General features: G+C 54.8%; 40 protein-coding genes and 4 tRNA genes. 40 read left to right on the plus strand and 4 right to left on the minus strand.

The genetic code is table 11. The features are described from left to right. A partial coding sequence (locus AC5Q5A_RS15405; protein ID WP_493895821.1) for a cryptochrome/photolyase family protein occupies positions 1 to 1,479 on the minus strand: 1,479 nt, incomplete at its 3' end. Positions 1,480 to 1,742: 263 nt separating this feature from the next. On the opposite strand from AC5Q5A_RS15405, the gene bfr (AC5Q5A_RS15410) reads away from it, so the two are divergent. From bfr (AC5Q5A_RS15410) to AC5Q5A_RS15430, 5 genes are all read left to right on the plus strand, one after another. Further along, the gene (bfr, locus tag AC5Q5A_RS15410) at positions 1,743 to 2,219 is read left to right on the plus strand and encodes a bacterioferritin (protein ID WP_008891826.1); all 477 of its coding nucleotides are present in this window, start codon (positions 1,743 to 1,745) and stop codon (positions 2,217 to 2,219) included. 21 nt (positions 2,220 to 2,240) lie between these two features. After that, complete coding sequence (gene bfr, locus AC5Q5A_RS15415) at positions 2,241 to 2,732, plus strand: bacterioferritin (RefSeq protein WP_286791206.1); 492 nt, start codon at positions 2,241 to 2,243, stop codon at positions 2,730 to 2,732. Between the two features lie 175 nt (positions 2,733 to 2,907). Beyond that, positions 2,908 to 5,379 (plus strand): heavy metal translocating P-type ATPase, encoded by a 2,472-nt coding sequence (locus tag AC5Q5A_RS15420; protein ID WP_493895822.1) that lies wholly within the window; start codon positions 2,908 to 2,910, stop codon positions 5,377 to 5,379. 9 nt (positions 5,380 to 5,388) lie between these two features. Next, on the plus strand, positions 5,389 to 5,778 hold the full coding sequence (gene cueR / locus AC5Q5A_RS15425; protein ID WP_008891823.1) for a Cu(I)-responsive transcriptional regulator: 390 nt from the start codon (positions 5,389 to 5,391) through the stop codon (positions 5,776 to 5,778). Positions 5,779 to 5,808: 30 nt separating this feature from the next. Further along, positions 5,809 to 6,285: a c-type cytochrome gene (locus AC5Q5A_RS15430; protein WP_493895823.1), complete on the plus strand. Its 477-nt coding sequence runs from the start codon at positions 5,809 to 5,811 to the stop codon at positions 6,283 to 6,285. Between the two features lie 74 nt (positions 6,286 to 6,359). Here the strand turns inward: AC5Q5A_RS15430 and AC5Q5A_RS15435 are convergent, their stop codons facing one another. Together AC5Q5A_RS15435 and AC5Q5A_RS15440 are read right to left on the minus strand one after the other, a co-directional pair. Continuing rightward, the gene (locus AC5Q5A_RS15435; protein WP_493895824.1) at positions 6,360 to 7,472 is read right to left on the minus strand and encodes a sensor histidine kinase; all 1,113 of its coding nucleotides are present in this window, start codon (positions 7,470 to 7,472) and stop codon (positions 6,360 to 6,362) included. Positions 7,473 to 7,507: 35 nt separating this feature from the next. Beyond that, complete coding sequence (locus tag AC5Q5A_RS15440) at positions 7,508 to 8,758, minus strand: D-amino acid dehydrogenase (RefSeq protein ID WP_493895825.1); 1,251 nt, start codon at positions 8,756 to 8,758, stop codon at positions 7,508 to 7,510. A gap of 195 nt (positions 8,759 to 8,953) precedes the next feature. Here AC5Q5A_RS15440 and AC5Q5A_RS15445 point away from each other — a divergent pair, with 195 nt between their 5' ends. The 11 genes from AC5Q5A_RS15445 (at position 8,954) to AC5Q5A_RS15495 (ending at position 20,540) form a co-directional block, all read left to right on the plus strand. Beyond that, positions 8,954 to 10,417, plus strand: coding sequence for an NAD(P)H-hydrate dehydratase (locus AC5Q5A_RS15445; RefSeq protein ID WP_493895826.1), 1,464 nt, complete (start codon positions 8,954 to 8,956; stop codon positions 10,415 to 10,417). Between the two features lie 149 nt (positions 10,418 to 10,566). Beyond that, positions 10,567 to 11,973 carry a malonyl-CoA decarboxylase gene (locus tag AC5Q5A_RS15450; protein WP_493895827.1) on the plus strand — a complete coding sequence of 469 codons (1,407 nt, stop codon included), beginning with the start codon at positions 10,567 to 10,569 and terminating at the stop codon, positions 11,971 to 11,973. Positions 11,974 to 12,140: 167 nt separating this feature from the next. Next, positions 12,141 to 12,225, plus strand: a tRNA-Leu gene (locus AC5Q5A_RS15455). A gap of 113 nt (positions 12,226 to 12,338) precedes the next feature. Beyond that, the gene (tig, locus tag AC5Q5A_RS15460; protein WP_008891817.1) at positions 12,339 to 13,811 is read left to right on the plus strand and encodes a trigger factor; all 1,473 of its coding nucleotides are present in this window, start codon (positions 12,339 to 12,341) and stop codon (positions 13,809 to 13,811) included. 44 nt (positions 13,812 to 13,855) lie between these two features. Further along, positions 13,856 to 14,485: an ATP-dependent Clp endopeptidase proteolytic subunit ClpP gene (gene clpP, locus AC5Q5A_RS15465; protein WP_008891816.1), complete on the plus strand. Its 630-nt coding sequence runs from the start codon at positions 13,856 to 13,858 to the stop codon at positions 14,483 to 14,485. A gap of 301 nt (positions 14,486 to 14,786) precedes the next feature. After that, positions 14,787 to 16,052: an ATP-dependent Clp protease ATP-binding subunit ClpX gene (gene clpX / locus AC5Q5A_RS15470; RefSeq protein ID WP_008891815.1), complete on the plus strand. Its 1,266-nt coding sequence runs from the start codon at positions 14,787 to 14,789 to the stop codon at positions 16,050 to 16,052. A 141-nt stretch (positions 16,053 to 16,193) separates the two neighbouring features. Next, positions 16,194 to 18,605, plus strand: a complete 2,412-nt coding sequence (gene lon, locus AC5Q5A_RS15475; RefSeq protein WP_064790436.1) for an endopeptidase La — start codon at positions 16,194 to 16,196, stop codon at positions 18,603 to 18,605. A gap of 263 nt (positions 18,606 to 18,868) precedes the next feature. Next, entirely contained in the window at positions 18,869 to 19,141 is a 273-nt protein-coding gene (locus AC5Q5A_RS15480) for an HU family DNA-binding protein (RefSeq protein WP_008891813.1), read from the plus strand. 111 nt (positions 19,142 to 19,252) lie between these two features. Beyond that, a tRNA-Val gene (locus tag AC5Q5A_RS15485) sits at positions 19,253 to 19,329 on the plus strand. Between the two features lie 273 nt (positions 19,330 to 19,602). Beyond that, positions 19,603 to 19,679, plus strand: a tRNA-Val gene (locus tag AC5Q5A_RS15490). A gap of 180 nt (positions 19,680 to 19,859) precedes the next feature. Further along, the gene (locus tag AC5Q5A_RS15495) at positions 19,860 to 20,540 is read left to right on the plus strand and encodes a hypothetical protein (RefSeq protein ID WP_287444676.1); all 681 of its coding nucleotides are present in this window, start codon (positions 19,860 to 19,862) and stop codon (positions 20,538 to 20,540) included. A gap of 120 nt (positions 20,541 to 20,660) precedes the next feature. Here AC5Q5A_RS15495 and fliG read toward each other — a convergent pair whose 3' ends face one another. Continuing rightward, entirely contained in the window at positions 20,661 to 21,680 is a 1,020-nt protein-coding gene (gene fliG / locus AC5Q5A_RS15500; protein ID WP_008891232.1) for a flagellar motor switch protein FliG, read from the minus strand. 311 nt (positions 21,681 to 21,991) lie between these two features. Between fliG and AC5Q5A_RS15505 the strand changes: the two genes are divergently transcribed. From AC5Q5A_RS15505 to AC5Q5A_RS15620, 24 genes are all read left to right on the plus strand, one after another. After that, positions 21,992 to 22,068 (plus strand) — tRNA-Asp (locus AC5Q5A_RS15505). A gap of 284 nt (positions 22,069 to 22,352) precedes the next feature. Next, positions 22,353 to 22,718, plus strand: a complete 366-nt coding sequence (locus AC5Q5A_RS15510; RefSeq protein WP_008891231.1) for an NADH-quinone oxidoreductase subunit A — start codon at positions 22,353 to 22,355, stop codon at positions 22,716 to 22,718. Continuing rightward, a complete protein-coding gene (locus tag AC5Q5A_RS15515) occupies positions 22,709 to 23,251 on the plus strand; it encodes a NuoB/complex I 20 kDa subunit family protein (RefSeq protein ID WP_040823994.1) in 543 nt (180 codons plus the stop codon). The genes AC5Q5A_RS15510 and AC5Q5A_RS15515 overlap by 10 nt, the downstream gene beginning before the upstream one ends. Positions 23,252 to 23,270: 19 nt before the next feature. Further along, entirely contained in the window at positions 23,271 to 23,900 is a 630-nt protein-coding gene (locus AC5Q5A_RS15520) for an NADH-quinone oxidoreductase subunit C (RefSeq protein WP_008891229.1), read from the plus strand. Further along, a complete protein-coding gene (locus AC5Q5A_RS15525) occupies positions 23,900 to 25,078 on the plus strand; it encodes an NADH-quinone oxidoreductase subunit D (RefSeq protein WP_493895828.1) in 1,179 nt (392 codons plus the stop codon). Before AC5Q5A_RS15520 ends, AC5Q5A_RS15525 begins: the two co-directional genes overlap by 1 nt. Then, positions 25,075 to 25,737: an NADH-quinone oxidoreductase subunit NuoE gene (nuoE, locus tag AC5Q5A_RS15530; protein ID WP_063089383.1), complete on the plus strand. Its 663-nt coding sequence runs from the start codon at positions 25,075 to 25,077 to the stop codon at positions 25,735 to 25,737. The genes AC5Q5A_RS15525 and nuoE overlap by 4 nt, the downstream gene beginning before the upstream one ends. A 1-nt stretch (position 25,738) precedes the next feature. After that, complete coding sequence (nuoF, locus tag AC5Q5A_RS15535; RefSeq protein WP_008891226.1) at positions 25,739 to 27,019, plus strand: NADH-quinone oxidoreductase subunit NuoF; 1,281 nt, start codon at positions 25,739 to 25,741, stop codon at positions 27,017 to 27,019. Between the two features lie 27 nt (positions 27,020 to 27,046). After that, entirely contained in the window at positions 27,047 to 29,107 is a 2,061-nt protein-coding gene (gene nuoG / locus AC5Q5A_RS15540; RefSeq protein WP_493895829.1) for an NADH-quinone oxidoreductase subunit NuoG, read from the plus strand. A gap of 87 nt (positions 29,108 to 29,194) precedes the next feature. Then, the gene (nuoH, locus tag AC5Q5A_RS15545) at positions 29,195 to 30,208 is read left to right on the plus strand and encodes an NADH-quinone oxidoreductase subunit NuoH (RefSeq protein WP_008891224.1); all 1,014 of its coding nucleotides are present in this window, start codon (positions 29,195 to 29,197) and stop codon (positions 30,206 to 30,208) included. A 31-nt stretch (positions 30,209 to 30,239) separates the two neighbouring features. After that, complete coding sequence (gene nuoI / locus AC5Q5A_RS15550) at positions 30,240 to 30,728, plus strand: NADH-quinone oxidoreductase subunit NuoI (RefSeq protein WP_008891223.1); 489 nt, start codon at positions 30,240 to 30,242, stop codon at positions 30,726 to 30,728. An 83-nt stretch (positions 30,729 to 30,811) separates the two neighbouring features. After that, entirely contained in the window at positions 30,812 to 31,420 is a 609-nt protein-coding gene (locus AC5Q5A_RS15555; protein WP_008891222.1) for an NADH-quinone oxidoreductase subunit J, read from the plus strand. Further along, complete coding sequence (gene nuoK / locus AC5Q5A_RS15560; RefSeq protein WP_007089416.1) at positions 31,420 to 31,728, plus strand: NADH-quinone oxidoreductase subunit NuoK; 309 nt, start codon at positions 31,420 to 31,422, stop codon at positions 31,726 to 31,728. Before AC5Q5A_RS15555 ends, nuoK begins: the two co-directional genes overlap by 1 nt. Positions 31,729 to 31,735: 7 nt before the next feature. Next, positions 31,736 to 33,739 (plus strand): NADH-quinone oxidoreductase subunit L, encoded by a 2,004-nt coding sequence (gene nuoL / locus AC5Q5A_RS15565; RefSeq protein ID WP_493895830.1) that lies wholly within the window; start codon positions 31,736 to 31,738, stop codon positions 33,737 to 33,739. Positions 33,740 to 33,745: 6 nt separating this feature from the next. Next, positions 33,746 to 35,263 (plus strand): NADH-quinone oxidoreductase subunit M, encoded by a 1,518-nt coding sequence (locus tag AC5Q5A_RS15570; protein WP_493895831.1) that lies wholly within the window; start codon positions 33,746 to 33,748, stop codon positions 35,261 to 35,263. Positions 35,264 to 35,274: 11 nt separating this feature from the next. After that, a complete protein-coding gene (gene nuoN / locus AC5Q5A_RS15575) occupies positions 35,275 to 36,714 on the plus strand; it encodes an NADH-quinone oxidoreductase subunit NuoN (RefSeq protein ID WP_232308431.1) in 1,440 nt (479 codons plus the stop codon). 2 nt (positions 36,715 to 36,716) lie between these two features. Continuing rightward, positions 36,717 to 37,475: a biotin--[acetyl-CoA-carboxylase] ligase gene (locus AC5Q5A_RS15580; RefSeq protein WP_493895832.1), complete on the plus strand. Its 759-nt coding sequence runs from the start codon at positions 36,717 to 36,719 to the stop codon at positions 37,473 to 37,475. Positions 37,476 to 37,518: 43 nt separating this feature from the next. Further along, a complete protein-coding gene (locus AC5Q5A_RS15585; RefSeq protein WP_008891217.1) occupies positions 37,519 to 38,313 on the plus strand; it encodes a type III pantothenate kinase in 795 nt (264 codons plus the stop codon). Positions 38,314 to 38,386: 73 nt separating this feature from the next. Then, positions 38,387 to 40,063: a ribonuclease J gene (locus tag AC5Q5A_RS15590; protein ID WP_197147393.1), complete on the plus strand. Its 1,677-nt coding sequence runs from the start codon at positions 38,387 to 38,389 to the stop codon at positions 40,061 to 40,063. Positions 40,064 to 40,170: 107 nt separating this feature from the next. Further along, positions 40,171 to 40,575: a methylmalonyl-CoA epimerase gene (gene mce / locus AC5Q5A_RS15595; protein ID WP_008891215.1), complete on the plus strand. Its 405-nt coding sequence runs from the start codon at positions 40,171 to 40,173 to the stop codon at positions 40,573 to 40,575. Between the two features lie 108 nt (positions 40,576 to 40,683). After that, on the plus strand, positions 40,684 to 40,923 hold the full coding sequence (locus AC5Q5A_RS15600; RefSeq protein ID WP_008891214.1) for a DUF1467 family protein: 240 nt from the start codon (positions 40,684 to 40,686) through the stop codon (positions 40,921 to 40,923). A 528-nt stretch (positions 40,924 to 41,451) separates the two neighbouring features. Continuing rightward, on the plus strand, positions 41,452 to 41,919 hold the full coding sequence (locus AC5Q5A_RS15605; RefSeq protein WP_493895833.1) for a hypothetical protein: 468 nt from the start codon (positions 41,452 to 41,454) through the stop codon (positions 41,917 to 41,919). 150 nt (positions 41,920 to 42,069) lie between these two features. Beyond that, the gene (proS, locus tag AC5Q5A_RS15610; RefSeq protein WP_493895834.1) at positions 42,070 to 43,398 is read left to right on the plus strand and encodes a proline--tRNA ligase; all 1,329 of its coding nucleotides are present in this window, start codon (positions 42,070 to 42,072) and stop codon (positions 43,396 to 43,398) included. Positions 43,399 to 43,511: 113 nt separating this feature from the next. Continuing rightward, a complete protein-coding gene (locus tag AC5Q5A_RS15615) occupies positions 43,512 to 44,762 on the plus strand; it encodes a lipoprotein-releasing ABC transporter permease subunit (protein WP_493895835.1) in 1,251 nt (416 codons plus the stop codon). Further along, positions 44,755 to 45,489, plus strand: a complete 735-nt coding sequence (locus AC5Q5A_RS15620; RefSeq protein ID WP_493895836.1) for an ABC transporter ATP-binding protein — start codon at positions 44,755 to 44,757, stop codon at positions 45,487 to 45,489. Before AC5Q5A_RS15615 ends, AC5Q5A_RS15620 begins: the two co-directional genes overlap by 8 nt. Positions 45,490 to 45,533 lie beyond the last annotated feature (44 nt).

The raw sequence follows: 45,533 nt of genomic DNA on the forward strand, positions 1-45,533 counted from the left end.
GTCCTTCATGCGGGCCCAGTTGCGGTATGGCATGCCAAGGCGCGGATTGTTGCCAAGCTTATCGGCGTTGCGATCCAAAAAATGCCAGTAAAGCGCGTTGAACGGACAGGCATCCGTGCTGGTATTGTTGCGCGGGTTGTACTGGCAGTCCTTACAGTAATCCGACATGCGGTCGATATATTTGCCACTGGCCGCATAGGGCTTTGACGCCATCTTGCCGCCATCGGCATAAAGCGCCATGCCAAAGGTGTTGGGAAGCTCAACCCATTCAAACGCGTCGATATAGACCGCCAGATACCAGTCGCAGACTTCTTTGGGATCAAGCCCGGCCAGCAGGGAAAAATTGCCAATCACCATCAAGCGCTGAATGTGATGGGCATAGGCATTTTCAAGCGTTTCACCAATCGCCTGCTTCAGGCAATTCATCGGTACATTGCCATCCCAGAAGAATGCGGGCAGGGGGCGTTTGGCATCAAAATGATTGCCGCTGCCGTAATCCGGGCCAAGATACCAGTAAAGCCCCCGGACATATTCCCGCCAGCCAAGGATCTGGCGAATAAACCCCTCAACCGCGTTCAGCGGTGCCTTGCCCTCATGATAGGCCTTCTCTGCCGCCCGGCAGACTTCATCAGGCAACAACAGCCCGGTATTGAGGCATGGGCTGATCAGGGAATGATAAAGGGTGGCACTTTTGACCGTCATCGCATCCTGGTAATCGCCAAACTGCGCCAAGCGATGCTTGATGAAATGATCAAGTGCCGCAAGCGCATCCTTGCGCGTGACCGGCCAGCCAAATGACGCAACATCCCCCATCGCATCGGGGAAGTCATCGCATATGCGATCAAGCAAGCCCTGCGTGATCTTGTCGGGTGCAAATGTCGTTGGCGTTGGGGGTGTCACATCATCGGGCAGGCTTTTGCGGTTGTCGTGATCAAAGTTCCACTGCCCGCCAACCGGCTTGCCATCGGGTTCCATCAGGATGCCGGTATCGCGACGCAAGCCGCGATAGAAATACTCCATCCTCAGTTCCTTGCGGTCCTTGGCGAAATCCGCGAATGCTGAAAGCGGGGCAAAGAACCGGTCATCGGCGCGCACATCAACCGAGATATCGAGGTCTTCGGACCATTTGTCGATTTCATGTTTGACCCGCCATTCACCAGGTTCGGTGATGATGACTTCCTTGATGTCGTGTTCGGTAACGGCCGCTTTCAGGGCGTCGGTGAAGGATTTAGTCGGATGGTTTTGATAGTCAAAATACGCGATGTGAAATCCGTTTTCGCGCAATTCCTCGGCAAAGTGGCGCATTGCAGACAGGATCATCACGATCTTCTGGCGATGATGGGGGACATAGGTGGCCTCGTCATGCGGCTCTGCCATGACGATCAGGTCCTGATCGGGATCGGCGTCCTTCAGGCTCGAAAGCGACGGTGTCAGTTGATCCCCAAGGATGAAACGAATGGTTTGAAAGTGCTGCTTCATGTGTTGCTTCAATCGATTGCACGGCAGTTGCGAGTCGTACGAAAACATCCGGGCACAAGATCTTTGCGAAGGGCAATTTCGCCGAACCGATTTTCATTCTCAGGGAAATCCGTGCGAATGATTTTTAGTCATTCACCCCAACTGGCTTATTTCGGAAAAATCGGCTAAATTATTGATAATGGTAATCAAAGGCGCGTTTTTTCCTTGAAACAAGCCGGGTGGATTCCCACTATCTGCATAGCCCAACCATCAGGAGAGCCATGATGAAAGGTGATCCCAAGATCATCACATATCTTAATCGCATTCTGACCAACCAGTTGACTGCGATTAACCAGTATTTCCTGCATGCCAGAATGCTGCGGGACTGGGGCGTGGAAGAAATGGGCGAGTATGAGTACAAGCTCTCGATCAAGGAAATGAAACGCGCTGACGACACGATTGAGCGCATTCTGTTTCTTGAAGGTCTTCCCAACCTCCAGAACCTCAACAAACTGATGATCGGCGAAAATGTCGAAGAGATCATCAGCTGTGACATGAAGTTTGAATTGGCGTCTCTGCCCCTTCTGCGCGAAGCCATCACCGCCTGCGAAAAGGCCGAAGACTTTGTGACGCGCGATCTGCTTGTGAAATTCCTGGAAGAACAGGAAGAGCACGTTGATTGGCTTGAGACCGAAGAATGGCAGCTCGAAAATGTCGGGATTGCAAACTACATCCAGAGCCGTTCAGGCGACGGCGACTAATCAGATCAGGAGTATTACGCCATGAAGGGTAGTAAAAAGGTCCTCGCCGCGCTGAACAAACAGCTCACTGCCGAACTGTCGGCGGCCGACCAGTACAACACACATGCTGAAATGTATGCCGATTGGGGCCTGCATTCGCTCTATGAACGCATGCATCACGAAAAGGATGAGGAACTCGAACACGCAAAGCGTCTGATCGAGCGTATCCTGTTCCTTGAAGGCGTGCCCGATACCGCATCGCGTGAACCGATCAAGATCGGCAAAACCGTGCCCGAGATGATGAAAAACGATCTCGAACACGAATATCACGTGATCAATCTTCTGAAAAAGGCGATCAAGATCGCCGAAGCAGAGGACGATTTCCAGACCCGTCAGATGCTGGTCGCCCTGCTTGATGATAGCGAAGAAGATCATGCCTATTGGCTGGAACAGCAGATCCGCCTGATCGACATGATGGGCCTGCCGAACTACATCCAGTTCCGCGCAGCCGGGGAACCAAACCCGGAAGGCTGATCATCCGCCAGCAAATAATTTTCAGAAGGCCCCGGCAATGTCCGGGGCTTTCTTTTTGGTATCAGAGGCTTAGACCTGAATTTTTATATGTCGCTTTTTTATCTTGACCTTCCAGTTGCTGGAAGGTCTATCGTGCCCCATATCTTGTAGTAACCCCTTTTTTGAGGTGCGTGATATGGATCGCCGAACAGACGAATATGATACCGCAGCAGGCGGTGGGGCATCCGTGCAGCCGACTGCCAATACCAGCGAAGTGAACCTCGAGATCGAAGGCATGACCTGTGCAAACTGTGCAGGGCGCGTTGAAAAGGCCATTGCTGGTCTTGATGGTGTTTCTGATGTCACCGTGAACTTTGCACTTAACAGCGCAAATGTGCATTTTGACGACAGCAAGCTTGATACATCCAAAATCGCCGAGGCGGTCGCGGATTCAGGCTATAGCGTCGTGACCCAGCAGCTTTCCTTTGATGTCGATGGCATGACATGCGCGAACTGTGCTTTGCGGGTTGAAAAGGCACTTTCGGCATTGCCGGGCGTCACCGAAGCCAGTGTCAATTTCGCGCTGGAACGTGCCGATATCTCGGCCCTGTCGGGCAAGGTCAACGATGCCATCGCGATCAAGGCGATCGAGGATGCCGGCTATCACGCAACGTCACGCAATAAATCCGGATCCGAAGACGGTGACGCAGACGAGGCGGCACGCAACGAAAAGAAACAGGACAAATCCCTGATCCTTCTTGCGGTATCGGCATTGCTGACCGCACCACTGGTTTTGCAGATGGTCTGGATGAACCTTGGTGTGTCCTATCATCTGCCGGCATGGGTTGAACTTGCGCTTGCGACACCGGTTCAGTTCTATATCGGTGCGCGCTTCTATCAGGGGGCATATGCAGCCCTGCGCCATCGCAGTGCCAATATGGATGTGCTGGTCGCACTTGGGACATCGGCGGCCTATTTCCTCAGCCTCTATAACATGCTGACGGCCAATGCCGGGCAGGCCCATCTTTATTTCGAAGCATCGGCTGCGATCATTACCCTGATCCTTGCTGGTAAAATCATGGAAGAACGCGCCAAACGCGGGGCATCAGCCGCCATTCGTGAATTGATGGCGCTCCGTCCACGGCGTGCGCGCAAGGTGGTCGCGGGCGAAGGCGAACAGGATGTCGCGATTGAAAGCCTTATGGTCGGCGATATTGTTCGCGTTTTGCCGGGCGAACGTGTGCCGGTCGATGGCAAGGTTCATGCCGGTGAAAGTGAACTTGATGAAAGCCTGATCACCGGAGAAACCCGACCGGTGGCACGTGTTAGTGGTGATACGGTCGTTGGTGGTGCAGTGAATGGCACCGGACGTCTTGATATCGAAGTCAGTGCGGTTGGTGATGATACGACGCTGTCACGCATCATCCGTCTGGTCGAAAAGGCCCAGACCGGCAAGGCCCCGGTGCAGAAGCTTGTCGACCGGGTATCGGCCGTGTTCGTGCCGATTGTGGTTGTCATTGCACTGCTGACCTTGGCCGCTTGGTTGTTTACCGGCTTTGGCGCAGAGGCATCTATCGTTGCCGCCGTCTCCGTGCTGGTGATTGCATGTCCTTGTGCGCTTGGTCTGGCGACGCCGACTGCGCTGGTAGCTGGTACCGGCAGTGCTGCGCGCAACGGCATCCTGATCCGCAATTTCGAGGCGCTTGAACAGGCCCATAATGTCGATACCGTCATCTTTGATAAAACCGGCACCCTGACGGAAGGCACACCGACTGTGCGCGATATCTGCCCGGTTGAGGGTGTTGACCGTAATGAGTTGCTGCGCCTGACAGCAGCCGTTCAGGTCGCCAGTGAACATCCTTTGGCGCGTGCGGTTGTCTCGATTGCCAAGGATGAAGGCGTATCACTGCCTGATATCGATAACTTCAAGGGGAAAACCGGTGCCGGTGTCATGGCCGATGTCGAAAAGCACAAGATCGCCATCGGCAGCGAAGCCTTGCTGAGTGATCTTGATATCGCAGGTCCGTCGCAGGATCTGGCAAAGGACATCAAGAAACACGAAGGTGAAGGCCGAACCGTTATTCTGGTTGCGATTGATGGCGCGTTTGCCGGTTACCTGACCCTTGAGGATCGCATTCGCGAAGGTGCCAAGCAGGCAATTGCCGATCTCAAGGCACGCGGCATTTCATCGATCATGTTGTCGGGTGACAGTCAGGATGTCGCAAGCCACGTGGCACGTGAACTTGGCCTGGAACGTGGCGAAGGTCGTATTCGCCCGCAGGACAAGGCACGTGAAGTCGAGAAACTTCGCAAGGAAGGCCGTCATGTTGCCATGGTTGGTGACGGGATCAATGATGCGCCCGCACTGGCCGCGGCCGATGTCGGTATTGCCATGGGCGGCGGCACCGATGTTGCCATGGAAACGGCTGGCATCACCCTGATGCGGTCTGATCCGGCACTTGTGTCTGCCGCGATTGATATTTCGATCGCCACCCGTCGCAAAATCGCACAGAACCTGTTTTGGGCCTTTGCCTATAACGTGGTCGGTGTTCCGTTGGCAGCATTCGGTGTGCTTAGCCCGGCGATTGCCGGTGCGGCGATGGCGCTTAGCTCCGTCTCGGTTGTTGGTAACTCACTGACATTGCGGCGCTGGACAGTCCGGAAGTAGGAGAAGGCGATGAACATTTCTGACGCCGCGACTGAATGCGGACTTCCGGCGAAAACCATCCGTTATTACGAGGATATCGGTCTGGTTTCGCCGGGGCGCCTGGCCAACGGGTATCGTGACTATGATGAAAATGATCTGCACAAATTGCGGTTCCTGCAACGTGCCCGCGGCTTGGGGTTCTCGGTCGAAGATTGCCGGGTGTTGCTGTCACTTTACGAGGACCGCAACCGTGCCTCTTCCGATGTAAAGGAAATCGCCAAAACCCATCTGGCAGAGATCGAACGCAAGATTGCCGAACTTCAAAGCCTGCGCGATACACTTTCCGACCTTGTGCAGTCCTGTCACGGCGATGATCGCCCTAACTGCCCGATCATCAATGATCTCGCCCGCAAGGCGTGATCCCGAAACACAAAAGAATGAGAGAACGCATTGAAGAATAAAGGTGTTATGGCGCTTGGCGCCCTTGTCGGTGCGGCGATTATGTATGGCATCGTCACGTTCTTTGGCCCGGATGCGATCACGGACCAGGATGTCTCGCTGCGTCCCGATGATCTGCAACTGGTGGCGCAGGGCAAGAAGATCTATGACGCAAATTGTGCGTCCTGCCACGGTGCCAGACTTGAGGGCGAAGCCAATTGGCGTGAACGCGGTCCTGACGGCTTGCTTCCGGCGCCACCCCATGACGAGACTGGCCATACCTGGCATCACCCCGATCAGGTGTTGTTTGAACTGACCAAGTACGGACCGGCGGCAATGGCCGGGGGCGATTATAAATCGGCCATGCAGGGTTATGAGGGCGTGCTGAGCGATGAGGAAATCATTGCCAGCCTGTCTTACATCAAAAGCCGCTGGCCCAAGGACGTCATCGCGCGGCACGACCAGATCAATCAATCTGCGGCCCAATAAGGCCTTGAAACCAAAAGACCCGCCTCGGACATGTCCGGGCGGGTCTTTTGCTGTGCGGAGTTAACGATATCAGGTTACGGGCGGGGCAGGGTAATGCGCACGGTCGTGCCCTTGCCAAGGTCGCTTTCGATACTAAGCCGACCACCATGCAGCTCGACCAGAAGCTTGGCCAGCGGCAGGCCAAGGCCGGTACCGACACTTTCCTTCACCCCGGATGGATGAAGTTGCGAGAACCGGGCCAGCGCCCGGGGAATGTCATTCGGGCTCATGCCGACACCATTATCCTCGATCGCAAAGGTGACGTCTTCGTCGGTTGTGGCCAGCCCGATGCGGATCTTGCCGTGTTCGGGTGTGAATTTTGCCGCGTTGCTCAGGATATTGATCAGGATCTGTTTGAGTTTGAGCTTGTCACACAGCATCGATACCGGCTGATCAGGCAGATCGAATTGCAATTGATGGCTGCGCCGCGAAATATCATCCCCGACAAGCCGGGCGGCATCGCGTATCACCGAGCCAAGATCGGCCTCTTCAAGCTGCAAGGTCATCGAACCGGCAGACAGCTTTGACACGTCCAAAACGTTATTGACCAGTTCAAGCAGATGCTTGCCCGCCTCGTAAACGTCACGGCCACATTCGCGGTACCCGTCGGGCAGATCGCCAAGAACCCCATGCGCAATCAGTTCGGAGTTGCCGATAATCGCATTAAGCGGGGTGCGCAATTCATGGCCCATATTGGCGATAAAGTCGGATTTTGACGCGTTGGCATCCGATTGATTGCGGTTTTGCTCCATCAGGGTGCGTTCGGCCTGTGCCTGACGGTCATTTTCAAGCAGCGTCATCAGCACCGCGGTGCGCGTTTCATTGTTCTGGCAATATTCAAGCGGGGCGATGGAAAGGTCGCAGACGTGGCTTTCCTTGGCTGCACCGACAAGAATGATATCGCCGCGCCAGGTCCGGCCCGAAGAAAACACATCTTCGATATCGCTCATCAGGCCTTTGGAAATGAAACCGGCCTTGCGGCCCAGCATGCGATCACGCGAAACGCCGATCAAGCGCGCGATGGCTTCGTTACATTGCATGACGATGCCGTTGCGGTCGCATATGACGGCGGCATAGGGCAGGGCGTTCAGAACAACCTGGTCGGCCAATGGCACATTGGTTGAACCAATTGGTGTGTTGCTGGTCATGTCAGCCCGTGATCCCATAATAATCAGGTCGTCCGCTAAAAGCGGTCGATACCCAGCCCCGTCAGAGAGATGTCAGGGGTCTTGCCGCTGATGAGATCGGCGACTGCTTTTGCTGATCCGCAACTCATCGTCCAACCCAACGTCCCATGCCCCGTATTAAGGTATAGATTAGCATACTTTGTATCGCCAAGAACAGGGGCAGAATCCGGCGTTACCGGCCGCAAACCCGACCAGAAATCGATGCTGGAGCGATCACCTGAATTCGGGAATAATTCCAGTGCTTTATCAACGATAAGTTTTTGGCGGCGTGGCGACATCCGAAGGTTATAGCCATCCAGCTCCGCCGTGCCTGCAACTCTAAGATGCGCACCAAGGCGCGAATACACCATTTTCACACTGTCATCGATCAGGGCCGTTTCGGGTGCCCCGGAATAGCCGGTGGTGTCGATGCTGATCGAGTATCCCTTGCACGGATAAATCGGCAATTTGATGCCAAGCGGGGCCAGCATCAGCGGGCTATAGCTGCCCAGACAGACCAGAAATGCATCCGCATGGATGTCACCCTTGTCAGTTTGAACACAGGTGATCTTGCCCTGATCATGGACAAGGCCGGTGATGTTGGTGTTGAAGTGAAACGATGCGCCCTTGGCGATGCAATGTTCGCTCAGACGTTCGGTGAATTTGCGCGCATCACCGCTTTCATCATCTGGCGTAAAGCTGCCACCAATGAACGGCGCTGTGGCATCGCGCAGGGCAGGCTCGATGGTAAGGCATTCCTCGGACGATACAAGTCGACGTTTAAGCCCGTATTCCTGCATCTGGGCGGTGGCCTTTTCGACCGCGACCATGTCCTGTTCAGTGCGGCAGATATGCAGGATGCCACGTGTGCTATGATCATATTCAAGATCAAGCTCGTCGCGAAGCGCGCGCAGGCAATCGCGGCTATAGATCGCAACCCGAAGCGCCTTTTCCAGATTGATCCTGGCCCGCGCATCGGTGCAGTTGCGCAAGAACCGAAGGCCCCATGAAAACAGCTGCGGGTCAAAGCGCATCCGAAACAGAAGCGGTGCTTCTTCCCGGCCAAGCCAGCCCAGGATTTGCTTGGGGGTGGATGCATTCGCCCAGGGTGTGGCGTGACAGGCAGAAATCTGACCGCCATTGGCAAAGCTTGTTTCCTGCGCACTGGCATGCCGACGATCAACGACCGTAACCTGATGACCATTTTGCAAAAGATACCAGGCCGCCGTTGTCCCGATGACCCCGGCGCCCATGACGACTACATGCATGCGGGCAAAGCCTTGTTGCGGAAAGTTTCGTGTTGCGGTCTGATGGTCAGCCTTTCTGCCAACTATCCGACATGCGAATTTCGCTGCACTATAGTGGGGTGAAATTTAAATGGCTACAGTCGACTGGACCTGTTTTAAATGCTGTCTTGATGCACAACGCAGACCGGAATTTCATGACAAGGATGACGGGGTGAAATGTTTGAAATCCTGACAACCGATCAGATGTACGAAGCAGACCGCCGCACAATCGAAGGCGGGATTCCCGGCGACGTTTTGATGCAAAATGCCGGTCGCGCCGTGTTTGAGGAAATCATCCGTCACTGGTCACCGCGTTCCGTATCTGTATTGTGCGGCCCCGGCAACAACGGCGGCGATGGTTTTGCCATCGCCAAGCTTCTGCGCGATGAAGGCTGGTCTGTGCGTTTGGGGCTAATGGGCGATGTGGCTGACCTAAAAGGTGACGCGGCCTTGCATGCCGCCCGCTGGGAAGGGGCGACCGAACTTCTTTCACCCGCCCTTGTTGTTGGCGCGGATCTGGTGGTCGATTGCATCTTTGGTGCCGGGCTTGCGCGCGCCATTACCGGTGACGTGGCCGAACTTGTCACCACAATCAATTCAAGCCCGTGCAGCGTTGTTGCGGTCGATGTGCCATCGGGGGTTGATGGTAATACCGGCATGGTTCTGGGCGTTGCGGTGAAGGCCGACCTGACCGTGACATTTTGTCGCGCAAAGCCTGGGCATTATCTTTTGCCGGGGCGTTTGATGTGCGGTGAACTGGCCGTGCGCGACATCGGCATAACCGATCAGACGGTCCTTGATATTGCGCCGGCCTGTTGGCGAAACGATCCGGTTTTGTGGCGGGCAGGCATCCATTGGCCGGGACTTGAAGGTCACAAATACCATCGCGGGCATCTTTTGGCCTTTGGCGGCGCTACCATGACCGGGGCAACCCGCCTTGTGGCACGTGCCGCGCGCCGATCCGGGGTGGGGCTTCTGACCATCGTGGCAGATGCGCAAGCATTGCCGATCTACGCATCGGATGCGCCTGGCAACATGACCGCCCCGATGTCTGCCTTTGATGCACTTGTGAATGACTGTCGTCATAATGCCTTTGTCATCGGGCCGGGATTTGGGGTTGGTGACGATACGCGTGCCCTTGTCCTGAAACTTTTACATCTGTGCCGGGCGACGGTGCTTGATGCCGACGCACTCACAAGCTTTGCCGAAGATCCGTCTACCTTGTGCTTTGCCGTACAAGGCCCGACCGTCCTGACCCCGCATGAGGGCGAATTTGCCCGCCTGTTTCCTGATATTACCGGCGACAAGCTTTGTCGGGCGCGCGCAGCGGCCAAACGCTGCAGCGCGACTGTTCTGATCAAGGGGGCTGATACCGTGATTGCTGCCCCCGACGGGCGGGCGGCAATCAGTGCGGTCGATGTGCCTTGGCTGGCAACCGCCGGATCGGGCGATGTATTGGCCGGGATCATTGGTGGTTTGATGGCGCAAGGCATGGATAGTTTTGACGCCGCCTGCATGGGGGTATGGCTTCATGCACGAAGCGGGGCGGATATTGGGCCGGGACTGATCGCTGAAGACATTCCGGAACATCTTCCCGCTGTCTTGCGCGAACTGTGGCTGGCGTCACGTAAAAAGGCATGATGTGAACTAAGGTGAACAAGAAGTCGCCGCAGCCGCTGGCGCTTGCGGTATAATCACCCGATATAAAAACGGTATGGCGTGATGGGATGGATCATCACGTATTGAGGAAACGATTTGAAGTTCTTCTGATATCGGAGTGGGAGACAGGCATGTCTCAGACGTTTCTCGACAGAACCCTTGATAATCTTCGTGGCGCCTGGCGCGAACTGCGCGATAGCCCGGTGGTGCGTGGCCTTGGTTTTGATGAAAGCCAGACCCGACAGGACCGTTGGCGCGAACAGATCGCCGATTGTCTGGCAAGGCGCGGTGGGGCGGTATCGGCCCGTGCGCGCGCAGCCGCCCTTGGACATGATTTCTTGCGCCTTGATGATGCGGGGAAACGTGAATTCCTGCATCTTCTGGTCAATGAATTCGGCGTAGATCGCGACCGTGTTGCGGCCGTCATGGCCGATTGGACGGCGGCTGATGATCTGGCAGAACAGGCATTGCTTGAAACCGAACTGCGTGCCGCACTGGTGCCACCATTTCGTTTAATCCTTAAGGAATTCAATTCATTACCACAAGGTGTGAAGTTCCTGGTTGATCTGCGCGCCGATCTTTTGCGCTGGCGCAAGGAGGCCCCGGGACTGGCCATTCTGGAACGCGATCTCAAGACACTGCTGGCAAGCTGGTTTGATATCGGCTTTCTGGAACTGAGCCGCATCACGTGGAATTCACCGGCAGCCCTTTTGGAAAAACTGATCGCCTATGAAGCCGTTCACGCCATTCAAAGCTGGGATGATCTTAAACGTCGACTGGCATCCGACCGTCGGTGCTTCGCCTTCTTCCATCCCGGCATGCCTGACGAGCCGCTTATTTTCGTGGAAGTCGCGCTTGTGAACGGCATTGCCGGCAACGTCGATGAGTTGATCGAAAGCAAGGATGACGATTTGGGCGGCACGGAAAAGACCCCCAAAAGCGACACGAAGTCCGATACGGCGATCTTCTATTCTATTTCGAACGCGCAGGCCGGATTGGCGGGAATCAGCTTTGGCGATTTCCTGATCAAACGGGTGGTCGCCCAATTGCAGCGTGATCTGCCGCATCTCAAACAGTTTTCAACCCTGTCGCCGATACCTGCACTGCGCAGCTGGATTGACCGGCAGCTCGATACAATGGCCAAGGGTGAGGAAACCGGCCTGCCCAAGGCGATTGAGGCCGCCTTGACCGATTGTGATGACCTGATGGGGCCAAAACCACCCGCCACCAGCCCGGACGGGGTTTCTGAACGGACGCGGGCAAATATCGAGTACCTGACGGCGTGGTATCTTTTGAATGCCAAGCGTCCCGGCATGGACACCGCCTTTGATCCGGTCGCGCATTTTCATCTGAGCAACGGTGCGCGGGTTGAACGGCTGAACTGGAACGGTAATGCCAAGGAAAATGGCTGGAACCAGTCATTCGGGATGATGGTGAACTATCTCTATGACCTTTCGACCATCGAAAAAAATCACGAAAGTTACGTCGGGCAGGGCAAAATCGCGGTTTCCAGTGCCGTAAAACGTCATTTCCGCTAGGGGGGCGTCACCTGAAATCGGCTGATTGCCGTCGATTTAGGCCCTGTTTGATGGATATTTTCGACAAGATTGCATTTGTCGAAAAGGCGATGCTTGCATGAGGGGATCGAAGTTTGTATTAAGGCGCACTCATTCCGGTGTGACCGGAGTGATTTCTATGCTTGTGTGCGGGTGTGGCGGAACTGGTAGACGCGCTGGATTTAGGTTCCAGTGGAGCAATCCGTGGGGGTTCGAGTCCCTTCACCCGTACCATAAGCAGGCTGAAAATTTGACCGGGTACCATATTCGTTTAGTCGTATTGACTTTCTGACGTCCGGACTGCGTCGCGTAACGGACATTATTCGAACCAAGCAAAAGAGTTATCTATGCAGGTTACTGAAACCAAAAACGAAGGCCTGGCGCGCGAGTTCAAAGTCGTCGTGCCCGCCGCACATATCGAAGAAAAAGTCGTCGCCAAACTTGACGAGATCAAGGATCAGGTTCGCCTGCCGGGCTTCCGTCCGGGCAAGATTCCGGCGAAACTCCTGCGTCAGCGTTACGGCCAGGCCGTCATGGGCGAAGTCCTTGAAGCCGCTGTCAACGAAAACACCGGCAAGGTTCTGAACGACAATGACCTGCGCCCGGCTGTTCAGCCGAAAATCGAAGTCACCAAATTCGATGAAGGCGGTGATCTGGAATTCGACATCGCAGTCGAAATCATCCCGGCCATCGAAGCAATGGACTTCAAAAAGCTGAAGCTGACCCGTGAAGTTGTTGAACTTGACGACAGCAAGGTGAACGAAACCCTCGAGCGCATCGCATCCGCACAGGGTACGACCGCACCGCTCGCACGCAAGCGCAAGTCCAAAGCCGGTGACGTTGTTGTTATCGACTTCCTGGGCAAAATCGACGGTGAAGCGTTCGAAGGTGGCAAAGCCGAAGATTACGAACTCGAACTCGGTTCGGGTTCCTTCATCGAAGGTTTCGAAGATCAGCTGACCGGTGTGAACGCTGGTGACGAAGTCGTCGTCAAAGTGAAATTCCCGGAAGCTTACGGTGCTGCCGAACTCGCAGGCAAAGACGCTGAGTTCGACGTAACCGTTAAGGAAATCAAGGAAAAGAAACCGGCTGAGCTGGATGATGAACTGGCCAAGAAACTCGGTCAGGACAGCCTTGAGTCCCTTAAAGAAGCGATCCGCAAGGACTTTGGCCGCGAATACGAATCGGTTTCCCGTCAGAAAATGAAGCGTCAGCTTCTTGACGCGCTGGCTGAAAACCACAGCTTCGAACTGCCGAAGTCGCTCGTTGAAAACGAACTCGAAGGCATCATTGGCCAGATCAAACAGGCCCGTGAAGCTGGACAGGAAGACGACGAAACCAAAGGCAAGTCCGAAGAAGAGCTGACCGAAGAGTTCCGCGAAATCGCAGAACGTCGCGTTCTTCTGGGCCTTCTGCTTGCAGAAGTCGGCCGTGAGAATGAGATCCAGGTCACTCAGGAAGACGTCAACAAGGTCCTCGTTGCCGAAGCCCAGAAATATCCGGGCCAGGAACAGCAGGTTATCGAATTCTATAAAAATAACCCGCAGGCCTTGCAGGCGCTTCAGGGCCCTGTATATGAAGACAAGGTCGTTGATTACATCGTCGAACTCGCCAAGGTAGAAGAAAAAACCGTTTCGGTTGAAGACCTTCTGAAGCCGGAAGAGGAAGACGAAGCTCCGAAGAAGAAATCGGCTGCTAAGAAAGCACCGGCGAAAAAGGACGCAGAGAAAAAGGCTCCGGCTAAAAAAGCCCCGGCCAAGAAAGCTGCAGCCAAAAAGCCGGCCGCTAAAAAAGCTGCTGACAAATCCGAAGACAAGTAATCCGGCCGGACACGGTTTAGGATCATGCAGGGAGATTGCAGTTGATGATTGAAGAACGGATGAATTCGCTTGTACCGATGGTCGTTGAACAGACCAGCCGTGGCGAGCGTGCCTATGACATCTTTTCGCGCCTTCTTAAGGAGCGCATCGTTTTCATCAACGGTCAGGTCCATGACGGCATGTCGTCACTGATCTGTGCGCAGTTGCTGCATCTCGAATCGGAAAATCCGGATAAGGATATCTCGCTTTACATCAACTCACCGGGCGGTGTTGTGACCTCGGGTCTCGCCATCTATGACACCATGCAGTACATCCGTTGCGATGTCTCCACGGTGTGCATGGGGCAGGCGGCATCCATGGGCTCGCTGCTTCTGATGGCCGGTGCAAAAGGCAAGCGTTACTGCCTGCCCAATGCACGCGTCATGATCCACCAGCCGTCTGGCGGCTTCCAGGGTCAGGCATCGGACATCGAAATTCATGCCCGCGAAATTCTGGCTCTGCGTCAGCGTCTTAACGAGATCTATGTCGAACATACCGGCCGTGATCTCAAGACCATCGAAGACGCAATGGAACGTGATAACTTCCTCACCCCTGATCAGGCCAAGGAGTTTGGTCTGATCGACGAGGTCGTTACATCGCGTCCGAAGCCGGAAAGTGATGAAAAGAAAGACTGATCACTCAGGTGTGATTGGTGGAAACGCCCCGGTGATCGGCCGGGGCGTTTTTTTATGTCTTGCCTCATGGCAGTTTTAAGTCATAGACAAGAGTATGTGCAGGCTTGGGCGTTATTGTTCGGAACTTGCTGGCCGCCCGAACGTTTGGGTGATTAATGCAAGGGGTTTCGCAACCAAGATAGCGAACCCATATCAAACATGACGCCATAAAGCCGAAAAGCGCAGATTAAACGTTGAGATCGGTATCGTTTACCGGCTAACATGGCGATAAAAGATAACGTCAAACGTAATTGGGGTTTGTATGAGCAAATCGAATAGCGGGGACTCCAAGAACACTCTGTACTGTTCTTTCTGTGGAAAGAGCCAGCACGAGGTTCGCAAGCTCATCGCCGGTCCAACCGTGTTCATCTGTGATGAATGCGTAGAGCTTTGCATGGACATCATCCGCGAAGAGCACAAAACACATCTCGTCAAATCGGCAGACGGGGTGCCTTCTCCGCAAGAGATTTGCAAGGTCCTTGATGACTATGTCATCGGTCAGGGCCATGCGAAGAAAGTTCTCTCGGTCGCGGTTCACAACCATTACAAGCGCCTGCACCATTCCAGCAAGAATGAAGACATCGAGCTGGCAAAATCGAACATCATGCTGGTTGGTCCGACCGGTTGCGGTAAAACGCTTCTGGCCCAGACCCTGGCACGTATTCTTGATGTGCCGTTCACCATGGCAGATGCCACCACCCTGACCGAAGCCGGTTATGTGGGTGAGGATGTCGAAAACATCATTCTCAAGCTGCTGCAGGCGGCTGACTACAATGTCGAGCGGGCCCAGCGCGGCATCGTTTATATCGACGAAGTCGACAAGATTTCGCGCAAGTCTGACAACCCGTCCATCACCCGTGACGTCTCGGGCGAGGGCGTGCAGCAGGCATTGCTCAAGATCATGGAAGGCACTGTTGCTTCCGTTCCGCCGCAGGGTGGCCGGAAACATCCGCAACAGGAATTCCTGCAGGTCGACACCACCAATATCCTGTTCATCGTTGGCGGCGCGTTCGCTGGCCTGGACAAGGTGATTTCCCAGCGTGGCAGGGGCAGCGCAATCGGCTTTGGTGCCGACGTCCGTGGCCCTGATGAACGCCGTGCGGGTGATGTTCTGCGCGAAGTCGAACCGGAAGATCTTTTGAAGTTCGGTCTTATTCCGGAATTCATTGGTCGTCTGCCGGTTCTGGCAACGCTCGAAGACCTCGACAACGAAGCTCTGGTCCAGATTTTGACCGAGCCGAAAAACGCACTGATCAAGCAGTATCAGCGCCTGTTCGATATGGAAGACGTGAAACTCACCTTCCAGACGGATGCGCTCAAGGCGATTGCTGACAAGGCAATTGAACGCAAGACCGGTGCGCGTGGTTTGCGCTCGATCATGGAAGGCATCCTGCTTGAAACCATGTTCGATCTGCCGACCATGGAAAGTGTCGAGGAAATCGTCATCAACGCTGACGTCGTTAATGGAAAGGCAAAGCCGTTGCTGATCCATGCAGAACGTCGTGAAGGTGTTGAAAATACTGCCTGAACGTAATTCCCGCACCGGCAACTATTGCGGTGCGGGAAATCCGGATTATCTAACGATTATCTAAAACATGTTCGCGTTGCTGGCGGGGCCTATGGCAGGACCGCACAGCAGCGTTACGGCTCAGAGTAGGGAAAGAACATAATGGTCGAATTGGCGCGTGGCGAAATATACCCGGTGCTGCCGTTGCGTGACATTGTCGTGTTCCCGCACATGATTGTTCCGCTGTTTGTCGGACGTGAAAAATCGGTGCGTGCGCTCGAAGATGTGATGCGCGAAGACAAGCAGATCCTGCTTGTCACCCAGAAAGACGCCGGTCTTGATGACCCGGCTGTCGAAGATCTTTATGAAATTGGTACTGTCGCAACTGTCTTGCAGCTTCTCAAGCTGCCGGACGGAACTGTCAAGGTATTGGTTGAAGGCGGAAAACGTGCCGAAATTACCGGCTACGTGGATAACCCGGAATTCTTCCAGGCCTATGGTTCGGTGCGTGAAGACAGTGACGAGGATGACAGCGAACTCGAAGCGCTGGCCCGTTCTGTCGTCACCCAGTTCGAACAGTACATCAAGCTCAACAAGAAAATTCCGCCTGAAGTTCTGGTGTCGGTCAATCAGATCGAAGAGCCGGCCAAGCTTGCCGATACGGTGGCATCCCACCTGTCGCTGAAGATTTCCGAAAAGCAGGAATTGCTGGAAACCAAGCTGGTTGGTGATCGTCTGGAACGTATTTTCGGCTTTATGGAATCCGAAATTGGCGTGTTGCAGGTTGAAAAGAAAATCCGCAACCGCGTCAAACGCCAGATGGAGAAAACCCAGCGCGAGTACTATCTGAATGAACAGCTCAAAGCCATTCAGAAGGAACTGGGCGAGGGTGAAGACGGCAAGGATGAAGCTTCTGAAATCGAAGAGAAGCTGAACAAGGCCAAAATGCCCAAGGAAGCCAAGGAAAAGGCACAGGCAGAGCTCAAGAAACTGCGCAATATGAGCCCGATGTCGGCAGAAGCCACCGTGGTGCGCAACTATCTTGACTGGATGGTGTCCATTCCGTGGAACAAGCGTTCGCGTGTTTCCCATGACCTGAAAAAGGCCAAGAAGGTGCTCGACAAGGAGCATTACGGTCTGGAAAAGGTCAAGGAACGCATCCTTGAATATCTTGCGGTGCAGGCGCGTACCAAAAAGGTCAAAGGTCCGATCCTTTGCCTCGTTGGTCCTCCCGGTGTTGGTAAAACCTCGCTTGGCAAATCAATGGCCAATGCGACCGGGCGTAGCTTTGTGCGCATGTCACTCGGTGGGGTTCGTGATGAATCCGAAATCCGTGGTCACCGCCGGACCTATATCGGGTCCATGCCGGGCAAGATTGTCCAGGGCATGAAAAAGGCGAAATATTCCAACCCGCTGTTCCTTCTCGACGAGATTGAAAAGATGGGTTCGGACTTCCGCGGCGATCCGGCCTCGGCATTGCTTGAGGTATTGGATCCGGAACAGAACTCGACCTTTAACGATCACTATCTCGAAGTCGATTACGATCTTTCGGATGTGATGTTTGTCACCACGGCCAACTCGCTTCGCATGCAGCAGCCGCTGCTTGACCGTATGGAAATCATCCGGATTTCCGGTTACACCGAAGACGAAAAAGTCGAGATTGCCAAACGTCACCTAATTCCCAAGCAGGTCAAGGATAACGGCCTGAAGAAAGGGGAATGGAGCATCTCGGACGAAGCACTTCGTGATCTGATCCGGTATTACACCCGCGAAGCCGGTGTGCGTAACCTTGAACGCGAACTGGCCAAGCTGGCCCGTAAGGCAACCAAGCGTATCATGCTTGAAAACCTGAAAACGGTGCGTGTTACCCCGCGGACACTTGGCAAATATGCCGGTATCCGCAAGTTCCGCTTCGGCGAGACCGAGGGTGAAGATCAGGTCGGTGTTGTTACCGGTCTTGCCTATACCGAGTTCGGTGGTGATCTGCTTCAGATCGAATCTGTTACCGTGCCTGGCAAGGGCAACATGAAAACCACCGGTAAACTCGGTGAAGTCATGACGGAATCGATTCAGGCGGCGACCTCGTTTGTCCGTTCGCGTGCGGTTGATTTCGGGATTAAGCCGACCTTGTTCCAGAAACGTGACATCCACGTTCACGTGCCAGAAGGCGCCACCCCCAAAGACGGCCCGTCGGCCGGCGTTGGCATGGTGACCTCGGTTGTTTCGGTTCTGACCGGCAACCCGGTGCGCAAGGACGTTGCGATGACCGGCGAAGTTACGCTGCGTGGCCGTGTGCTTGCGATTGGCGGTTTGAAAGAAAAGCTCTTGGCTGCGTTGCGCGGCGGGGTGAAAACCGTTCTGATCCCGCAGGAAAACGAAAAGGATCTCGAAGAGATTCCGGACAATGTCAAACGCGGCATGGAAATCATTCCGGTGTCGCATGTTGACGAAGTTCTGAGCCACGCCTTGGTCAATCCGCTTGTCCCGATCGAGTGGGAAGAAGAGGTTGATGACGTTGCTGTCAAATCCAAGGACGGCGAAGAATCGGAAATCGGCGGTGTGACGACTCACTAAGGATCGTCAGAACGCGCAGAAAACAAGGGGGCTGACACTGTCGGCCCCCTTTTTCTGTGGATAACTTTGCCCAAGAATCGGCAAAGGAACATGTCGGGATTGGTGTAAAGCGCAAAAAATCGAAAAAAACGTCAAAAACCGCAGAAAACTGCGTCTCTCGCATTGACGAGCTGTTGGCGACCTGCTTACACTGCCCATGCAACAGGTTTGGGGCAAACCAAATTTCCTCATAACTCCGAACGTCCAAACAAGGGGGCCAGGAAGTGAATAAAAACGATCTCGTTGGAAGTGTAGCTGCTAAAGCTGATCTGTCCAAAGCTGACGCTGCCAAGGCAGTAGACGCTGTTTTCGATTCCATCACCGATTCTCTGAAATCCGGCGACGAAGTTCGTCTGGTTGGTTTCGGTACCTTCGCTGTCGCTGCTCGCGCTGCTTCAAAAGGTCGCAACCCGCGCACCGGTGAAGAAATCGACATCCCGGCATCGAAACAGCCGAAGTTCAAGGCTGGTAAAGGCCTTAAGGACGCCGTCAACTAAGTTTGACGATGTTCAGCTAAAAAATGCCGGTGACTTGCGTCACCGGCATTGCTTTTTGGAAAATCCATGCTATGTTCCGCTCCGCTTCGGGGCAATGGACCCCAAGAAGACGGGTGATTAGCTCAGCTGGTTAGAGCATCTCGTTTACACCGAGAGGGTCGGGAGTTCGAATCTCTCATCACCCACCATGATAAAGGCAGCCCTAAAGGCTGCCTTTTTTTGTTTTTCCGATCTTTGCGAATCATCCTGCCCAAGTTTGGCGTTTCAGACCTGCCGGACGCTTGTGTCATGTGCCTGAAAATACGGGGAAATCATGCTGTTTTGGCTGGCTTGGGTTGAGCATTTGCCAAAGATAATCCGCCCTGAAATAGAAGTTACATTTTTATGCAAAACTGGCATTGCTTTTTGGGAAAACCATGGTAAGTTCCGCCCGCTTCCGCAGAACAGCGCGGTTTGCAAAAGGGTGATTAGCTCAGCTGGTTAGAGCATCTCGTTTACACCGAGAGGGTCGGGAGTTCGAATCTCTCATCACCCACCATGATAAAGGCAGCCCTAAAGGCTGCCTTTTTTCGTTTCCGGATTTTGCGTATCCCGACGCCTTGTAAGCAGTTGCTTTGCTTCCCCATATCGTCCTTCGGACAGGGGCTTGTATAAGTTGACGCTTGGTCGGCGGACAGGCACTGTTGATGCCATGGTCAAGAGAATCGGAACCTTCAAGATGAACAGTAATCCGGCCCGCCATCCGTCTGGCCCTGAGCGTATTAGCCTTGTCGCAATGCCAAAGCGGTTCGCGCGTCAAACATGGTCGATATGCCGACAGGTTCTGATCGTTTTATGCCTGCCGGTAATGCTTGCCAGCTGCTATCTGCCCGAGGCCTTCACCATTGATCTTTCCATGGAGCGTAATGGCGATTATCGCCTGAGCTACCGTGGTTTGCTGGTGCAGCCAAACATCACCCAAGGTCTTCTGGACAAGAGCCTGGATGCGGAGGGTGAAAAGGAAAAGGTCGCCAAGGTTTTGGCCGATCTCAAGCGCGATTCGGCTGTAAGGCAGCTGACCTATACCGGGCGCGGTGTGTTTAACATGGTCTATGAAAAGCGCGGCAACATCATGCGCGAAAAAAGCTTCGTCTTTGTCCGTCGGCAATCGCGCATACTGGAAATGTTCTTTAATTCAGAACGAAACACCGTTGAAATTCGGGGTGGCTTTGTGCCTGATCAGTATCAGGATCGCCTGACTGCACTCGGCTACCAGATGACCGGCAAGATTGAGGTCCGTACGACCGCAGGGGTGAGGAGCCACAACGCAGCAGAATTCCGTGAAATCAATGGTCAGAACCGCCTGCGCTGGGAAATTCAGTCGATCTCTGATCCGGTTCCTAACGTCATTCTCGGCTAGGGCAGGGTAGTTTGGCTTAGCTTGGGATATTCCCCCATCTGATCGCGCCTGACGAACGAAAAAAGGGACAGCATTGGCTGTCCCTTTGGTGTTTGTGCAGTTGCGGTATTTTGGTGGGGGCTAGAAGACCATTTCGTCTTCGGCACCGCCTTCGGAAATGACGATCTGGCCCTGTGCGGCCAGTTCCTTGGCCAGCTGGACGATCATCATTTGCGACTCTTCGACGTCGGACAGACGGACCGGGCCAAGCGCGTCCATATCTTCCTTCATCATCTTGCCGGCACGTTCGGACATGTTCTTGAAGAACAGGTCGCGCATCTGATCGGTCGACCCTTTCAGGGCCAGAGCAAGCTTGTCCTTTTCGACCTGACGCAGCAGCGTCTGAACGCCGTTGTTGTCAAGCCGCGCAAGGTCTTCGAAGGTGAACATAAGCGCCTTGATCTTCTCGGCCGAGTCACGGTTGCGTTCTTCAAGCGCAGTAAGGAATCTGTCCTGACTTTGGCGGTCCAGGCTATTGAAGATATCCGCCATCAGTTCATGGTTATCACCACGCGAACCGCGCGCAAGGTTCGACATGAACTCGGTGCGCAGCGTCTTTTCAATGTTGTCGAGGACTTCTTTCTGAACCGCTTCCATGCGCAACATACGCATGATGACTTCCATCGAGAAGTTTTCCGGCAAAAGCGAGAGAACCGACGCAGAATGTGCGGGTTTGAGTTTGGACAGAACCACACCGACGGTTTGCGGATATTCGTTTTTAAGGTAGTTCGCCAGAACCGCTTCGTTCACGTTGTTCAGCTTGTCCCACATGGTACGACCCGCAGGACCGCGGATCTCTTCCATGATGCCGTTCACGCGGTCTTCGGGCAGTACCTTGGAAAGCAGGCGTTCGGTGGTATCAAACGAACCAACCAGCGAGCCGGTTGAAGAAAGCTGGTCAGCGAATTCGACAAAAAGGCGCTCAACGATATTGGAGTTGATCGTACCCAGGCTCGACATGGTTTGGGAAATCTCTTTGATTTCCTCGTCATCCATCATGCTGAACATCTTGGTTGCGTGCTCTTCCCCAAGAGCAAGCATGAGAATCGCTGCCTTTTCAGGTCCGGCCAGTGATCTGTATTCTTCTTTTACGCGCCCCACGGGTGGTCTTCTCCGTCGTAATGACTCTGTTCGGGGTGGAACCTGACGCCCGAACCTGCCTCTATCGCACCGTAAGATAGGGGTTATTTGTCAACAATTCTATAAAAGCCGACATCCCTTTGCAAAGCCCCATCGGTATAAAGCGCCCTAAATGTACAAAATTGATTAATGCCGTACAATTTCGGGGCCAAATTACCCCGCAAAGGGTGATGTTTGCGGGCGCAATTGTCGAATGGGTTGAAATCGTTGCTAGCTGCTTGACTTGGTTTGGGGGGTGGTCTAACAAAGGCGCGCCGATTGATGGTCATTTTGCGGGCGTAGCTCAGTTGGTTAGAGCGCCGGCCTGTCACGCCGGAGGCCGCGAGTTCAAGTCTCGTCGCTCGCGCCATGATCCATCATCTGTTGTCTTTTTTAGGGCGAATTGTCTTTTCCGCGGTCGCCTTTTCTTGTGTTGCTAATGCTGCTTCGCACGATTGGGTCTTGATCATCTCGACGTCCAGCCCGATATCGGACGATAGTAAACGGTAAAAAGATTAGAAAGTTTCCGGTCTTAGAGCATGTTCAACGTGCTTGGGGACTGGAACTTGTGCGGTGCATACGTTATGGTGCGCCGTAATTGGCCAGGTGGGGACCTGGTCGGGTCAAAAGGCCTGTTCTTGAGAGGTCAGAGAGATGCAAGAGCTTCTTTCGGAATATCTTCCGATCCTGGTGTTCATCGGGATCGCCGTCGGTCTTTCGGCGGTAATCGTCATCGCGTCGCTGGTTCTTGCCAAGCAGGCACCGGATGTTGAGAAACTGTCCGCATACGAATGCGGGTTTGCGCCGTTCGAAGACGCGCGCATCAAGTTCGACGTTCGGTTCTATCTGGTCGCAATCTTGTTCATTATTTTCGACCTCGAAGTCGCCTTCCTGTTCCCGTGGGCTGTAACCCTCGGTGATATCGGAACATTCGGCTTTGTATCGATGGTGATCTTCCTGGCTGTTTTGACGGTCGGCTTTATCTACGAATGGAAGAAGGGAGCTTTGGAATGGGAGTGAGCACCAACTCAGGCGCACCCCTGGCACCCGGTTCGGATCAGGATGCAATGCTTAAGGGCGTGTTTGACGAGATGAACGACAAGGGCTTTGTCCTTGCCAATCTCGATAAACTCGCAAGCTGGGCAAGCACCGGTTCCTTGTGGCCGATGACTTTCGGTCTGGCCTGCTGTGCTGTTGAGATGATGCATTCGGCGGCGTCGCGTTATGACCTTGACCGTTACGGTCTGGTTTTCCGCCCAAGCCCGCGTCAGTCGGACGTGATGATCGTTGCTGGTACCCTGACCAACAAAATGGCCCCGGCACTGCGTAAGGTCTATGACCAGATGGCAGAGCCGCGCTGGGTTATTTCGATGGGCTCGTGCGCCAATGGCGGCGGTTACTATCACTATTCTTATTCGGTGGTGCGCGGTTGTGATCGCGTTGTGCCGGTGGACGTATACGTTCCCGGGTGCCCGCCGACAGCCGAAGCGCTGATTTATGGCGTGATGCAGCTGCAAAAGAAAATCCGCCGTACCGGTGTCCTGACACGCTGATCCGTAATAGGGGGCTTGCATGAGCGAACTGCTCAGCGATAACAGCGCTGCTTTGAAAGATCTGAAAGATCTGGTGGCGTCACAGCTGGCCAACGAAATTCTCGAAAGCGAGATTCGTTACGGCGAGCTGACCATCGTCGCCAAGCGCGATGATATCCTTAAAGTTCTGACCTTCCTTCGGGATGATACCGGCTGCTTGTTCAAGCAGCTTATTGATGTTTGTGGTGCGGACTACCCGGAACGCATTGAGCGTTTCGACGTTGTCTATCACCTGCTGTCTCTCAAGCATAACCTGCGCATTCGTGTGAAGGTCCGTACTGACGAAGACACCCCGGTACCAAGCTGTGTTTCGCTGTTCAGCGCCGCCGACTGGTTCGAGCGCGAAGCGTGGGACATGTACGGTATCTTCTTCGCCGGTCACCCGGATCCCCGCCGTATTCTGACCGATTACGGTTTTGAAGGTCATCCGCTGCGCAAGGACTTCCCGCTGACCGGGTATGTCGAAGTGCGTTATGATGACGAACAGAAGCGTGTTGTCTACGAGCCGGTCAAACTGGTTCAGGATTTCCGTAATTTCGATTTCGAAAGCCCATGGGAAGGCATCCAGCATGTTCTTCCGGGTGATGAAAAGGCGGAGGGCAACGCCTGATGTCCGAACAAAAAATCAAAAACATGACCATGAACTTCGGCCCGCAGCACCCTGCGGCGCACGGCGTTCTGCGTTTGGTTCTGGAAATGGACGGCGAAGTCGTCGAACGTTCCGACCCGCATATTGGTCTTCTGCACCGTGGTACGGAAAAGTTGATCGAATATAAGACCTATATTCAGGCAACCCCGTATTTCGACCGTCTCGACTATGTCGCACCGATGAACCAGGAACATGCATATTGCCTGGCCATCGAAAAGCTGATGGGCGTCGAAGTGCCGAAGCGTGCGCAGTATATCCGTGTTCTGTATGCGGAAATCGGTCGTATTCTGAACCACATTCTGAACCTGACCGCGTTCGCACTGGACGTTGGTGCGATGACCCCGCTTCTGTGGGGCTTTGAAGAACGTGAAAAGCTCATGGAATTCTATGAGCGCGCCTGTGGCGCCCGTCTTCACGCCAACTACTTCCGTCCGGGGGGCGTTGCTGCCGATCTTCCGGCAGGCTTGCTTGATGATATCGACGCATGGGCAGACCATTACGAAATCTTTATGAAAGACTTCGACCGTGTTCTGACCGGCAACCGTATCTTCAAACAGCGTACGGTCGATATCGGTATCGTAAGCGCCGAAGAAGCCCTTGATTGGGGCTTCACCGGTCCGAACATCCGTGCATCGGGCCTGGCGTGGGATCTGCGTAAATCGCAGCCCTATGACTCGTACGAAGAATTCGACTTCGACATTCCTGTCGGCAAGAACGGCGATTGCTATGACCGCTTCCTTGTCCGTTTCGAGGAAATGTGGCAGTCGCTGAAGATCATCAAGCAGGCCATCAAAAATATGCCGGATGGCCCTGTCATTGTTGAAAATAACAAAGTGGCACCGCCGTCGCGCGCCGAAATGAAGCGTTCGATGGAAGCCCTTATTCACCACTTCAAACTCTTCACCGAAGGTTTCCACGTACCGGCTGGCGAATGCTATGCCGCGGTCGAGGCACCGAAAGGCGAGTTTGGTGTGTATCTTGTTTCGGATGGCTCGAACCGTCCGTATCGCTGCAAAATCCGCGCCCCGGGGTTCCCGCACCTCCAAGGCATCGACTTCATGTCCAAAGGTCACATGCTGGCCGACGTCGTTGCCAATATCGGGTCGCTAGATATCGTGTTCGGTGAGATTGACCGATGAGCCATTTGAGAAGACCAGCTCCGAAAGAGCTTCAGCCGACCAGCTTTGCTTTCACGCCTGAAAATCAGGAAAAAGCAAAGAAGATCATCGCCAAGTATCCGGAAGGCCGCCAGCAGAGCGCGGTCATGCCGCTGCTTGATCTGGCACAGCGTCAGACCGAAGGTAACTGGGTTCCGACCGTCGCAATGGATTACATTGCCGACATGCTCGAAATGCCGGCCATTCGCGTCTACGAGGTCGCAACCTTCTATACGATGTATAACCTTGCCCCGGTGGGTAAGAACTTCATCCAGGTTTGCACCACCACGCCGTGCTGGCTTCGCGGTTCTGCCGACGTTGTCGATACCTGCAAAAAGGAACTCGGCATTGGCGTTGGTGAAACCACCGAAGACGGTCAGTTCACCATGATCGAAGTCGAATGCCTTGGCGCGTGTGTCAACGCACCGATGATGCAGATCAACGACGATTATTACGAAGACCTCACGCCGGAAACGACCAAGGCCATCCTCGATGCCCTCAAAAAGGGCGAGAAGCCGAAAGCCGGTCCGCAGAGCGGCCGCAAAGGGTGCGAGCCGATCGATGGTCCGAAGGTTCTGAAGGCATTCTGTGGCTGCGGCGCAGCCCCGCAGGATGCTGATGCAAGCGAAGGGGACGCCTGATATGCTGCAGGATAAGGATCGTATCTTTACCAACCTGTATGGTTTCCAGGATTTCGGCCTTAAAGGCGCGCAGTCCCGTGGTAACTGGGATGGTACCAAGGCATTGATCGAAAAAGGCCGCGACTGGATCATCGACGAGATGAAAGCATCCGGTATGCGTGGTCGTGGGGGCGCTGGCTTCCCGACTGGCCTCAAATGGTCCTTCATGCCCAAGGAATCTGATGGTCGTCCGAGCTACCTGGTTGTGAACGCCGACGAAGGCGAGCCGGGTACTTGTAAAGACCGCGAAATCATGCGCAATGATCCGCACACCCTGGTCGAAGGTTGCCTTCTGGCCAGCTTCGCGATGAATGCGCATGCGGCCTATATTTATATCCGTGGTGAGTTCTATCACGAGGCATCCAACCTGCAGCGCGCGATTGACGAGGCTTACGAAGCCGGTTTGATCGGTAAGAACGCCTGTGGTTCGGGTTGGGATTTTGATCTTTACCTGCATCTCGGTGCCGGTGCTTACATCTGTGGCGAAGAAACCGCCCTGATCGAAAGCCTTGAAGGTAAAAAAGGCCAGCCGCGCCTGAAACCGCCGTTCCCGGCGAACGCAGGCCTTTACGGTTGCCCGACCACGGTCAACAACGTCGAATCGATTGCCGCTGTTCCGACCATTCTGCGTCGTGGCGGTTCGTGGTTCGCCGGTTTTGGCCGCGAAAATAACCACGGCACCAAGCTGTTTGCCATTTCCGGTCACGTCGAAAAGCCGTGCACTGTCGAAGAAGCCATGAGCATCCCGCTCAAGGAACTGATCGAAAAGCATTGCGGCGGCGTTCGTGGCGGCTGGGACAACCTTCTTGCGGTTATTCCGGGCGGTTCGTCTGTTCCGCTGATGCCAAAAGACGTTTGTGATGATGTTCTGATGGACTTTGACGGTCTGCGTGAAGTTGGCTCCGGTCTTGGTACCGCTGCTGTGATCGTCATGGACAAGTCGACTGACATTGTCTACGCGATCGCGCGTCTGTCGGAATTCTACAAGCATGAAAGCTGTGGTCAGTGCACGCCGTGCCGTGAAGGTACCGGCTGGATGATGCGCATGATGACGCGCATGGTTCGCGGCGAAGCCACGCTCGATGAGATTGATCTGTTGTGGGATGTGACCAAACAGGTCGAAGGCCACACCATTTGTGCGCTTGGCGATGCGGCTGCATGGCCGATTCAGGGCCTTATCCGTCACTTCCGTCCCGAAATGGAACGTCGGATCAAGGAATATCGCGCACGGATCGCGGCCTGAGAGAGGCCTGTTGAGAGGGATTGAGACATGCCGAAACTAACAGTTGACGGTATTGAAGTTGAAGTAGAAGCCGGGGCGACAGTCCTTCAGGCCTGTGAAGAGGCCGGTAAGGAAATCCCGCGTTTCTGCTATCACGAACGCCTGTCAATCGCCGGCAACTGCCGTATGTGTCTGGTGGAAATGGAACGTGCGCCGAAACCGGTCGCATCCTGCGCCATGCCTGCGGCAGATGGAATGGTGATCAAAACCGATTCCGACCTTGTGAAAAAGGCACGCAACGGCGTGATGGAATTCCTGCTGATCAACCATCCGCTGGATTGCCCGATTTGTGACCAGGGTGGTGAATGTGATCTTCAGGACCAGGCCATGGCCTATGGTTTTGACTCTTCACGTTACGCCGAGAAAAAACGCGCGGTGAAGGACAAGGAACTGGGCCCGATCGTCAAAACGATCATGACCCGTTGCATCCACTGCACACGTTGCGTTCGCTTCTCCGAGGAAGTCGCCGGTGTCGGCACCATGGGTGCTGTTTACCGTGGCGAGGACACCGAAGTCGGACCGTATATCGAAGCCTCCATCAACTCCGAGCTTTCAGGCAACCTGGTTGACCTGTGCCCGGTCGGTGCGCTGACTTCCAAGCCGTATGCGTTTACCGCGCGTCCGTGGGAGCTCAAGAAAACCGATAGCGTCGATGTCATGGACGCGGTTGGCTCGAACATTCGTATCGATGCCCGTACCGGCGAAGTGATGCGCGTTCTGCCGCGCACCAACGAAGACATCAACGAAGAATGGATTTCGGATAAAACCCGTTACGCCATTGATGGCCTGAAACGTCAGCGCCTTGACCGTCCGTATGTTCGCAAGGATGGCAAGCTGCAGCCGGCAAGCTGGGACGAAGCATTTGCTGCGATCAAGGCAAAGGTTTCCGGCCTGGATGGCAAGAAAATTGCCGCCCTTGCGGGTGACACGGTTGATTGTGAATCGATGACCGCGCTGAAAGATCTGATGGGTAAGCTTGGTTCGCCGAACCTTGATTGCCGTCAGGACGGCTCGAAGATTGGCGGCCCGCGTGCCTCCTATATCTTCAACAGCACGATTGCCGGTATTGACGAGGCAGATGCCTGCCTGATCGTTGGTGCCAATGTCCGTGCCGAAGCACCGATCATCAATTCCCGTCTGCGCAAACGCTGGCGTTCGACGGCTGGCGATTTCAAAGTCGGCATCATTGGTGAAAAGTGGGATCCGACCTACAAGAACGATTATCTTGGTGCCGGTCCGGAAACCCTTCAGGAAATCCTGGATGGCAAGAACGAGTTCGCCAAGGTCCTCAAGGCTTCTGAAAAGCCGATGATTATTGTCGGCATGGGCGCGCTAAACCGTGAAGACGGTGACGCGGTTCTTGCTGCCACCCGCGCCATTGCCGAGAAATACGGCATGGTTTCCGGTGAATGGAACGGCTTTAACGTTCTGCACACCGCGGCATCGCGTGTTGGCGGTCTTGATCTCGGCTTCGTGCCGGGTGAGGGCGGTCTGGCAACCAATGACATTCTCGATGGTGCCGCCAAAGGCGATATCGAGGTTGTCTATCTTCTGGGTGCCGACGAAGTCGACATGAGCAAACTGGAAAAGGCATTTGTCATTTACCAGGGTGCTATGGGCGATGCCGGTGCGCAGGCAGCCGACGTGATCCTGCCGGGGGCTGCTTACACCGAAAAGAATGGCACCTATGTCAACACCGAGGGCCGCGCCCAGCAGGGCTGGCGTGCGATCTTCCCGGTTGGTGACGCGCGTGAGGACTGGGCGATTGTCCGTGCACTTTCCGGTGCGCTGGATCTGACCCTGCCATACAACAATATCGATGCCGTTCGCTCGCGCATGGTGGAACTCAGCCCGACCTTCGCGTCGCTGAACGTTCCGACCAAGGCAGAATGGACCGATTTCGGTGTGTCAGGTGACATGAAGTCTGATGGCTTCGTATCGCCGGTTCGCAATTTCTATATGACCGACCCGATCAGCCGTGCTTCGGTGACGATGGCCAAATGTACTGAGGCCTTTGTCAAGGATGCGGCTGCCGAGAAGGTTGCCTGAGTAAGGGGAGCGACGATCTGATCGTCGCTCATCCCGCAAGGGGGTGTCCCAATTTTGGGACGAAACGCAAAAGATACGGTTTGACCGATGGAACTTCTTTGGGACGGATATATTGAACCGCTCGTCTGGATCGTCGCCAAAATTCTGGCGATTGTTCTGCCGTTGCTGGGTGCTGTCGCCTATCTGACCTACGCCGAGCGTAAGGTCATCGGTGCTATTCAGCTCCGTAAGGGCCCGAACGTTGTGGGGCCGTTTGGCCTTCTGCAGCCGCTTGCCGATGGTTTGAAGCTGTTTCTGAAAGAAACAATCATTCCGAGCAGCGCGAACAAGGGCGTGTTCATCATCGCCCCGATGCTGACCTTTATTCTGGCAATCATTGCCTGGGCGGTTATTCCGTTCGACGAGGGCATGGTTCTGGCCGATCTGAATGTCGGTATTCTTTACATCTTCGCGATTTCTTCGCTGGGTGTTTACGGTATCGTGATGGCCGGTTGGGCATCGAACTCCAAATACGCCTTCCTTGGTGCGCTGCGTTCCGGCGCCCAGATGGTCTCGTATGAGATTTCGATTGGCCTGATCATCATCTCGGTCCTGCTGACGACCGGTTCGCTGAACCTCAGCGACATTGTCCGCGGGCAGGTTGGTGGTATCTGGGAGTGGAACTTCGTTTATCACTTCCCGATGTTCATCGTCTTCATCGTATCCATTCTGGCAGAAACCAACCGCGCACCGTTTGACCTTCCCGAAGCGGAAGCCGAACTGGTCTCGGGTTATAACGTCGACTATTCGGCAATGACCTTTGCGCTGTTCTTCCTGGGTGAATACGCGAACATGATCCTGATGAGTGGCCTGTGCGCCATTCTGTTCCTGGGTGGCTGGAGCGCGCCGTTGCCGTTCCTCGAATTCATCCCGGGCGCAATCTGGTTCATCATCAAGATCTGCTTCGTTCTGTTCATCTTCCTGTGGGTTCGTGCAACCTTCCCGCGTTACCGTTATGACCAACTGATGCGTCTGGGCTGGAAAATCTTCCTGCCGCTGTCCTTCGCATGGGTCATGCTGGTTGCCACGTTCCTCGTTGTTTTTGACAAGGTCCCGGCCTGATCGCCGCGCATCGGAAAGAGAGAGGTAAACGATGTCATTTATTGATCGGACGGCCCGGAGCTTCCTGCTCGCGGAACTCGTTTCGGGAATGGCGCTCACCTTGAAATACATGTTCAAGCCCAAGGTGACGATCAACTACCCGTACGAAAAAGGTCCGCTGAGCCCGCGTTTCCGTGGCGAACACGCACTGCGCCGTTACCCGAACGGCGAAGAGCGTTGCATCGCCTGCAAACTTTGCGAAGCCATTTGCCCGGCACAGGCCATCACCATTGAGGTCGAGCCGCGCAACGACGGTTCGCGTCGTACCACGCGTTACGACATTGATATGACGAAATGCATTTACTGTGGCTTCTGCGAGGAAGCCTGCCCGGTGGATGCCATCGTCGAAGGTCCGAACTTCGAGTTCGCAACCGAAAACCGCGAGGAGCTGTTCTATGACAAGGACAAGCTGCTGGCAAACGGCGAGCGTTGGGAAGCCGAGCTTGCTGCACGATTGGAGGCAGACGCACCTTATCGGTAAGTGTCGCGTCTGATCGTTAGAAAGAGAGTTCATGGGCCGTTGTTTGCCAAAGGGGCAGCAACGGTTCGCCAAGGGGGTACCTTATGGTCGTACAGGCTTTGGCTTTTTACCTGTTTGCTACCGTCGCGGTCTTGTCCGCGACTGCGGTTGTGACCGTTCGCAACCCGGTGCATTCGGTACTGTTGCTGATCTTGACATTCTTTAACGCAGCCGGACTTTTCGTCCTGCTGGGTGCCGAGTTTCTCGCCATGCTGCTCGTCGTCGTCTATGTCGGCGCGGTTGCAGTCCTGTTCCTGTTCGTCGTAATGATGCTCGACATTAACTTTGTCGAAATGCGTCAGGGCTTTTTGAACTACCTGCCGATCGGCGTTCTGATCGCGGTTGTTCTTTTTGTCGAACTGGCACTGGTTGGCGCTGGCTGGACCCTTACGGATGAGGCGGTCGCGGTTCTCGCGCAGCCGACACCGGCAGGTCTGACCAACGTCGAAGCACTCGGTCAACTGATCTACACCGATTACGCATACATCTTCCAGGCGGCTGGTCTGGTTCTGCTTGTTGCGATGATTGGCGCAATTGTCCTGACACTGCGTCACCGTGAAGGTGTCCGTCGTCAGAAAATCTCCGAGCAGGTCAAGCGTACCCGCGCTGATACGCTTGAAGTCAAAAAAGTTCCGGTCGGAAGGGGGATCTGATGGAAATCGGTCTTGCACATTATCTGACCGTCGCGGCGATCCTTTTCACACTCGGGATCTTCGGCATCTTCATGAACCGCAAGAACGTCATCATCATCATGATGTCGATCGAGCTGATGCTGCTGGCGGTCAATATCAATCTGGTCGCGTTCTCGTCGTTCCTCGGCGACCTCGTCGGACAGGTATTTACCATCTTCGTTCTGACGGTTGCTGCGGCTGAAGCGGCAATTGGTCTGGCGATCCTGGTCGTCTATTTCCGTAACCGCGGCACCATCGCGGTTGAAGACATCAACATGATGAAGGGGTAAGGCAGATATGTATCCGTTGATTGTATTCCTGCCCCTGATCGCGGCAATCCTTGCCGGGGCCATCACGCTGGTCGGCGCCATGTCGACCGCAAAGGATGCCCCGCATGACAGCCATGGTCATCACCATCATGGTGTGTCCTCGTCTGATCGTCTGGCACAGCTGGTCACCGTTGCCGGTGTCGTGATTTCCTTTGTGATTTCGATCTTTGCCTTTGTCGATGTTGCCCTGGGCGGCAACCCGGTTGTGATTGAACTGTTTACCTGGATTTCCTCGGGCAGCTTTGATGCGTCCTGGTCGCTGCGTATCGATACGCTGACCTGTGTGATGCTGATTGTTGTCACCGGTGTGTCCTCGATGGTTCACATCTATTCCATCGGCTATATGTCGCATGATCCGGACAAGCCGCGCTTCATGGCGTATCTCAGCCTGTTCACCTTTGCGATGCTGATGCTGATTACCGCCGACAACCTGATCCAGCTGTTCTTCGGCTGGGAGGGCGTTGGTCTGGCGTCTTACCTTCTGATCGGCTTCTGGTATTCCAAACCGTCTGCGTCGGCGGCTGCGATGAAAGCCTTCATCGTCAACCGTGTCGGTGACTTCGGCTTTGCCCTTGGTATCTTTGCGGTTTATGTCCTGTTCGACAGCGTTCAGTTCGACGTCATCTTTGGCAATGCCGAAGAAGTCGCAGGCGCAACCTTGATGTTCCTGGGCCATGAATTCTCCGCACTCGAGATTACCTGCTTCCTGCTGTTCATCGGCGCGATGGGTAAATCGGCGCAGCTTGGTCTGCACACCTGGCTTCCGGACGCAATGGAAGGCCCGACCCCGGTTTCCGCCCTTATTCACGCGGCAACCATGGTGACGGCTGGTGTATTCATGGTCGCGCGTCTGTCGCCGATCTTTGAATATGCTGAAACCACCCTGATGATCGTGACCATCGTTGGTGCGTCGACTGCGTTCTTCGCAGCCACCATCGGCTGTGTTCAGAACGACATCAAGCGCGTCATTGCCTATTCGACCTGTTCGCAGCTGGGCTATATGTTCTTTGCCTGCGGCGTGTCGGCTTATTCGGCAGGTGTCTTCCACCTGATGACACACGGCTTCTTCAAGGCGCTTCTGTTCCTTGGTGCCGGTTCGGTCATCCATGCCATGTCCGATGAACAGGACATGCGCAAGATGGGCGGCATCGCCAAAATGGTTCCGCTGACCTTTGCTGTGATGGTGATTGGGACACTTGCGATTACCGGTGTTCCGGGCTTTGCGGGTTACTATTCCAAGGACCTTATCCTTGAAAGCGCCTATGGGGCACATACCGGCGTTGGCCTGTATGCGTTCTGGGCAGGTATCCTTGCGGCTCTGATGACCTCGTTCTACAGCTGGCGTCTGATCTTCCTGACCTTCTTCGGCGCACCGCGCGCTGATGAACGCACCATGGCGCACGTGCATGAAAGCCCGGCGATCATGACCGGTCCGCTCCTGTTCCTGACCGTCGGTGCTGTCTTTGCCGGCTGGTTCGCCAAGGACTGGTTCGGTGGCGGCGACTTTGAAGAAATGCTGACCTTCTGGAATGGCGCACTCTTCATGGCCGAAGGTCACAATGCTCTGGAAAATGCACACCATGTTCCGGGTTGGGTGAAATGGGCACCGTTTGTTGCCATGATCACCGGTCTGTCGCTTGCGATTGTCATGTACAAGCTCGTACCGTCGCTTCCGCGCACGCTGGCCAACACCTTCAACGGTGTTTACCGCTTCGCGCTGAACAAATGGTACTTCGACGAGCTCTATGACAAGATTTTCGTCAAGCCGGCCTTTGCTTTGGGCTATGGATTCTGGAAATCAGGGGATGGTGCCATCATTGATGGTTGCGGTCCGGATGGTGTGGCAGCTGCTTGCCGTAACATCGCACGTCGCGTCAGCGCCATTCAGAGTGGTTTCGTCTATCACTATGCATTTGCGATGCTGATCGGCATTGCAGCGCTGGTCTCCTACACAATTTGGAAGATGGGTTAACGGGCGATGAGTGATTGGCCAATTCTTTCGATCGTCACTTTCCTGCCGCTGGTCGGTGCAGCCCTGCTGCTGCTGATCAATGGTGAAGAGGCGACTGTTGCCCGCAATTCCCGTTGGGTTGCGCTTTGGACCTCGGGGTTCACATTCCTCGTATCCTTGATGCTGTGGGTGAACTTCGATGCAACGACCGCAGATTTCCAGTTCGTCGAGCAGGCGGACTGGATGCCGGGTCTGAACATTTCCTATCACATGGGCGTTGACGGTATTTCCGTCCTCTTCGTCCTGCTTGCGACCTTCCTCACACCGATTTGCATTCTGTCGGCATGGGAAGCGATCCAGAAGCGCGTGAAGGAATACATGATCGCCTTCCTCGTTCTTGAAACGATGATGGTCGGCATGTTCAGTGCCCTTGACGGTCTGCTGTTCTATCTGTTCTTCGAAGGCGTCCTGATCCCGATGTTCATCATCATCGGCGTCTGGGGTGGTCAGCGTCGCGTTTATGCGGCATTCAAGCTGTTCCTTTATACCCTTCTTGGTTCGGTCCTGATGCTGGTGGCACTGCTTGCGATGTATTTCGAAGCGGGCACTACCGATATCCCGACCCTGATGGAATACGGCTTCGATTATAATATGCAGCTCTGGCTGTGGCTGGCCTTCTTTGCATCGTTTGCCGTCAAGGTGCCGATGTGGCCGGTCCATACCTGGCTGCCCGATGCCCACGTTGAGGCACCGACGGCTGGTTCTGTGATCCTGGCTGGCGTGCTGTTGAAAATGGGTGGTTACGGTTTTCTGCGTTTCTCGCTGCCGATGATGCCGTTGGCGTCTGAAACCTTCGCACCGCTCGTCTTCACGCTGTCGATTGTTGCTATCATCTATACGTCGCTGGTCGCCCTTGCGCAGCAGGACATGAAAAAGCTGATTGCATATTCGTCGGTCGCCCATATGGGGATTGTTACCATCGGTGCATTCACCTTTAACCAGCATGGTATCGAAGGTTCGATCTTCCAGATGCTCAGCCACGGTGTGGTTTCCGGTGCACTCTTCCTGTGTGTCGGTGTGGTCTATGACCGTATCCATACCCGTGAAATCGAAGCCTATGGTGGTCTTGTCCACCGTATGCCGAGCTACGCACTGATCTTCATGTTCTTCACCATGGCATCGGTTGGTCTGCCGGGTACGGGCGGGTTCGTTGGTGAAATCCTCGCACTTCTGGGTGCGTTCGAAGCCAACACCTGGGTCGCATTCTTTGCGGCAACCGGACTGATCCTTGGTGCGGCCTATGCGCTGTATCTCTATCGCCGGATTATTTTCGGGGCACTCACCAAAGAGAACCTGAAAACCATCCTCGATCTGAGCCCGCGTGAATGGATTATCTTTGCACCATTGGTGATCATCGTTCTGTGGATGGGGGTCTATCCGGTCTCCTTCCTCGACATCATGCATGTCTCAGTTGAGAACCTCGTCAACCAGGTCGAAACGGCCCAGGCTGCAGCGGCACAAGCCGCCCAGCTGGCTGCGAATTGAGGGGAATGAACATGGGAGTTTCTATGCTCAACCTCGGGGCCGCGCTGCCCGAAATGTTTATGGCAGTTTCTGCCTTGGCGCTGTTGATGCTTGGGGTTTTCGCCGGCAAGGACAAATCCTTCCGCACCGTATCCTGGCTGGCAGTTGCCGCCCAGGTCATTACCATCGCACTGGTGGTGATGGGTGATGGTGGTTCGGCATTCTTTGGTCAGTTCAGTGCTGATCCGTTTGCCAAGTTCTGCAAGGTCCTGATCCTGATCGGTTCTGCAACCGGCATCATCATGGCCATGAACTTTGCCGAGCGTGAAAACATGGCACGCTTCGAGTTCCCGATCCTGATCTCTCTTGCCACCCTTGGCATGATGGCGATGGTATCGGCAACCGATATGCTGTCGCTGTATCTTGGTCTCGAACTGCAGTCACTTGCACTTTATGTTGTCGCTGCCATCCGCCGTGACACCGTGCGTTCGACGGAATCGGGTCTGAAATACTTCATCCTCGGTTCGATCGCTTCGGGCATCCTGCTGTATGGCATGTCGATGGTCTATGGCTTCACCGGCACCACGAACTTCACCGTTCTGGGCAATACCCTTGTCGGTGGTGAACTGCCGTTGGGTGCGCTGGTCGGTCTGGCCTTCATCTTTGCCGGTCTGTGCTTCAAGGTTTCCGCTGTTCCGTTCCACATGTGGACCCCGGACGTTTATGAAGGTGCGCCGACCCCGGTCACGTCCTTCTTTGCGGTTGCCCCGAAGATTGCCGGACTGGCGCTGTTCATCCGCGTTGCCGTTGGTCCGTTTGGCGGTGCTGTCGAAGACTGGCAGCAGATCATTGTCCTGATCTCCATCCTGTCGATGGCGGTTGGTTCCTTTGCCGCACTCCGTCAAGAAAACATCAAACGTCTGATGGCCTATTCGTCCATCGGTCACGTTGGTTTCGCACTTGTCGGTCTGGCCGCAGGCACGCAGGAAGGTGTCACCGGTGTTCTGGTTTATCTGGGTATCTACCTTGTCATGAACCTTGGCACCTTTGCCGTCATCCTGTGCATGCGTCGTAATGACCGCATGAACGAGGAAATCACCGATCTTGCCGGTCTTGCCAAAACCAAGCCGCTGATGGCTGCGATCACTGCGATCTTCATGTTCTCGATGGCAGGTATCCCGCCGCTGGCTGGCTTCTTTGGCAAGTTCTATGTCTTCAAGGCAGCCGTTGATGCCGGTCTTGTGACGCTTGCAGTCATTGGCCTCGTGACCTCGGTTGTCAGTGCCTATTACTACCTGCGTATCATCAAGGTCATGTATTTCGACGAGCCGGTCGAAGGCTTTGATCGCAATGGTACCGAGATGAATGTCATCATGGCGGTTGCCACGATCATCATCCTGGCCTTCGTCTTCTTCCCGAACCCGCTGATGGATAGCGCAGCTGTTGCCGCGGCATCGCTGTTTGGGATGTAAGAATGGCATTGCGAACGATCCGTCTTCCCGAAGGTTTCACCCTTCACGAAAGGGATGCGATCGACAGCACGAATGAAGAGGCCAAGCGCCTCGCAGACAAGGGCGCCCAAAGTGGCGCCCTTGTTATAGCCAGAACCCAGACTTCCGGTCGCGGCCGCCGTGGCCGTGCTTGGTCGTCACCGGTGGGTAATCTGTATTCGTCGCTGTTGCTGCGTCCGACCTGTTCACTGGCCGAAGCCGCCCGTCTGACCTTCCTGATCGCTGTTGCCATGGCCGAGGCGGTTGAAACCGTCACAGGCGGCATGGTGCGTCCGGATTGCAAATGGCCCAATGACCTGATGGTCAATGATCGCAAGATTTGCGGTATCCTGCTTGAAAGTGCGTCCAATCAGGGGTCAGCAACCGACTATCTTGTGATTGGGGCAGGGGTGAATGTCGCCTTTTTCCCCGACGATGCCGAACGCCCGGCAACCTCGTTGGCGGCTTTGGGCTCCCCGGTTTCGGTTACGGATCTGATATCAACCTATGTCGCGCGCGTTGCACACTGGTTGCCGATCTGGGAACAGGACGGTTTTGCGCCGATCCGCGAAGCCTGGCTGGCGCGCGGATATGGCATTGGTAAACCGGTTGTCGCCCGCCTGACCGAACGCGAACTTCAAGGAACTTTCGTCGGGCTTGATGAGGGTGGCGAACTTATCCTAAGAGAAGACAGCGGTTTTGAGCACCGCATCGGGGCTGGCGAAGTGTTCTTTGCCGCCTGATATCACCAAATAGCTTGCTTTGTAGCGGAGGCTTGTAAGCATCATGTTGCTTGCGATTGACGCCGGGAACACCAACATCGTCTTTGCGGTTTTTGATGGCGATACCATCAAGGGCCAGTGGCGCTGTTCCACCACCACCGAACGCACCGCGGACGAGTTGGGCGTGTGGTTGCACCATCTTTTCACGCTGTCTGGCGTGCCCAAGGATGCGATTACGGGGGCGATTATCGCCACCGTGGTTCCGGCCGCGGAATTCAGCCTAAAGACCCTGTGTCGCCGCTATTTCAATGTCGAACCGATGGTTGTCGGTGATCCTGCGGTCAATCTTGATATGAAAATCATCATGGACCGACCAAGCGAGGTGGGTGCAGACCGCCTTGTCAACGCGATTGCCGCCCATGAACTGTTTGGCGGGCCGCTGGTGGTGCTTGATTTCGGCACGGCCACGACCTTTGACGTGGTCGACGGCAATGGTGATTATCTTGGCGGTGTGATTGCGCCGGGGGTCAACCTGTCGATCAAGGCCCTGCATATGGCCGCGGCCCAGTTGCCAATGGTCGCGATCGAAGCCCCGCGCAGTGTGGTGGGTAAAAACACGGTCGAAGCCATGCAGTCAGGGGTCTATTGGGGCTATGTCTCGATGATCGAAGGGTTGCTTGCGCGTATTCGCCAACAGCAAAATGTCGACCAGATGAAAGTCGTGGCAACCGGTGGGCTTGCGCCGCTCTTTACCAAGGCGGTTGATGAAATTGAATATCTGCATGGTGATCTGACCATGCTGGGTTTGTTGATGATCTATCGTCGCAACAGCCAGCAGACCGAACGCCCTACAGGATAAAGACTTGCGTGACGCAAGGGGAACGATTATCCCGCATGTAATTGATGCGCCGAAAACAAAGGATATAGCTTCCGTGGATTTGTATTTGCCAAAAGATGACGTTTTGTTCGTGCCGCTCGGAGGTTCCGGCGAAATTGGCATGAACCTGAACCTTTATGGCTATGACGATCAATGGTTGATGGTCGATATGGGGGTTTCGTTCGGCGAGGAAGGCCTGCCGGGCGTCGATGTGGTCATGCCCGACCCGACCTTTATCGAGGAACGCAAGGACAAGCTGCTTGGTCTGGTCCTGACCCACGCGCACGAAGATCACTTGGGCGCGGTGCCGTATCTGTGGCCGCGCTTGAAATGCCCGATTTACGCGACCCCGTTTGCCGCCGAATTTCTTAAGGCCAAGCTGTCCGAAACCGATTTTGCCGACCAGGTGCCGATCCATGTGATCGAACTGGGCGGGCGGTTCCAGCTTGGTTGCTTTGATATCGAATTCGTCACCATGACGCACTCGATCCTGGAGCCCAACGCCCTTGCCATCCGCACGCCTAAAGGCCTGATTGTCCATACCGGCGACTGGAAGTTCGATCCCGACCCCCAGATTGGCGAGGCATCGGATGTCAAAAAGCTCGAAGCACTGGGCGATGAAGGCGTCATGGCACTGGTCTGTGATTCGACCAATGTGTTCTCGGAGGGCAAAACAGGCTCCGAAGGCGACGTCGCCAAGAACCTGTCCAAACTGTTCGCCGAACATCCGCAGGGGCGCATTGCCGTTGCCTGCTTTGCCACCAACGTTGCCCGTGTGCAGTCGGTGATCGAAGCCGCCCATGAAAACGGCCGCTGTGTTGGTCTTGCCGGTCGATCGCTTAACCGCGTGACAGAGGCCGCGCGTGAAGTCGGCTACCTCAAAGGCTATCCGAACCTTCTGACCGACGAAGACGCGATGGAAGTGCCCAAGGATCAGGTGCTTTTGCTTTGCACCGGGTCACAGGGCGAACCGCGTGCCGCATTGTCGCGCATTGCCAAGGGCGATCATCCCACCGTCCAACTCGATCCGGGCGATACCGTGGTGTTCTCGGCGCGTGAAATTCCGGGCAATGAAAAGTCGATTGGCTATATCCAGAACCTGCTGATCCGCCGTGGCGTCAAAGTCATCACCGCGCGCGATGAACCGATCCACGTGTCGGGCCATCCGGGCCGTGAAGACCTGACGCGCATGTATCAGCTGACCCGCCCGAAAATCCTGGTCCCGGTCCATGGCGAAACCCGCCATCTGTGCGAACAGGCTGCCCTTGGTGCGGAATGCCAGATCCCGGAACAGGTGATCCCGCATGACGGCACGGTCATTCGGTTGGCCCCCGGTGATGCCCACGTTATCGGCGTGGCAGAGGCCGGTGTTCTTGCCCTTGATGGTGGCCGGTTGCTTAAACGCGATGCCGATACATTCCGTAACCGCAATCGCATCGTTTGGAACGGGGTGATGTTTGTGACCGTGGTGCTCAACCAGTTTGGCGAAATGGTCAATGAACCGATGATCACGGCTCCCAGCCTGTTTGACGAGCCCGGCGAAGAAACCCGTCTGGATCAATTTGCGGCCGAAATCGGCAATCGCATTGATCAGCTTAATGACGAAGAAGTCATGGATGATGCCACAGTGATCCTTGCCGTCCGTCAGGCCCTGCGCCGTCCGGTGCGTCAACGCATGGGCAAACGCCCGCTGATCGAAGTGCATCTGGCGCGCGTGAAAGAGCAGGGCTGATTAAGCACGCAGGCAACCGCATTCGACCAAAAGCGCAGTTGTCTTAAAGATGTTCACCGTCCTAGATTGGCCCCAATCGGGCAGATGAAAGACGTTAGGAGAACACCATGATAGGACGGCTGAACCACGTTGCGATTGCTGTGCCGGATCTAGAGGCCGGGATTGCGCAATATCGCGATGTTCTGGGCGCAAAGGTCTCAGAGCCGCAAGACGAACCCGATCACGGCGTGACGGTTGTGTTTGTCGAACTGCCCAATACCAAGATCGAACTGCTCTATCCGTTGGGGGACAATTCCCCGATCAAGGGTTTCCTTGAAAAGAACGCGTCGGGCGGCATTCATCATGTCTGCTACGAGGTCGATGACATTCTGGCCGCGCGTGACAAGCTGCAGGCAAGTGGAGCACGTGTTCTGGGTGATGGTGAACCCAAGATCGGTGCTCATGGCAAGCCGGTTCTGTTTTTGCATCCCAAGGATTTCAACGGAACCCTGGTCGAACTCGAACAGGTTTGATCTAACCCCACGAGATCCGCCTCACAACGTCCGGCCTTGCAAAACAGGTTGGGCGTTTCTATCGTCTTTTAAACATTCAGATGCTGCATCCAACCCGAAGGCACCCTTATGAACTGGTTTTCCGGACTTCTTGTTTACATCGTTATCTGGTGGCTGGTTCTGTTCATGGTGCTGCCGGTCGGTGTGAAGCGGGTCGAAAATGTTGAACCGGGCCATGATAGTGGCGCACCGGAAAAGCCGCATATGTGGAAAAAGATCCTCGCCACCAGTCTGATTTCGGCAATCCTGTGGGTGGTCGCATGGTTTGTCATCACCAGCGGAATGATCGAAGTCCGGCCGCCGCAATAAGGCGTTTGTCCCAAGCCGCAAAACATAAAACCCCGCAACATTTTGTGCGGGGTTTTGTCGTTTGGCGCGTCCTAAGCCCTGCAGAAAAATCATGGCTCGGCGCGTAGGATGGGGCAGGGGCAAAAAAAAAGCAAGATCACAAGGATCTTGCTAAGACGCTATTTTTATAGCTGTTTTCCCGTAATCTTTTTATACTTCCTCCTAAGACCTGGGCTTATGCACAGGTTTTATTTCGACGTCGCGCCTGCTTCTTGTATGCTTATTGGCAACAAAGCCTCCCGCAATTTTATGAGCGGCTGCGATACGCCTTCCGCAACGATCTTGCGCCGTTAGCGGACGACTAAAAAGCCACATGTTTCGTTTTTATGCAAGATGTTTTGACCAAACTTCACAAATGAATCGTTGCTGCACTGCACACAGATAGGACGAAACTAAATCATGCCCCAGTTTTCATTGGTCCAATCTATTTCAAATGCCAGATTTGGTCATAAAATCAGACTATTGGCGCCTGTCGCCGCGGTGATGCTGATGGTGTCTCCACCCATCACGGCCAAGGCGCAGGACGAATCCCCATTCCCCTCTGCAACAGAACAAACGGATGGCGGTGCTGCGGATGATGCTGCAGCAACAAGTGAGGCACCGGCACCAACGATCATCGTTACGCGTGCTGCCTGCAAGGAGTTGGTCACGCATGTGCCCGACGACGATGTGGCGTACAAACCGGGTGTTGACGTGCGCGGCAATGCGGTTGCCCCGGCCGATTTAAACGGGGGCAGCAACATCTTGAAGTCGCTGCCCAAGGAAATCGAATTCCCGGTCACCATCGACTTCTTCAAATATTCCGGGATCACCGTGCCGGACGGGGTCAGCGGCGAACAGAATATCGGCAAGATCACCTATCGCAACGGGCGGGTTTATTTTAACGATCAGCCACTTGGCGATGATGCCAATAACGCTGAACTGATTGATGCATGCCGCAAGGCGGGCTTTCGTTGATTGCCGTCGTCGTTTTGCCATCTTTGGTCCTTAACCAGCCATCGATGATATAAAGCAAGTTCCGGCTTGCGTTTCGGGCGGCTCTGTCGCATTTTCCGGGCAAGGTTATTACAGACCCAAATATTCAGATCTGATCATCACGAGGCATTGATGCGTCTTTCCCAGTTCTTTCTGCCGACCCTGAAGGAAACCCCTTCGGAAGCCCAGATTGCGTCCCATCGTCTGATGCTCCGCGCCGGTATGGTGCGTCAGCTGACCGCAGGGATCTATTCCTGGCTGCCACTCGGCCACCGTGTTCTTAAAAAGATCGAACAGATCGTTCGCGAAGAACAGGACAAGATCGGCTTTAACGAGCTTCTGATGCCAACCATTCAGCCGGCCGAGCTGTGGCAGGAAAGTGGTCGTTATGATGATTACGGTCTTGAGATGCTGCGCATCACCGACCGTCATGATCGCAAGATGCTGTTTGGTCCGACCAACGAAGAAGCGATCACCGACATCTTCCGCAAGGATGTGCGCTCTTATAAACAGCTTCCGCAGCTGCTCTATCATATCCAGTGGAAATTCCGCGACGAGATCCGCCCGCGCTTTGGCGTGATGCGGGGGCGCGAATTCTACATGAAAGACGCTTACTCGTTCGATATCGATTACGAAAGCGCGCGTCATACCTATAACAAGATCTTCCTCGCCTATTGCCGCACCTTTACCCGTCTGGGCGTCAAGGCGATCCCGATGGTGGCCGATACCGGCCCGATCGGCGGTGATCTTAGCCACGAATTCATCATTCTGGCCGATACCGGCGAAAGTGAAGTGTTCTGCGACAAGAAGTGGCTGGACAAGGATCTGACTGGCAAGGGTGTCGATCTCAATGATCGTACCGGCCTTGAAAACTGGGTACAGGGCACGCTTGAAGATTACGCCGCGACCGAAGAAATGCATGATGCCAGCAACGAGGCGGTAACGGCCCTTGGTGATGACCTTGTCACCACGCGCGGCATCGAAGTCGGTCACATCTTCCACTTTGGCACCAAATATTCCGAACCGATGGGCGCAACCGTCCTTGGTCCGGATGGCACCGAAGTTCCGGTTCAGATGGGCTCATACGGCATTGGCGTGTCGCGCCTTGTCGGTGCATTGATCGAGGCATCCCACGACGAAAACGGCATCATCTGGCCGGAATCTGTCGCGCCCTACAAGGTTGGCCTGATCAACCTGCGTACCGGTGATGATGAATGCGATGCCGCTTGTGAAGATGCCTATGCCAAACTGACCAACGCCGGGATCGAGGTCCTTTATGATGACCGCGACATTCGTGCAGGTGGCAAGTTTGCTGATATGGATCTGATCGGTCTGCCCTGGCAGATCGTCATTGGCCCCAAAGGCCTCAAGAACGGCGTTGTTGAACTCAAGAACCGCAAATCGGGTGAGAAAACCGAAGTCACCTTCGAAGCGGCGCTTAATCAGCTCAGCGCCGGATAAAATACGCTTTCAGACGGGGCAGCTTGTGCTGCCCCGTTGCCATTTTCGGTTTGAACGCTAAGTTCTTTGTTCATACCTTTTTCCTGACCCGCTTCCACAAGGATCGATTGCCCATGTTCAGTCCGTTCGAACGTATGGTGGCCTTTCGCTACCTGCGTCCACGTCGGCAGGAAGGCTTTGTTTCCGTCATCGCCATCTTCTCGTTGCTCGGCATCATGTTGGGTGTTGCGACACTCATCATTGTCATGTCGGTGATGAATGGTTTCAGGGCGGAACTGCTTGGCCGAATTCTCGGGTTGAACGGCCATATCTCGGTCTATGCACAGGGCAATGGTGGCCTTGGCGACTACGCCAAGATCGAAGACGAGATTGCCAAAAACGGCAATGTGGTTCTGACCGTGCCGGTGGTCGAAGGGCAGGTGATGGCATCGAAAAACGGCCGTGCATCCGGTGCCATTGTGCGCGGCATGCGCCCCGAAGATGTCAAAAAACGTGAAACCATCGCCGATAATATCGTTTTCGGTTCCCTTGATGACTTCAAGGGCGAAGACACCGTGATCATGGGCGCGCGTCTGGCCATGAAGCTCGGCGTGGGCGTTGGCGATACGGTCAACCTGATTTCGCCCAAGGGCAATGTCACGGCATTTGGTTCCGTGCCGCGTGTGCGTGGTTATACCGTGGCGGGCTTGTTTGATATCGGCATGTATGAATATGACAGCGGCTTTATCTTCATGCCGCTTGAGGCCGCTCAGGTCTATTTCCGCCTGCCGGAAAAAATCACCCATTTTGAAGTGATGCTTGAAGATATCGGCGCACTTGATGACACGATGGAGGAATTGCTGACAAGCTTGTCCGGGCAATCCTTGCGTCTGGTCAATTGGCAACAATCCAATGCCGGGTTCTTTAATGCGCTTCAGGTCGAACGCAATGTGATGTTCCTGATCCTGACCCTGATCATCCTTGTGGCCGCCTTTAACATCATTTCCGGCATGGTCATGCTGGTAAAGGACAAGGGGCGTGATATCGCCATCCTGCGCACCATGGGCGCAACCCGCCAATCGATCATGAAGGTGTTCTTCCTGGCTGGTGCCTCCATCGGTGTGCTGGGCACGATTTCTGGTCTGGTCATTGGGGTTCTGTTCTGCCTGAACATCGAAAATATCCGCCAGTTTATCCAAAGCCTGACCGGGACTGACCTTTTCAATGCCGAGATTTACTTCCTGTCGCAGCTCCCTGCCGACATGGATGTCGGCGAGGTCGTTATGGTTTGCATCATGTCGCTGACATTGTCCTTCCTTGCCACGGTCTATCCGGCATGGCGGGCATCTCGCCTCGATCCGGTGGAGGCCCTGCGTTATGAGTGATCTGTTGAAAACAACCGCTGAACAACGCGCGCGCAAAGTCGTGCTGCGCCTTGAAAAGATTGATCGCATTTTCAATCAGGGCCCCGATCAGCTCGAAATTCTGAAATCGGTCGATCTCGAAATCCATCAGGGCGAAATCGTTGCCCTTGTCGGGCCGTCGGGGGCGGGTAAATCAACCCTGCTTCAGATTGCCGGTCTGTTGGAAAAGCCCGATGGCGGGCTGGTGTCCATCGGGGGCAAGCGCAGCACGGATCTGTCTGATCTTGTACGCACTGAAATGCGCCGCAGCCACATCGGCTTTGTCTATCAGTACCATCATTTGCTGCCGGAATTTTCAGCCCTTGAAAACGTCGTCATGCCGCAAATGATCAAGGGCCTGAAACGGGCCGAGGCCGAAGAGCGCGGGCTGGAATTGTTGCGTTGTCTTGGCCTTGAAAAACGTGCTGATCATCGCCCCGCGCGTTTGTCAGGCGGTGAGCAACAGCGTGTTGCGATTGCCCGTGCGCTGGCCAACGTGCCTGATGTGCTGTTTGCCGACGAACCCACCGGCAACCTTGATCCCCAAACGGCCGAAACGGTGTTTGGCATGCTGATGACACTGGTGCGTGAAACCGGTCTGGCGTCGCTGATTGCGACCCATAACCCGGAACTGGCGCGCCAGATGGATCGGGTGGTGACGCTGCGCGACGGTCATCTGATCGAACTCGATCCCGCTGATCTTCCCTAAGCGATCAAAATTCTTTAAGCTGGTTTTGCCGCGCCTGTGATGGG

The organism is Thalassospira sp. CA1, assembly GCF_059052855.1.

What these genes read in the sequence shown, in the direction of transcription:
- bfr (WP_008891826.1), top strand. Translation starts at nt 1,743, where the DNA reads ATGAAAGGTGATCCCAAGATCATCACATATCTTAATCGCATTCTGACC.
- bfr (WP_286791206.1), top strand. Translation starts at nt 2,241, where the DNA reads ATGAAGGGTAGTAAAAAGGTCCTCGCCGCGCTGAACAAACAGCTCACT.
- AC5Q5A_RS15420 (WP_493895822.1), top strand. Translation starts at nt 2,908, where the DNA reads ATGGATCGCCGAACAGACGAATATGATACCGCAGCAGGCGGTGGGGCA.
- cueR (WP_008891823.1), top strand. Translation starts at nt 5,389, where the DNA reads ATGAACATTTCTGACGCCGCGACTGAATGCGGACTTCCGGCGAAAACC.
- AC5Q5A_RS15435 (WP_493895824.1), bottom strand. Translation starts at nt 7,472, where the DNA reads ATGACCAGCAACACACCAATTGGTTCAACCAATGTGCCATTGGCCGAC.
- AC5Q5A_RS15440 (WP_493895825.1), bottom strand. Translation starts at nt 8,758, where the DNA reads ATGCATGTAGTCGTCATGGGCGCCGGGGTCATCGGGACAACGGCGGCC.
- AC5Q5A_RS15445 (WP_493895826.1), top strand. Translation starts at nt 8,954, where the DNA reads ATGTTTGAAATCCTGACAACCGATCAGATGTACGAAGCAGACCGCCGC.
- AC5Q5A_RS15450 (WP_493895827.1), top strand. Translation starts at nt 10,567, where the DNA reads ATGTCTCAGACGTTTCTCGACAGAACCCTTGATAATCTTCGTGGCGCC.
- tig (WP_008891817.1), top strand. Translation starts at nt 12,339, where the DNA reads ATGCAGGTTACTGAAACCAAAAACGAAGGCCTGGCGCGCGAGTTCAAA.
- clpP (WP_008891816.1), top strand. Translation starts at nt 13,856, where the DNA reads ATGATTGAAGAACGGATGAATTCGCTTGTACCGATGGTCGTTGAACAG.
- clpX (WP_008891815.1), top strand. Translation starts at nt 14,787, where the DNA reads ATGAGCAAATCGAATAGCGGGGACTCCAAGAACACTCTGTACTGTTCT.
- lon (WP_064790436.1), top strand. Translation starts at nt 16,194, where the DNA reads ATGGTCGAATTGGCGCGTGGCGAAATATACCCGGTGCTGCCGTTGCGT.
- AC5Q5A_RS15495 (WP_287444676.1), top strand. Translation starts at nt 19,860, where the DNA reads ATGAACAGTAATCCGGCCCGCCATCCGTCTGGCCCTGAGCGTATTAGC.
- AC5Q5A_RS15510 (WP_008891231.1), top strand. Translation starts at nt 22,353, where the DNA reads ATGCAAGAGCTTCTTTCGGAATATCTTCCGATCCTGGTGTTCATCGGG.
- AC5Q5A_RS15515 (WP_040823994.1), top strand. Translation starts at nt 22,709, where the DNA reads ATGGGAGTGAGCACCAACTCAGGCGCACCCCTGGCACCCGGTTCGGAT.
- AC5Q5A_RS15520 (WP_008891229.1), top strand. Translation starts at nt 23,271, where the DNA reads ATGAGCGAACTGCTCAGCGATAACAGCGCTGCTTTGAAAGATCTGAAA.
- AC5Q5A_RS15525 (WP_493895828.1), top strand. Translation starts at nt 23,900, where the DNA reads ATGTCCGAACAAAAAATCAAAAACATGACCATGAACTTCGGCCCGCAG.
- nuoE (WP_063089383.1), top strand. Translation starts at nt 25,075, where the DNA reads ATGAGCCATTTGAGAAGACCAGCTCCGAAAGAGCTTCAGCCGACCAGC.
- nuoF (WP_008891226.1), top strand. Translation starts at nt 25,739, where the DNA reads ATGCTGCAGGATAAGGATCGTATCTTTACCAACCTGTATGGTTTCCAG.
- nuoG (WP_493895829.1), top strand. Translation starts at nt 27,047, where the DNA reads ATGCCGAAACTAACAGTTGACGGTATTGAAGTTGAAGTAGAAGCCGGG.
- nuoH (WP_008891224.1), top strand. Translation starts at nt 29,195, where the DNA reads ATGGAACTTCTTTGGGACGGATATATTGAACCGCTCGTCTGGATCGTC.
- nuoI (WP_008891223.1), top strand. Translation starts at nt 30,240, where the DNA reads ATGTCATTTATTGATCGGACGGCCCGGAGCTTCCTGCTCGCGGAACTC.
- AC5Q5A_RS15555 (WP_008891222.1), top strand. Translation starts at nt 30,812, where the DNA reads ATGGTCGTACAGGCTTTGGCTTTTTACCTGTTTGCTACCGTCGCGGTC.
- nuoK (WP_007089416.1), top strand. Translation starts at nt 31,420, where the DNA reads ATGGAAATCGGTCTTGCACATTATCTGACCGTCGCGGCGATCCTTTTC.
- nuoL (WP_493895830.1), top strand. Translation starts at nt 31,736, where the DNA reads ATGTATCCGTTGATTGTATTCCTGCCCCTGATCGCGGCAATCCTTGCC.
- AC5Q5A_RS15570 (WP_493895831.1), top strand. Translation starts at nt 33,746, where the DNA reads ATGAGTGATTGGCCAATTCTTTCGATCGTCACTTTCCTGCCGCTGGTC.
- nuoN (WP_232308431.1), top strand. Translation starts at nt 35,275, where the DNA reads ATGGGAGTTTCTATGCTCAACCTCGGGGCCGCGCTGCCCGAAATGTTT.
- AC5Q5A_RS15580 (WP_493895832.1), top strand. Translation starts at nt 36,717, where the DNA reads ATGGCATTGCGAACGATCCGTCTTCCCGAAGGTTTCACCCTTCACGAA.
- AC5Q5A_RS15585 (WP_008891217.1), top strand. Translation starts at nt 37,519, where the DNA reads ATGTTGCTTGCGATTGACGCCGGGAACACCAACATCGTCTTTGCGGTT.
- mce (WP_008891215.1), top strand. Translation starts at nt 40,171, where the DNA reads ATGATAGGACGGCTGAACCACGTTGCGATTGCTGTGCCGGATCTAGAG.
- AC5Q5A_RS15600 (WP_008891214.1), top strand. Translation starts at nt 40,684, where the DNA reads ATGAACTGGTTTTCCGGACTTCTTGTTTACATCGTTATCTGGTGGCTG.
- AC5Q5A_RS15605 (WP_493895833.1), top strand. Translation starts at nt 41,452, where the DNA reads ATGGTGTCTCCACCCATCACGGCCAAGGCGCAGGACGAATCCCCATTC.
- proS (WP_493895834.1), top strand. Translation starts at nt 42,070, where the DNA reads ATGCGTCTTTCCCAGTTCTTTCTGCCGACCCTGAAGGAAACCCCTTCG.
- AC5Q5A_RS15615 (WP_493895835.1), top strand. Translation starts at nt 43,512, where the DNA reads ATGTTCAGTCCGTTCGAACGTATGGTGGCCTTTCGCTACCTGCGTCCA.
- AC5Q5A_RS15620 (WP_493895836.1), top strand. Translation starts at nt 44,755, where the DNA reads ATGAGTGATCTGTTGAAAACAACCGCTGAACAACGCGCGCGCAAAGTC.